The 57,671-nt window shown below is 63.3% G+C and carries 53 protein-coding genes and 1 pseudogene (1 of these 54 running past the window's edge); 34 read left to right on the top strand and 20 right to left on the bottom strand.

The features are described from left to right. The 14 genes from ABZ942_RS41695 to ABZ942_RS41630 form a co-directional block, all read left to right on the top strand. A protein-coding gene (locus ABZ942_RS41695) for a PatB family C-S lyase (RefSeq protein ID WP_357391798.1) crosses the window boundary here: on the top strand, positions 1–1,015 show its 3' portion. Its footprint begins 179 nt before the window's first position; the window shows 1,015 of its 1,194 coding nt (coding positions 180–1,194); its start codon lies beyond the left edge, outside the window; it ends in the stop codon at positions 1,013–1,015. Between the two features lie 79 nt (positions 1,016–1,094). Next, positions 1,095–1,766, top strand: coding sequence for a methyltransferase domain-containing protein (locus ABZ942_RS41690; RefSeq protein WP_357391797.1), 672 nt, complete (start codon positions 1,095–1,097; stop codon positions 1,764–1,766). A gap of 115 nt (positions 1,767–1,881) precedes the next feature. Further along, positions 1,882–2,694, top strand: a complete 813-nt coding sequence (locus ABZ942_RS41685; protein ID WP_357391796.1) for a metalloregulator ArsR/SmtB family transcription factor — start codon at positions 1,882–1,884, stop codon at positions 2,692–2,694. A 97-nt stretch (positions 2,695–2,791) separates the two neighbouring features. Next, positions 2,792–4,204 carry a DHA2 family efflux MFS transporter permease subunit gene (locus ABZ942_RS41680; protein ID WP_357391795.1) on the top strand — a complete coding sequence of 471 codons (1,413 nt, stop codon included), beginning with the start codon at positions 2,792–2,794 and terminating at the stop codon, positions 4,202–4,204. Between the two features lie 191 nt (positions 4,205–4,395). Further along, positions 4,396–5,214 (top strand): class I SAM-dependent methyltransferase, encoded by an 819-nt coding sequence (locus ABZ942_RS41675; RefSeq protein WP_357391794.1) that lies wholly within the window; start codon positions 4,396–4,398, stop codon positions 5,212–5,214. Positions 5,215–5,691: 477 nt separating this feature from the next. Then, entirely contained in the window at positions 5,692–6,045 is a 354-nt protein-coding gene (locus ABZ942_RS41670) for a DsrE family protein (RefSeq protein ID WP_357391793.1), read from the top strand. Between the two features lie 32 nt (positions 6,046–6,077). Beyond that, a complete protein-coding gene (locus ABZ942_RS41665) occupies positions 6,078–7,250 on the top strand; it encodes an FAD/NAD(P)-binding oxidoreductase (RefSeq protein ID WP_357391956.1) in 1,173 nt (390 codons plus the stop codon). A 107-nt stretch (positions 7,251–7,357) separates the two neighbouring features. Further along, positions 7,358–7,906 carry a peroxidase-related enzyme gene (locus tag ABZ942_RS41660; protein WP_357391792.1) on the top strand — a complete coding sequence of 183 codons (549 nt, stop codon included), beginning with the start codon at positions 7,358–7,360 and terminating at the stop codon, positions 7,904–7,906. A 61-nt stretch (positions 7,907–7,967) separates the two neighbouring features. Further along, positions 7,968–9,194 (top strand): acyl-CoA dehydrogenase family protein, encoded by a 1,227-nt coding sequence (locus ABZ942_RS41655; RefSeq protein WP_357391791.1) that lies wholly within the window; start codon positions 7,968–7,970, stop codon positions 9,192–9,194. A 52-nt stretch (positions 9,195–9,246) separates the two neighbouring features. Continuing rightward, entirely contained in the window at positions 9,247–10,266 is a 1,020-nt protein-coding gene (locus ABZ942_RS41650; RefSeq protein ID WP_357391790.1) for a DUF1702 family protein, read from the top strand. Continuing rightward, on the top strand, positions 10,263–12,245 hold the full coding sequence (locus ABZ942_RS41645) for a CRTAC1 family protein (protein ID WP_357391789.1): 1,983 nt from the start codon (positions 10,263–10,265) through the stop codon (positions 12,243–12,245). The genes ABZ942_RS41650 and ABZ942_RS41645 overlap by 4 nt, the downstream gene beginning before the upstream one ends. Beyond that, the gene (locus tag ABZ942_RS41640) at positions 12,242–13,303 is read left to right on the top strand and encodes an enediyne biosynthesis protein (RefSeq protein WP_357391788.1); all 1,062 of its coding nucleotides are present in this window, start codon (positions 12,242–12,244) and stop codon (positions 13,301–13,303) included. Before ABZ942_RS41645 ends, ABZ942_RS41640 begins: the two co-directional genes overlap by 4 nt. Positions 13,304–13,306: 3 nt before the next feature. Next, complete coding sequence (locus ABZ942_RS41635) at positions 13,307–19,186, top strand: SDR family NAD(P)-dependent oxidoreductase (RefSeq protein ID WP_357391787.1); 5,880 nt, start codon at positions 13,307–13,309, stop codon at positions 19,184–19,186. Positions 19,187–19,191: 5 nt separating this feature from the next. Continuing rightward, entirely contained in the window at positions 19,192–19,674 is a 483-nt protein-coding gene (locus tag ABZ942_RS41630; RefSeq protein WP_357391786.1) for an acyl-CoA thioesterase, read from the top strand. Between the two features lie 25 nt (positions 19,675–19,699). Here the strand turns inward: ABZ942_RS41630 and ABZ942_RS41625 are convergent, their stop codons facing one another. Beyond that, positions 19,700–20,332, bottom strand: coding sequence for a methyltransferase (locus ABZ942_RS41625; protein ID WP_357391785.1), 633 nt, complete (start codon positions 20,330–20,332; stop codon positions 19,700–19,702). Between the two features lie 91 nt (positions 20,333–20,423). Continuing rightward, positions 20,424–21,032, bottom strand: coding sequence for a flavin reductase family protein (locus ABZ942_RS41620; protein WP_357391784.1), 609 nt, complete (start codon positions 21,030–21,032; stop codon positions 20,424–20,426). A gap of 275 nt (positions 21,033–21,307) precedes the next feature. Here ABZ942_RS41620 and ABZ942_RS41615 point away from each other — a divergent pair, with 275 nt between their 5' ends. The 8 genes from ABZ942_RS41615 to ABZ942_RS41580 all read left to right on the top strand — a co-directional run bounded on the left by ABZ942_RS41615 (position 21,308) and on the right by ABZ942_RS41580 (position 30,262). Next, positions 21,308–21,751: a hypothetical protein gene (locus tag ABZ942_RS41615; RefSeq protein ID WP_357391783.1), complete on the top strand. Its 444-nt coding sequence runs from the start codon at positions 21,308–21,310 to the stop codon at positions 21,749–21,751. A 64-nt stretch (positions 21,752–21,815) separates the two neighbouring features. Further along, positions 21,816–22,559 carry a DUF6073 family protein gene (locus ABZ942_RS41610; RefSeq protein ID WP_357391782.1) on the top strand — a complete coding sequence of 248 codons (744 nt, stop codon included), beginning with the start codon at positions 21,816–21,818 and terminating at the stop codon, positions 22,557–22,559. 20 nt (positions 22,560–22,579) lie between these two features. Continuing rightward, a complete protein-coding gene (locus ABZ942_RS41605; protein WP_357391781.1) occupies positions 22,580–23,272 on the top strand; it encodes a hypothetical protein in 693 nt (230 codons plus the stop codon). Then, positions 23,269–24,534 (top strand): AarF/UbiB family protein, encoded by a 1,266-nt coding sequence (locus ABZ942_RS41600; RefSeq protein ID WP_357391780.1) that lies wholly within the window; start codon positions 23,269–23,271, stop codon positions 24,532–24,534. Before ABZ942_RS41605 ends, ABZ942_RS41600 begins: the two co-directional genes overlap by 4 nt. 15 nt (positions 24,535–24,549) lie before the next feature. Beyond that, positions 24,550–26,820: an ATP-dependent Clp protease ATP-binding subunit gene (locus ABZ942_RS41595; RefSeq protein ID WP_357391779.1), complete on the top strand. Its 2,271-nt coding sequence runs from the start codon at positions 24,550–24,552 to the stop codon at positions 26,818–26,820. A gap of 212 nt (positions 26,821–27,032) precedes the next feature. Further along, on the top strand, positions 27,033–28,178 hold the full coding sequence (locus ABZ942_RS41590) for an acyl-CoA dehydrogenase family protein (RefSeq protein ID WP_357391955.1): 1,146 nt from the start codon (positions 27,033–27,035) through the stop codon (positions 28,176–28,178). Positions 28,179–28,205: 27 nt separating this feature from the next. Then, on the top strand, positions 28,206–29,057 hold the full coding sequence (locus ABZ942_RS41585; RefSeq protein ID WP_357391778.1) for a phosphate/phosphite/phosphonate ABC transporter substrate-binding protein: 852 nt from the start codon (positions 28,206–28,208) through the stop codon (positions 29,055–29,057). Further along, the gene (locus ABZ942_RS41580; protein WP_357391777.1) at positions 29,054–30,262 is read left to right on the top strand and encodes a ferritin-like domain-containing protein; all 1,209 of its coding nucleotides are present in this window, start codon (positions 29,054–29,056) and stop codon (positions 30,260–30,262) included. Before ABZ942_RS41585 ends, ABZ942_RS41580 begins: the two co-directional genes overlap by 4 nt. Before the next feature lie 157 nt (positions 30,263–30,419). Here ABZ942_RS41580 and ABZ942_RS41575 read toward each other — a convergent pair whose 3' ends face one another. The 6 genes and pseudogenes from ABZ942_RS41575 to ABZ942_RS41550 form a co-directional block, all read right to left on the bottom strand. Further along, positions 30,420–30,875 (bottom strand): SRPBCC family protein, encoded by a 456-nt coding sequence (locus ABZ942_RS41575; protein WP_357391776.1) that lies wholly within the window; start codon positions 30,873–30,875, stop codon positions 30,420–30,422. Position 30,876: 1 nt separating this feature from the next. Then, a complete protein-coding gene (locus ABZ942_RS41570) occupies positions 30,877–31,344 on the bottom strand; it encodes an SRPBCC family protein (RefSeq protein WP_357391954.1) in 468 nt (155 codons plus the stop codon). Positions 31,345–31,401: 57 nt separating this feature from the next. After that, a pseudogene (locus ABZ942_RS41565) lies at positions 31,402–31,674 on the bottom strand (metalloregulator ArsR/SmtB family transcription factor); the annotation flags it as partial. A 238-nt stretch (positions 31,675–31,912) separates the two neighbouring features. Next, positions 31,913–32,977: a 5-methyltetrahydropteroyltriglutamate--homocysteine methyltransferase gene (locus ABZ942_RS41560; protein ID WP_357391775.1), complete on the bottom strand. Its 1,065-nt coding sequence runs from the start codon at positions 32,975–32,977 to the stop codon at positions 31,913–31,915. A gap of 833 nt (positions 32,978–33,810) precedes the next feature. Further along, the gene (locus ABZ942_RS41555; protein WP_357391774.1) at positions 33,811–34,578 is read right to left on the bottom strand and encodes a hypothetical protein; all 768 of its coding nucleotides are present in this window, start codon (positions 34,576–34,578) and stop codon (positions 33,811–33,813) included. 31 nt (positions 34,579–34,609) lie between these two features. Beyond that, positions 34,610–35,797 carry a lipase family protein gene (locus ABZ942_RS41550; RefSeq protein ID WP_357391773.1) on the bottom strand — a complete coding sequence of 396 codons (1,188 nt, stop codon included), beginning with the start codon at positions 35,795–35,797 and terminating at the stop codon, positions 34,610–34,612. Positions 35,798–35,974: 177 nt separating this feature from the next. Between ABZ942_RS41550 and ABZ942_RS41545 the strand changes: the two genes are divergently transcribed. Both ABZ942_RS41545 and ABZ942_RS41540 read left to right on the top strand, forming a co-directional pair. Next, entirely contained in the window at positions 35,975–36,160 is a 186-nt protein-coding gene (locus ABZ942_RS41545; protein ID WP_357391772.1) for a hypothetical protein, read from the top strand. Between the two features lie 94 nt (positions 36,161–36,254). Continuing rightward, complete coding sequence (locus ABZ942_RS41540) at positions 36,255–37,214, top strand: hypothetical protein (protein WP_357391771.1); 960 nt, start codon at positions 36,255–36,257, stop codon at positions 37,212–37,214. Positions 37,215–37,302: 88 nt separating this feature from the next. Here ABZ942_RS41540 and ABZ942_RS41535 read toward each other — a convergent pair whose 3' ends face one another. Then, positions 37,303–37,842: a hypothetical protein gene (locus ABZ942_RS41535; RefSeq protein WP_357391770.1), complete on the bottom strand. Its 540-nt coding sequence runs from the start codon at positions 37,840–37,842 to the stop codon at positions 37,303–37,305. Between the two features lie 241 nt (positions 37,843–38,083). On the opposite strand from ABZ942_RS41535, the gene mug reads away from it, so the two are divergent. Together mug and ABZ942_RS41525 are read left to right on the top strand one after the other, a co-directional pair. Continuing rightward, the gene (mug, locus tag ABZ942_RS41530; protein WP_357391769.1) at positions 38,084–38,695 is read left to right on the top strand and encodes a G/U mismatch-specific DNA glycosylase; all 612 of its coding nucleotides are present in this window, start codon (positions 38,084–38,086) and stop codon (positions 38,693–38,695) included. Between the two features lie 526 nt (positions 38,696–39,221). After that, complete coding sequence (locus tag ABZ942_RS41525; RefSeq protein WP_357391768.1) at positions 39,222–40,118, top strand: hypothetical protein; 897 nt, start codon at positions 39,222–39,224, stop codon at positions 40,116–40,118. Positions 40,119–40,197: 79 nt separating this feature from the next. On the opposite strand, the gene ABZ942_RS41520 is transcribed toward ABZ942_RS41525, so the two are convergent. After that, positions 40,198–41,238, bottom strand: coding sequence for an alpha/beta fold hydrolase (locus ABZ942_RS41520; RefSeq protein ID WP_357391767.1), 1,041 nt, complete (start codon positions 41,236–41,238; stop codon positions 40,198–40,200). A 403-nt stretch (positions 41,239–41,641) separates the two neighbouring features. Between ABZ942_RS41520 and ABZ942_RS41515 the strand changes: the two genes are divergently transcribed. After that, positions 41,642–42,550 (top strand): SAM-dependent methyltransferase, encoded by a 909-nt coding sequence (locus tag ABZ942_RS41515; RefSeq protein WP_357391766.1) that lies wholly within the window; start codon positions 41,642–41,644, stop codon positions 42,548–42,550. A 47-nt stretch (positions 42,551–42,597) separates the two neighbouring features. Here ABZ942_RS41515 and ABZ942_RS41510 read toward each other — a convergent pair whose 3' ends face one another. Further along, positions 42,598–45,528, bottom strand: a complete 2,931-nt coding sequence (locus ABZ942_RS41510; protein WP_357391765.1) for an AAA family ATPase — start codon at positions 45,526–45,528, stop codon at positions 42,598–42,600. A gap of 305 nt (positions 45,529–45,833) precedes the next feature. On the opposite strand from ABZ942_RS41510, the gene ABZ942_RS41505 reads away from it, so the two are divergent. After that, a complete protein-coding gene (locus ABZ942_RS41505) occupies positions 45,834–46,448 on the top strand; it encodes a TetR/AcrR family transcriptional regulator (RefSeq protein ID WP_357391764.1) in 615 nt (204 codons plus the stop codon). Between the two features lie 41 nt (positions 46,449–46,489). On the opposite strand, the gene ABZ942_RS41500 is transcribed toward ABZ942_RS41505, so the two are convergent. The 5 genes from ABZ942_RS41500 to ABZ942_RS41480 form a co-directional block, all read right to left on the bottom strand. Further along, complete coding sequence (locus ABZ942_RS41500; protein WP_357391763.1) at positions 46,490–46,936, bottom strand: hypothetical protein; 447 nt, start codon at positions 46,934–46,936, stop codon at positions 46,490–46,492. A 58-nt stretch (positions 46,937–46,994) separates the two neighbouring features. Continuing rightward, positions 46,995–47,921 (bottom strand): hypothetical protein, encoded by a 927-nt coding sequence (locus tag ABZ942_RS41495; protein WP_357391762.1) that lies wholly within the window; start codon positions 47,919–47,921, stop codon positions 46,995–46,997. Between the two features lie 21 nt (positions 47,922–47,942). After that, the gene (locus tag ABZ942_RS41490; protein WP_357391761.1) at positions 47,943–48,359 is read right to left on the bottom strand and encodes a hypothetical protein; all 417 of its coding nucleotides are present in this window, start codon (positions 48,357–48,359) and stop codon (positions 47,943–47,945) included. A 382-nt stretch (positions 48,360–48,741) separates the two neighbouring features. After that, positions 48,742–49,743 (bottom strand): SMP-30/gluconolactonase/LRE family protein, encoded by a 1,002-nt coding sequence (locus ABZ942_RS41485; RefSeq protein ID WP_357391760.1) that lies wholly within the window; start codon positions 49,741–49,743, stop codon positions 48,742–48,744. Positions 49,744–49,798: 55 nt separating this feature from the next. Next, on the bottom strand, positions 49,799–50,704 hold the full coding sequence (locus ABZ942_RS41480) for an FAD-binding protein (protein ID WP_357391759.1): 906 nt from the start codon (positions 50,702–50,704) through the stop codon (positions 49,799–49,801). Here ABZ942_RS41480 and ABZ942_RS41475 point away from each other — a divergent pair. From ABZ942_RS41475 to ABZ942_RS41455, 5 genes are all read left to right on the top strand, one after another. After that, positions 50,698–51,381 (top strand): TetR family transcriptional regulator, encoded by a 684-nt coding sequence (locus ABZ942_RS41475; RefSeq protein WP_357391758.1) that lies wholly within the window; start codon positions 50,698–50,700, stop codon positions 51,379–51,381. The genes ABZ942_RS41480 and ABZ942_RS41475 overlap by 7 nt on opposite strands. Positions 51,382–51,741: 360 nt before the next feature. Further along, a complete protein-coding gene (locus tag ABZ942_RS41470; RefSeq protein ID WP_357391757.1) occupies positions 51,742–52,095 on the top strand; it encodes a type VII secretion target in 354 nt (117 codons plus the stop codon). Then, positions 52,092–52,394, top strand: a complete 303-nt coding sequence (locus tag ABZ942_RS41465) for a WXG100 family type VII secretion target (RefSeq protein ID WP_357391756.1) — start codon at positions 52,092–52,094, stop codon at positions 52,392–52,394. Before ABZ942_RS41470 ends, ABZ942_RS41465 begins: the two co-directional genes overlap by 4 nt. Next, positions 52,395–53,783 carry a hypothetical protein gene (locus ABZ942_RS41460; RefSeq protein ID WP_357391755.1) on the top strand — a complete coding sequence of 463 codons (1,389 nt, stop codon included), beginning with the start codon at positions 52,395–52,397 and terminating at the stop codon, positions 53,781–53,783. 15 nt (positions 53,784–53,798) lie between these two features. Beyond that, the gene (locus ABZ942_RS41455; protein ID WP_357391754.1) at positions 53,799–54,095 is read left to right on the top strand and encodes a hypothetical protein; all 297 of its coding nucleotides are present in this window, start codon (positions 53,799–53,801) and stop codon (positions 54,093–54,095) included. Positions 54,096–54,157: 62 nt separating this feature from the next. Here ABZ942_RS41455 and ABZ942_RS41450 read toward each other — a convergent pair whose 3' ends face one another. From ABZ942_RS41450 to ABZ942_RS41435, 4 genes are all read right to left on the bottom strand, one after another. Further along, complete coding sequence (locus ABZ942_RS41450) at positions 54,158–54,502, bottom strand: hypothetical protein (RefSeq protein ID WP_357391753.1); 345 nt, start codon at positions 54,500–54,502, stop codon at positions 54,158–54,160. Positions 54,503–54,814: 312 nt separating this feature from the next. Further along, on the bottom strand, positions 54,815–55,138 hold the full coding sequence (locus ABZ942_RS41445; RefSeq protein ID WP_357391752.1) for a hemophore-related protein: 324 nt from the start codon (positions 55,136–55,138) through the stop codon (positions 54,815–54,817). A gap of 84 nt (positions 55,139–55,222) precedes the next feature. Next, positions 55,223–56,578 (bottom strand): HAMP domain-containing sensor histidine kinase, encoded by a 1,356-nt coding sequence (locus tag ABZ942_RS41440; RefSeq protein ID WP_357391751.1) that lies wholly within the window; start codon positions 56,576–56,578, stop codon positions 55,223–55,225. Then, positions 56,568–57,251: a response regulator transcription factor gene (locus tag ABZ942_RS41435; protein ID WP_357391750.1), complete on the bottom strand. Its 684-nt coding sequence runs from the start codon at positions 57,249–57,251 to the stop codon at positions 56,568–56,570. Before ABZ942_RS41435 ends, ABZ942_RS41440 begins: the two co-directional genes overlap by 11 nt. 116 nt (positions 57,252–57,367) lie before the next feature. On the opposite strand from ABZ942_RS41435, the gene ABZ942_RS41430 reads away from it, so the two are divergent. Beyond that, on the top strand, positions 57,368–57,514 hold the full coding sequence (locus tag ABZ942_RS41430) for a hypothetical protein (RefSeq protein WP_357391749.1): 147 nt from the start codon (positions 57,368–57,370) through the stop codon (positions 57,512–57,514). The last annotated feature ends 157 nt before the right edge of the window (positions 57,515–57,671 follow it).

The following is a 57,671-nucleotide window of genomic DNA, read 5'->3' as shown; positions in this document are numbered from 1 at the left end:
AGCGACTTTGAGCCGGGGTGATCTCGGGTATCCCGCCTGGTCGAACTGGGGCGGTCCGGATCCACTTGCGAACGACTTCACCAAGCGGATGGAGTTGTATCACTGGGCGCCCCAGCCTGATTGGGTGCGCAGCTTCAGCGACATCATCCAGGCAATCCAGATAGTCATCCAGACGATGACCGCACCGGGGGATGGCGTCGTCATTCAGACGCCGAGCTACCCGCCGTTCTTGAAGACGGTGACGATGATGGGCCGGCGTGCCATCACGGATCCGATCGAACGCACCGAAGGTGGGTGGTCGTTCGACCCGCAGCGGCTGCGCCGGACGATCGTCGAGGAACGCCCTCGTGTGCTGATCGTTGTCAATCCACATAACCCGACCGGACGGGTGTTCACCAGAGCTGAGCTCGAGGAGCTCGCCGAGATCGCGATCGCCAACGACATGGTGGTCGTGTCCGACGAGGTGCTCGCCGATCTCGCGTTCGCGCCACACCGGCACATCCCGATCGCATCGCTGAGCCCTGAGATCGCGGCGAGAACGATCACCATGACCTCCGCTACCAAAGCATTCAACTTCGCGGGTCTGCGATGCGCGGTGACCCACATCGGTCCAGCGGAGCTGCGCGAGGCGATCGACGCCGCTCCGCCGGATGTCTTCGGTGTAGTCAACGTACTCGGAATCGAAGCGACGAAGGCTGCCTGGTGCGACGGTGACGGTTGGCTTGCTGCGGTCCGGGATCGACTTCGACAGAACCGGGACATGGTGTGCGACAGCATCGTTCAACGGATGCCGATGATCACATGCGATCCGCCCGAGGCGAACTACCTGCTCTGGTTGGATTGCGGAAAACTTCACAAAGAAGACACCGCCGTGTTCTTTCGGGAAGCCGCCCGGGTGGAACTCAGCACGGGCAAGAGTTTCGGCCCGGGGTGCGAAGACTTCGTCCGTCTGAACTTCGCCACCTCGCCCAACATCCTTACCGAAATCTTGAGTCGTATGGCTGCCGCAGTATGAAAACCATACGTGCCACCCGGCATCGGAGAAGCTACGCCGGGGATGCACACCGACCGTCATCGGAGAATGGAAGACACAAATGGCTGTGGCGAACGACAAGGTGGCCCGTCGCTGGAGCTCGGGAAAGCCGAGTCAGCGCATCTACAACTACACCATTCGCCGACCCCGCCTGTTCCGCTTGCTCAGCAGGGTCGTCTGGGGTGCCGACGTGCGACCGTTCTATGCCGATATCGCGGGCCTCGCGGACCTCGCTGTCGGCTCGCGGGTGCTGGACGTGCCTTGCGGGTGCGGGGTGGCATTTCGGGGAATCGAGGGCATGAAGGTAACCGGCTACGTCGCTGCTGACATTTCGCCGTTCATGCTCGAACAGGCAGAAGTCGAGGCGGCACGCCGCGGCATCACCGGTATCGAGTACGTCCAGACGGACGTAGCACGTATGCCCTTCCCCGACAGCGCTTTCGATGTGTGTGTGAGCTATAACGGGCTGCACTGCTTTCCTGATCCAGCCGCTGCTGCAGCGGAGATGGCCAGGGTCCTGCGAGCCGGCGGCGAGCTGCGAGGCACTGTCGTCATCACCGGTGGAAGCGCGCTGTCGGCGGCGGCAATCGCGAAGTTTCAGCGCACCGATCAGTTCGCGACCGTCGGCTCCTTCGAGGACCTGCGCGAGTGCCTGAACGGCGCGGGATTCGGTGACCTCCGCCTGGATCGGCAGGGCGCCTATGTGGTCTTTCATGCTCGCAAAGCCAACTGATCGGTCCAGTATTCGCCGCCGGAGGGGCGACGAACAAAGGTTCGGCGCGGGCCCTTGCATCGCCCAGGTGTATAAGTCTAGTCTAACCGTCAGTGAACACTAACGGAGGTTCACGATGGACACTTACGGGGGTTCAGCTGCTCTCATGTTGCTCGGCGACCGTAGTAGACGCGCAATCTTCGAGCGCCTGGCTCGGGGCGCGTGTTCGGTCGGTGAGCTGGCGGAGACGCTACCCATCAGTAGGCCGGCGGTGTCCCAGCATCTTTCTGCGCTGAGAATTGGCGGACTTGTCATCTGCGAGGTACAGGGCACACGACACGTCTACCGGCTCAACGTCGAGGGTGTAGCAGGAATACGGGCGTATCTGGATCGGATCCAGGAAGATGCGCTCCGCTCTTTTCGAAGTGCTGCGGAAGCGGCGTTATCTACAGCAGAAAAGGAGTCATCTATGAGTACGCCAGCGTCGATCCCGGTGATCAGTGGAAGCGTCACGGTCGATGTACCTCGAGAGCATGCGTTCAAGTTCTTCACCGAATCATTCGGAAGCTGGTGGCCGACTGTATTCCACATCGGTCAAGCGGACATGGCTGACGGGGTCATCGAGCCTCGGGAGGGCGGCCGCTGGTTCGAGAAGGGCGTGGACGGTTCGGAATGCGACTGGGGTCGGGTGATCGCTTGGGATCCGCCGAACAAGATCGTCTTGACCTGGCAGATCAACGGGATGTTCGCGTTCGACGGAGATCCTGAGCACGCCAGTGAGATCGAGATCCGCTTCGCCTCCGCAGGCCCGGATCAGACCACAGTGGACGTCGAGCATCGAAACATCGAGCGGTTGATTCAGGGGCAGGGCGTCTACGACGGCATCAATCAGGGTGGTGGCTGGCAGGCCAACCTCGACGCCTACGCGGCGGCGCTCGCGAACAAGTAACACCATCTCAGACGTGTGATCGGTTGTCGGCCCGGCCTTTCGGGTCGGCAACCGCATCCACGACCGCCGGTTGAACGACTTCACGAGGGGAGCCGACATGGCGACAGCCGTTGATGAGCAGGACACCGCAGGAAGCCACGCCTGGAGCGTCGCGTTGGGCTCGGTCGCGTCATTCATGGTCGGCCTAGACGTCCTGATCATGATGACTGCCGTGTCGACTCTGCACCTCGAGTTCAACACGGACGCAGCAGGTATCGGATGGACCATCAACGCCTATGAGATCGGCTTCGCCGCGTTGATCCTGACCGGCTCGGTGATCGGCGACCGGTACGGACGCAAACGGATGTTCATCGTCGGAGTCGCTTGGTTCACTGTCGGATCAGTGTTGTGTGCGCTCAGCACCAGCATGGAGATGCTTGTTCTCGCTCGTGGCTTCCAGGGGCTCGGCGGCGGCATCGCGACAGCGTTGGCACTCGCAGTGATCACAGCGTCCACGCCGTCGGAGCGCCGCGGCACCGCATTCGGCATCTGGGGCGCGGTGATGGGCATGGCGGTCGCGGTCGGCCCGCTGGTCGGCGGAACGATTATTCATTTCTTGTCCTGGGAATGGTGTTTCTGGTTGAACGTGCCAATCGGCTTGGTCGTCATCGTTCTCACCTGGCGGAAGGTGCCGGAGAGCCGGGGCAGTGCGACCGGGATCGACTTCTTGGGCATGTTCTTGTCGACGGCCGGTGTGGTCTCTTTGGCGCAAGCACTCTTGCGTGGCGGTGAGGTCGGCTGGACCTCGCCCTCGATAGTCGGCGGCATCATTGCGGGGTTGTTGCTGTTGATCGCGTTCGTTGCCTGGCAGCGACGCGCATCTGCACCGATGATGCCGTTACGAATGTTCGAGAATTTGAGCTTCTCGGGCGGCTGTGGGGTCAGTTTCGTTCTCGGTGCCAGCCTTTACGGCAACGCATTCCTGTTCGCGCAGTACCTGCAGCTCGCGCTCGGCGACGACCCTCTGATGGTCGGGGTCAAAATGCTTCCGTGGGTGGCACTCGCACCGGTTGTCGCTCCGATAGCGGGCGTACTCGCGGATAGAATCGGCGAGCGGCCGATCGTGGTAGTCGCCCTTGTGCTGTTCGCGGGCGCGTTCTTCGCCATTGGGCCGCTGGTCAAAGCGGGAGTCGGCTACGGAACCCTCGTGTTGCCCTTGGTAGTGGCGGGTATTGGTGTAGCGGCACTGTTCCCGGCACTGGCTACCGCGGTCATGAGAGTCGTCGATCCGGATCGCCTCGGTGTCGCTTCCGGTGTCAGCAACACCATCAGGCAGGTAGGCGCCGTGTTCGGTGTGGCTATTGCCGTGGCTATTTTCACGTCCTTTGGCGGTTACCGGTCTCCGCAAGATTTTGTCGACGGCTTCACCCCTGCCGCTATTGTCCTGGCTGCGATCACACTGGCCGGTTTGATACCCGCAATGCTGATCCGTCCGCGTACCGTAAAGGTCGATGCAGTCTCTGTCAAGTGAGCAGAAGTGAGTCTTTTTTGATTTGCCTGAATAGCTTTTAGGGCAACTGATCGATTGCGGCCGCAGAGCAATTCTGCGGCCGTTTCAGTGCTTCTTGTTTGACCACTCGACTCCTCGGCGAGATTATTGTGCAGTAACCATCGTCGGATAGGAATCCGTGACAATCACGTATTTCGAGAAAAGGAGCCGGGATGACTATGGCGCCAGAGATCATGGATCGAATGCGGAGTATGTGGGGAGCAGTTGACTATCACCCGATCGCGGTGCGTGATGTATTCGTCGGCGAATTGTTGGCCCGCGCCGTGGATGTTCATCCAGGTCAGGATGTCCTGGACGTGGGTGCCGGATCCGGCAACGCCGCACTCGCCGCCGCCCGACGCGGCGCGCGCGTAGTGGCAACCGACTTGGTGGCGTCGTCGCTTGAAACTGCCACGCGGCGCGCCTCGAGCGAGGGGCTACACCTTCGCGTCGAAACGGCCGACGCCCAAGATCTGCCGTTCGATGCCGACACTTTCGACATAGTCATGTCGACCTTCGGGGCAATGTACGCGCCGAATCATGCGCGTACCGCCGCCGAACTGGTTCGTGTCTGTCGGCCGGGCGGTCGGATCGGACTTACGAACTGGACGCCGAGCGGTATTGTCGGCCGCCTGCAGGGGATGATGGCAAAGGCGATGGCACAGCCGCCGAGCGCTGGAAGCAAGCCGGGCGGGGGACCGCCCACACTGTGGGGAACTGAAGAACATTGTCGCGAGCTGTTCGGCGACCGGGTGACCCTGACGAGCACGGTCCGAGTGCACGAATGGTGCGCTCCAACCGCGGCGGCTCAGGTCCAGCTGCTGCTGAATCATCTGCCGCCCTGGCATACCGCGTTCAAAATGCTGCCACCTGACAAGCAGCAGGAGATTTCCGCCGCGGCTATAGCGGAGTTCGAGCGAGCAAACCGGGCCCAGGACGGCACTAACATCGCTGAGGCGGAATACCTCGAAGTCGTTGCGACTGTTGGGTAAGAGGATGGAGCCGGTGGCTTCCGGCTTTTGACCATCAGTTCTGGATCGTCGACCTGTTCTGCGGCCGGCGATCCAGCGGCTGGTGGTCTTTGTGATTCTGCGGACGGCCGATCGTCCCGACATGCGGACTGACGGTGCGACTGTACCCATTCGCGTTTACTGCAGATCGCCCGATCAGTGGGGATAGTAGCGGCGGGGGACGTGGAGCGCCCGGCAAGGGGGCCGTGGCGGGAGCCGGCGGTGGGACCGGTGATTGCCAGGTTTTCAAATGCGGATTTTCCGAAGTTGAGCACGTCTGAATGTGCTCAAATCCTGTGCCCCCGCAGGACAGTGGCGTTCGTCGATCATCACTTACGGATTGAGTTCATTGTCACGATGAACCACCTCTGATGATAATGAAGCAGTGAAGAATGCGGTCGATGAATACTTCTTGCCGTTATTCGGGATGTCGGTAATTTCGGGATTGGGGAACTGAAAATGAAGTTCTTGTTTGTGCTTCACGACCCTCCATACGGCACAGAGCGGACGTACAACGGACTCCGCTGGGCGCAGCGAATGCTGGTCGGCGAGTCGGAAAACGAAGTAAAGGTCTTCTTTATGGGCGATGCGGTGGGTGCTGTCCGGCCAGGACAGAAAACGCCGGACGGCTACTACAACATCGAGACAATGGTCCGCAGCATCGTGGAGCATGGCGGCGCCCTTGGCTCGTGCGGGACGTGCCTGGACGCTCGCGGCATTCCGGACACCGATCTCGTGAAAGGAACGCATCGCTCATCGATGCCTGAACTCGGCCGTTGGACGGAGTGGGCGGACACCGTCATCAACGTCTGATCCACCTTTCACCTTTTGGAGGACGCTTCCTCATGTCGCGAACCGTTGTAGTTCTCGGTGCCGGCACTGGTGGGTTGACCACCGCGGGCTTGTTGCGGGAGATGCTCGATCCGGATGATCGGATCGTCGTTGTCGATCGCTGTTTGAAGGCGGCGCAAGGTCTGTCGCTGCTGTGGATCATGCGTGGCTGGCGCAGTTCCGACCAGGTCATGCACACACCAGATCGGCTCAACAGTCTCGACGTCGAAGTGATCGAATCCGAAGTCGGGTGTATCGACCTCGCTGGCAGGAATGTGGTTACAGCGGCCGGCGAGGTCAGCTACGACGCGCTGGTGATCGCACTCGGTGCGGAGCTGAGACCACAGGGGCTCGTCGGATTCCCGGAAGCTGTCAGCGTCGGGCGTGCGGGGGAGTTCTACACGATGGACGGCGCGCTGGCGGTTCATGACCAGTTGAGCCAATTCAGTGGCGGCCGTTTGGCGTTCGTCGTTGCCGGAATGCCCTTCAAGTGTCCGGCTGCGCCCTACGAAGGCGCATTGCTAGCTGCTGACCTGCTAGCGGAGCGCGGCGTTCGATCGGACGTGCAGATCGACTTCTACACCCCTGAGCCGCTACCGATGCCGGTCGCAGGTCCGGTTGTCGGCAAACGCTTGGCCGCACTGCTCGCCGAGCGAAATATCGAGTACCACCCGTCGACGCCGATCGAGCGAGTGGATCCCGCGGGCGAGTTGCGATTCGTGGATGGATCACGGGCAGCGTTCGACTATCTGATTGCAATCCCGCCACACGGCGCACCACGCCCGGTCAGCGAAGCGGGCTTCAGCGAAGCGGGCTGGATCCCGGTCGACGCACGCACGCTGACGACGGCAGCGGAGGGCGTATGGGCACTTGGTGATGTAGCGCTCGTGACCTTGGCGAACGGGAAGCCGCTGCCGAAAGCCGCAGTGTTCGCCCGCGGTCAGGCAGCGGCTGTTGCGACCGGAGTCGCAGCGTATCTCGGGATCGATATCGAGCCAACAGAATTCAACGGCGATGGCTACTGCTATGTCGAGACAGGCGGTGGCCTGGCTGCCAAAGGCGCGGGAAATTTCTACACCGAGCCGGCGCCGACCGTGACGCTCACCGAGCCGTCCGCAGCGTCCCATTCCGAAAAGGAGGAGGAAGAAATCGGCTGGATCAGCCGATGGTCCGGAACCGACGTTTAACTCGACGTTCCGCTGAGTTATGCCCTGGCGGAACGACTCTCAGCACTAGGCCAGTGCCCGGGCGACGTATGCGCCTGGTTGGTCGAATACCACTCAAGGAGCTTCGAATGCCGCACGTCACTATCCCCGCAGATCTGCCACCGGGAACCCCCGGACTGATGCAGTACCGCCAGGAAACCGGCGGCCCGATCAGCCAACTCGCCGAGGTACTGCTCCGCAGTGAGCACAGCATGAGCAGGTCTGATCGCGAGTTGATCGCCGCCTACGTCTCGCAGTTGAACAACTGCGAGTTCTGCGTCAGGACCCACAGTGAGGTCAGCGCGCAGCAAAGCCCTGAAGGGCGCGCCGTCGTGGACAAGGTGCTCGCCGACGTCGACAGTGCCCCGCTCACACCGAAGATGCGGGCGCTGATCACCATCGCCGAGGCCGTCGCGGAGAACGGCAAGCTCGTCAACGACGAGATGGTCGAGGCGGCTCGTGCAGCGGGCGCGACAGACACCGAGATTCACGACTCGGTGCTGATATCGGCCGCATTCTGCATGTACAACCGCTACTGCGATGGCATGGCAGCGGTCGTGCCCGAGGATCCGGCCGCCTATGTGGGCATGGCCGCGCACATCATTCGCGAGGGGTACAGCCGCTGCGCAACCGGGTAGGGCAGTAAATCGCCGATCGGCCGGTGTCAGACCGTCGACTTCACCAGAACGGAACTTTGTCATGTCTTTTGCACCTGCACCCGTTGCTGACTGGACGGTCCGGCCGGCGATACCGAACGGATGGATTACCCGGGCCCGTGAGGTCGCGGCGATCCTCGCACTGGATGCTGCGGAGCGGGACCGAGTAGGCACCGCTCCGCACACCGAGGTCCAATTACTCAAGGACGCCGGCCTCGTGACGATCCTCGGTGACCGGTCGCGCGGCGGTGGCGGCCAAACGTGGTCGACAGCATTGCGGGTATGTCGCGAGGTGTCCAAGGCCGACGGGTCGATCGGCCAGCTGCTCGGCTATCACTACCTGTGGGCATGGGCGGTTCGTTTCTTCGGCACGCCGGAGCAGATCGATAGGTACGAGGAACTGTACGTCCGGTCGAATCTCTTCTTCGGCGGCGCGATCAATCCTCGGGACAAAGACGTCCGTGCGACAGAGAACGGTGATGTGCTTCATCTCAACGGTCGCAAGGCGTTCGCGTCAGGTAGCGCCGTATCCGATCTCACCTGCCTGCTCGCCACTTTCAGCGACGGGCGACCAGTATTTCTGATCGTCGACTCGAAGACTCCCGGCCTCGTCTACAACAACGACTGGGACAACATGGGGCAACGGCAAACCGAGTCGGGGAGCGTCACGATCACCGACCTCGTCGTCCCCCGGAGCACGGTGCTCGGGGCCGCCGACAACAGCCTGGCCGCCACGGTGTTCTACAGCAGCCTTTCGCTGGTCACCCTCCAATTGATCATGACCAACCTGTACCAGGGCATAGCTGAAGGCGCGATGAACGCGGCCGCGGACTACACCCGGACGATCACTCGCCCCTGGCCCTACGGCGGTGACGACAAAGAGTCCGCGACCGAAGAGTGGTACATCCTCGAGACCTACGGGGATTTCCGTTCGAAACTGTGGGCGACGGCAGCCCTGATCGACCAGGTCGACGACGAGCTGTCCGGATTGCTCCATGCGTCAAGAGAATCCGTCACGTTGCCGCAGCGTGGCGAAGTCGCAGTACGCATCTCGGCGGCCAAACAACGAATCATCAAGGACGGCCTCGAGATCACGACACGCATATTCGATGTGATGGGCGCCCGATCGACCGCTTCCCGCCACGGCTACGACCGATTCTGGCGAAACCTGCGCACGCACAGCCTGCACGACCCTGTCGCCTACAAGCAGCGCGAGGTCGGTCGATACGAGTTGCTCGGCGAATTCCCGCAGCCGAGCTTCTACACCTGACGCCCACGTCCCGCTGCGAATCCAGGCCGATGGATCTAGAGGAGAGGCTGAAATGATTCCCTGGTTGAGACGGTTGCGCCGCGTTGCGCTCACACCCGACACCCGCGACGTATTGCTGGAGGTCCGGGGATTTCCCATTGGTTCCCCGTACGCCCAGGCCTGCCTCGAGACCGCGGGACGGGCGTTCCTCGAGGGCTTCGGCGTCGCCGCCGAATGCTCGACTTCAGCAACCGCAGCGGTTGCGTTGTCCGATGTCGAAGGCAACCGACGCGGATTCGCGTTCGAGGGCGCGGCAATGGCGTTGGCGATTCGCGACGCACTGCCGATAGGCCACCGTCATCACGTCACCGACTTCATCGCTGTGGCGGACGAGCACATCTACATGCTCTACGTCGGTGTCGGCTGGGCGTTGGCGAGGCTGCCGCGGCGATGGCATCGAGCAGCAACAGTCGGTATCACTGATCCAGTTCTGGCCTGGCTTGCCCTGGATGGCTACGGATTCCACCAGGCGTACTTCAAGACCAGCAAGTACGTGGGCGACCATTACCTGGACGCCGACCCTCCCGCGCTGCCGTTCGCACACGGCGATTACGCCAGGAACGCGATAGACCAAGGCATCGGTCGAGCGCTGTGGTTCGTGTCAGGTGCGGACCCGGACTTGGCGTGCACCTTGATCGACGGGTTCGCCCCGGATCGGCGCGCGGACCTGTTCGCCGGCCTCGGTCTGGCCGCCACCTACGCAAGCGGCGCGACCGAATCCGAACTCACCGAGCTGGCCCGCCGCGCGGCAGACCACCGGCTGTGCCTGGCCCAGGGGGCGGTCTTCGCCGCCGAGGCGCGCCGACGGGCCGGCATCACGCAGCCTGCCACAACGAAGGCTGTGCGAATTCTCGTCGGCCACAGCGTGACCCAGGCCGCGGATATCGCCGTCGACACCCGCCCCGTCGAGCCGATTGTCGACGGCGAAGTCGCGTATGCGGTGTGGCGCGATCGGATCCGGCAGCGATGTGCGAGTGCGGATCTGGAAACCGAGTCCTCCTCCCCGACAGCGACTGCGCAGGCCGAATCATGAAATCCCGCATAAGAACCCTCGTCCCGGCGCTCGGCGCCGCGGTACTGCTCGTCTCGGTGTTCCTGATCGGCCGCGGCCAGGTCACCACCGAGGACGCGGCCATCGTCGCCGCCGACTACAACCTGGAGTCGATGCCGATCGCGATGCCACCCGGCTACGACCAGGCGCCGATGAAGACAGTGCGCCAAGTGAATCCGGCCTACGAGAACATCCGCTCCTGGATCTCGTCGGTCGGCGCTTCCATCGCGATCAACGACCTCGTCGGACACGGTCGCTCCGACGGGATGTGCATCGTCGACACCCGCACCGACTCGGTGATCGTGACCTACACGCCGACGGCGGCGTCGGCCGACCAGTTCACGCCGTTCGCATTGCGGCCGGATCCGCTGGTGGTGGATTCGACGATGGCCCCGATGGGTTGTGCGCCTGGCGATTTCACCGGCGACGGCCAGATGGACCTGCTGGTCTACTACTGGGGGAGAACGCCGATCATCTTCCACCACAACGGGAATCCGGGTCCGCTGTCGGCAGCGTCGTACACGCCCGTGGAGGTCGTGCCCTCGGCCAGCCCCGCGGGTCGTTACAACGGCGAGCTGTGGAATACCAACGCTGTTTCGATCGCGGACTTCGACGGTGACGGCCATCCCGACATCGTCTTCGGCAACTACTTCCCGAACTCGGCTGTGCTCGACCCTGACGGTCACCCCGATGTCGTCATGAACGACTCGATGTCGAACGCGAAGAACGCGGCCGGCGACCGGGTATTCCGTTGGAACGGCAACGATCCCGCCGGACTCCCGACCTACGTCGAAGAGAAACAAGCGATCCCGTACGCCGACGCCACCGGCTGGACGTTGGCGCTCGCTGCGGGCGACTTGACCGGCGACCTGATTCCCGAGCTCTATATCGGCAACGACTTCGGCCACGATCATCTGCTGTACAACCAGTCGACACCGGGCACTATCCGCTTCACGACCGCTACGGGCGATCGAACCTGGACCGATCCCAAATCCTTTGTGCTGGGTAACGATTCGTTCAAAGGAATGGGCGTCGATTTCGTCGACCTGTATAGCCGTGGGAAGTTCGACATGATCGTCAGCAACATCACTACCCCCTGGGGAATCCAGGAGAGCAACTTCGCATGGCGCAACGACACCGCCACGCCCGACGACATGCGTCGAGAACTCGCCGACGGGCACGCCCCGTTCTCGCAACAGGCACAACAACTCGGACTGGCCTGGTCTGGCTGGGGCTGGGATATCAAAGCCGCCGACCTGCGCAACTCGGGAACCCTCGACGTACTCCAGACAACCGGGTTCGTGAAAGGCGGCGGCGATAACCGGTGGCCGTGGCTGCAGGAGCTGGCGACCAGCAACGACGTCCTGGTCCATGATCCGAAGACGTGGCCGAGGGTAACTCCCGGCGACGACATCGCCGGCGGCCACACTATGGCGTTCTACGCCAAGGGCAACGATGGCAAGTACGTCAACATCACCGATCAGGTCGGCACCAACGAGCCGATACCAACGCGTGGCGTGGCCGTTGCCGATACCACCGGCGACGGAACCCTGGACTTCGCGGTAGCCCGTCAGTGGGGACCACCTGCGTTCTTCGCGAACCGGTCACCGAATATCGGTAACCCGCTGGAACTGAGTCTCTATCGACCGGCACAGCAATCTCACAATGGGCCTGCCGCGGCAATCGGACAGCCCGCGTACGACGCAACCGTCACCGTGCACACCGCCGATGGCCGAACCATGCACAGCCAACTCGACGGCGGCAGCGGGCATGGCGGCAAACGCAGTTTCGACGTCCACTTCGGACTCGGCACGGCCACCGGCCCGGTCACCGCCGAAGTTGCGTGGCTCGACAACGCCGGTGTCCCACGGCACCAGACACTCCAGCTGACGCCCGGAACACACGCGCTGATGTTGACCGACACCGCCACACAGATCGACGAGGGGACCCCGAGACCATGACTCTGCTCAACCGGAAACCGATCGTCGGTGACCAAGCACCCACGGCCGCAGTCGAACCCAGCACAACTAACGGCAAAGATCCGGGTGCCCGACCGCCCGATAGTCAACCGCCGGCCAAAGATGTCCGATATCTAGCGCTGCGGAACTTCGCGATCTCGCTCACGGTCCTCAACATCATCGGGTACGCCATCCTAGGCTTCGAACAACCGCCCCTGTGGCCGATTCTGGCGGTGTTGTCGGCTTATGCGACGGACTTCGTTTTCGAGATGCTCACCGCCTGGTCCCGTAGCATCCAGCCGCGGTTCCTGGGGCGCGGATTCCGTGGCGTCTACGAGTTCCTGCTACCGGCCCATATCACTGCTATCGCGGTAAATATGTTGCTGTACACCAACAATCAGTTCTGGCCGGTCCTGTTCGCGGTCGTCGCCGCGGTCACCAGCAAGCATGTGTTCCAGGCTCCGTTCGCCGGGCGGATGCGCCATTTCATGAATCCGTCCAATTTCGGGATCACGGCGACGTTGCTGTGCTTCAGCGCCTGGGTCAGCATCGCTCCTCCTTACGAATTCGGTGAGAACCTCAACACGATGTTCCGAGTAGCGGTCCCGTTCGTCCTTCTGACTGCAGGAACGGTAATCAACGCCACACTTGTGCGCCGGGTGCCGCTGGTCGTCGGCTGGGTCGGTGGGTTCGTGATCCAGGCCATCGTTCGTCACGAGCTGTTCGATGCCGCACTGGTTGCCGCGCTCGGCACGATGACAGGTACGGCATTCGTGTTGTTCACCAACTACATGATCACCGACCCGGGAACCACGCCGTTCCCAGCCCGGCGGCAGTTCATGTTCGGCGCCGCTGCTGCGACCGTGTACGGGATCCTGATGGCTCTCGATGTCGTGTACACGTTGTTCTTCGCGCTGACGATCGTGTGTGCGATCCGCGGCGGTTACGCCTGGATTGCCCACTGGGTGCGTGCCGCCCGAAGTCGCCGAGCCGCCGAACCCGAAGCGAACGAACCGATTCCGGCGCTGTCGGCCGCGGTCCCGAGTATTCAGCGAGGCTGAGCCATGGCCAGATTGGCGATTGTGGGCATGGCGTGCCGGTACCCGGACGCAACCTCTCCAGCACAACTCTGGGAGAACGTGCTCGCTGGGCGGCGGGCGTTTCGGCCGATTCCCGATACCCGGCTGAACCGGGCGGACTACTACTCGGCTGACCCCGCCGCACCGGATCGCCATTACGCCTCGCACGCGGCTGTGCTCGAAGGATGGGCATTCGATCGCCGCAAATATCGGATCTCCGGAACTGCTTTCAAGTCGACCGACATCGCGCATTGGCTTGCGCTCGACACCGCCGCCGCGGCGCTCGACGACGCGGGATTCCCGGCCGGTGAAGGTCTGGACCGAGCGCGTACCGGCGTGGTCGTCGGCAACACGCTGACCGGTGACATGTCCAGAGCCAACGCGACGCGGCTACGGTGGCCATACGTGCGGCGAACACTGGCCAACTCGTTGGAGCGCAAAGGCTGGACGCCTGAGGAGATCGCAGAATTCATCGCCACCTACGAGGTCGATTTCAAGGCCGGCTTCCCGCCGATTTCTGAAGACAGCCTCGCGGGTGGATTGGCAAACACCATCGCCGGGCGGATCTGCAACCACTTCGACCTCGGGGGTGGCGGCTATACCGTGGACGGCGCCTGCGCATCGTCATTGCTGTCGGTGACCACAGCAGGCAACGCGCTCGCCGCCGGACAGCTCGACGCGGTAGTCGTCGGTGGCGTCGATATCTCGATCGATCCCTTCGAACTGGTCGGATTCGCCAAGACCGGTGCTCTCGCGACATCGACAATGCGGGTGTACGACGAGGCTTCCAATGGCTTCTGGCCTGGTGAAGGCTGCGGCATGCTCGTGCTTGTCCGCGAGGACGATGCACTCGCACGCGGTTTGCGGAGCTACGCGACCATCGCCGGCTGGGGAGTTTCGTCGGACGGTCGCGGGAGCATCACTCGGCCGGACGCCGCCGGTCACCTGGTAGCCATCGAACGCGCCTATCGGATGGCCGGATTCGCTGCCAACACCGTCGATTACCTCGAGGGTCATGGGACCGGCACAGTGGTGGGCGATCGCGCTGAACTCGAGGTTTTCGGTCGCGCGGTCTCCGGGCGGGACAGCAGACGTAAGCGTGTCGGTGTCGGCGCGATCAAGGGAAACATCGGGCACACCAAGGCGGCTGCGGGCATTGCGGCCCTGATCAAAACCGTTCTTGCCGTGCATCATGCAACGATTCCGCCGATCACCGGAAACCACCGACCGCATCCGCTACTGGCCACAACACCTTTGCTGGAGCTGCCTCGAGCCGCCGTGCCTTGGCCGACCGGTGACTCTGGGTTCCCCGTCGACGAACCGTCCGGATCTTCAAGTGGCACAACAGCCGACACTGTCTCGGCGCGCCGGGCCGGTATGTCTGCGCTTGGTTTCGGCGGCATCAATGCGCACATTGTCGTCGAAAGCCGCCAGCCGCCCGTGCCGATCGGTCGCGAGCTCGGTCGACGACTTGCACACAGTAGGCAGGACTGCGAGCTCTTCGTACTTTCGGAATCCACACCGCAGCGTCTCGAAGCACGGCTACGCGAAACGAGTGCGTTGGCGGCGCAATGTTCGTTTGCCGAACTTGGGGACCTCTCGACCGCGCTCGCTCGTGGTGACTCGCAAAGACGATACAAAGCTGCTGTGGTTGCATTCGACCAGGCGCAAGCGGCAGGCCGCCTCACTGACATGGCGAACACCCTCGCTGCAGGGCAGACAACGGTTTTTATGCCAGAGCAGGGCCAATTCCTCGGCGGCCCACCTAGAACCGCGGTTCGGATAGGCCTGTTGTTCCCCGGGCAAGGAGTCTCCAGCTTGGGTGACGGCGGCGCTGCCGCACAGCGGTTCGAGGTGGTCGCCGATCTGTACCAGGCAACTGGGCGCCACCGGGCAGGGACAACGACCAAAGACGCCCAGCCGCGTATCGTCACCGCGTCGTTGGCCGGGCTGCGGCTACTACGTCAGGCGGGGGTCGAAGCGGTCGGCTGTGTCGGGCACAGCCTCGGCGAACTGACGGCCTTGCACTGGGCCGGAGTATTCAACGAAACACAAGTCGTCGCTGCGGCGGCGGTTCGGGGCGAGGCGATGCAGTCTGCCGCGGCGACGAGCCAAGGCACCATGGCATCGATCACGGCGGCATCGAGCACCGTGGCCGCTCTGCTGAACGGTGGATCCGTTGTGATCGCTGGATACAACGGTCCGCGCCAGACTGTCGTCTCCGGCTTGGCCTCCGACATCGACGCAGTCGTCGACCGAGCGCGTGCCGCTGGATTGCACTGCCAGGAGATCGCGGTCTCACACGCGTTCCATTCGCCTCTGGTCGGTGCGGCATCAGCGACGTTCCGGACATATCTCGACAAGACGGAAATTCGACCTGTCGAGCGCCCCGGCGTCTACTCGACCGTCACCGGGGCAGCCCTCACCGCGAGTTCGAACGTCATCGAGTTGCTGGAGCGCCAGATTCTGGCACCGGTCCAATTTGCACCGGCGCTGACCCGACTCGCTGCGAGCTGTGATCTGCTGATCGAGGTGGGACCAGGTCGCCTGTTGTCCGGGCTGGCGACACAGGTCGTGCCCGCTGTGCCGGTTGTGGCGATGGACACGGACTCCGACTCTCTGGTCGGTACTCTGCAGACGCTGGCCGCGTGCTACGCAATCGGCGCAAACCCCGACCTAGCCGAACTCACCGCAGAGCGCTTTTGCCGGGCGATGCCCTCGGACAAGCAGTTCACCTTTATCGAAAGCCCCTGCGAGAGAGCCCCGGACGCGTCACACCTCATCGATCTGGCGCCTGCCGAAACCGAACCAACCCCGGTCGCCAATGATCAGGAACCCCGCACCCAGTCGGCGTTGTACACACTTCGAACGCTGCTCGCCGAACGCACGGAACTTCCCCTCACAGACATCACGCCTAGCACGCACCCGTTAGACGACCTGCATTTGAGCAGCATCACGATCACGCAGGTGGTCGGCGATGCAGTCCGAATGCTCGGGCTTCGAACGCCAGAGCCCACCACGAATGTCGCGACCGCGACCGTCGGACATCTCGCCGAGTCGATCGAGGAAGCCGCTCGTATCGGTGACGTCCGTCCGCGCGACGAACTCACCGGTATCGACGCCTGGACTCGAAGCTTCGTGGTCGAGCACGTTGCCCGTCCGCGGCGGCGGACACTGCCGAACGGCGACCAGCCCGGCACGTGGGAAGTGTTTGCGGCGCAGGACGATCCACTTGTGGCGGTACTTCTCCGGCAGCTGGAGACCGCACCCCTCGGCGACGGGGTGCTCCTTCTCTGCGGTGACGGCAACGTGCAGGTTGAATCGAAACGGATGCTGGCCGCCGGTCAAGCAGCGATCCAGCAGGGGAACAGGTTGGTGGTTGTCGGCACGGGCCGAAACGCTGCGGCTCTTGCCAAAACAGTTCATTTGGAGAAGCCCGCGGTCAGGACGACGGTTGTTCATCTGTCGACTTCGCTGACGCCGGACACAGCTGCGGAACTAGTGCTTGCCGAGGTGCTGGCGACCACAGCGTTCGTCGAGGTCGACTACGACTCCCACGGCATCCGGGCCGAGCCGGTACTACGCGAACTCGAGACCGGCGAGCAGCCGCTTCCGGTCGGCAGCGGCGACGTCGTCGTCGTTACGGGCGGCGCCCACGGGATCACCGTTGAATGCGCACTGGCCATGGCCAGCCAAAGTGGTTGTGCGCTAGCGCTCATCGGCCGACGCGATGCCGCAGACGCCGAGGTCGCCGACAATCTGGCGCGGGTTCGCGGCGCAGGCATCACCGCGAACTACTACCGTGCCGACGTGACCGACCGAACCTCGGTCGCGGGTGCGATTGCTGACATTGCACGTGATCTCGGCCCGGTCACCGGAATCCTGCACGGCGCTGCAGTCAACGCACCAGCGCTGATCTCCGCACTCACGCCCGAGGAGTTCGCCGCCACCGTAGCCGCGAAAGTTGATGGCCTTGCCCATATCGTCGAGGCAGTCGCCGCCTCGGAGCTACGCCTGATCATAGGTTTCGGAAGCATCATCGGACGAGCCGGACTTCGCGGCGAAGCCCACTACGCAGTCGCGAACGATTGGCTACGCAACTCCATCGATGTGCTCGATCAACGGCTGCCGAACTGCCGTTGCTTGACGATCGAATGGTCGATCTGGGCCGGAGCCGGTATGGGCGAACGGCTGGGTGTGCTCAACGCGCTCACCCGGGAAGGCATCGACCCGATCCCGACGGATACCGGTGTCGAGATCATGCTCGACCTGCTTCGAACTCCATCCTGCCCATCGGCTGTCGTGGTGCTGGGCAGAACCGGAGAGCTACCAACGATTACCTTCGACGACGTGGAGTTGCCGCTGCTGCGCTTCCTCGAGCGTCCCAGGCTGCATTTCCCGGGGATCGAGCTCATCGCAGAAGCCGACCTCTCGATCAGCAGCGACCCCTATCTGGCCGACCACCAGGTGTCCGGCGACATCCTGTTCCCGGCTGTGATGGGTATGGAAGCGATGGCGCAAGCCGCGGTGGCGCTGCTCGGCGACGTGGATTCGATCGAGCTCCGCTCAGTCGAATTCCTCCGCCCGATCGTGGTTCCCGGCGACGGTGTCACAACCGTCCGGACCGTCGCACTGCGGCAGGGCAGCGAGGTACGGATCGCGATTCGCTCGGCCACCACGGCTTTCCAAACCGATCACTTCCGCGCGGTCTGTCTGGCGTCCGAGATCACCGGATCGGATGCGGATCGAGTAATACCTGCCGATTTGGGCGACCTCGTAGACGACGAGTGTCCACCGATGAACATGGACGTCGAGAACGACTTCTATCACCGAATCATGTTCCACGGTCGGCGATTTCGCAGTGTTCGTGACTACAGGCATATCTCGGCCCAACAATGTATCGCTGAAATACAGGCCGGCGCCGAGCCGTGGTTCGCGGCTACCCAACCGGGTCAGCTGGTGCTGGGCGATCCCGCCGCCCGAGATGCGTTCATGCATGCGATCCAGGTGTGTGTACCCGACGCCACACTGCTTCCGACCCGAATCGGGCTGGTGCGGGAGATCGCCGGGAGTGCTGACTTCGAGAAGGTCGAGCTCACGGCCGTCGAGCGGTCGAGCGGTTCTGGCAAGTACGTCTACGACGTCGTCGTACGCGACCAGGGACAGAATCTGGTGGCGATATGGGAACAGTTGGAGCTGACCGCGGTCACCGCGATCGAACCCGCCGGCGGCTGGCCGCCAGAACTCGTGGCGCCGGTGCTGACGCGCCGATTGAATACGCTGCTCCCAGAACCGTTGCAGATGGCGTTCGTTCGCGACGCAGACCACGATCCGGCGTCTGTCGAGACGCGGGCGGGTGCCGTCTCCCGGCGGATGCCCAGTCGCCGAGTCGCGAGCGAGCGCGCGTTGGCCGCGGCATTGGGGCACCGCGTATCACTCCACCATCGTGCCGACGGACGCCCCGAATTACCCGGTAAAAACATCACTGTCTCGCACGGGACCGGCCTCACACTCGGCGTGGTTGCCGAGCGGCCGATCGGATGCGACCTGGAGCCGGTGCAGGAACGGACCGAGGATCAGTGGCGCGATCTGCTCGGGATGTCGGGCGTTGCCCTCGCCCAGATGTGCAGCAGTGCGGGCGACGAATCATTCACTACTGCAGCGACTCGGGTGTGGAGCGCCCGCGAAGCGGTGACAAAGCTGGGCGTGACGGTGAGTCGGCCACGGTTGACGTTCGAAAGCCGAGACACCGCACCCGGCTGGCTTGCGATGCGGCATGGCCGGGATCTTGTCTGGTCTGTCGTCGTCACGCTGGCATTGCCGTCGCCGGTGACGGTCGTGGTCGCCGTCGCGCAGAAGGGGTGATCAGGATGCTCGGATACGAGATCTCACACGTCGTCGGTTTCGAGGAAACCAACCTTGTCGGCAACGTGTACTTCGTGAATTACTTTCGCTGGCAAGGCCGGTGTCGCGAAATGTTTCTGAAGGAGAAAGCCCCGGACATCGTGCAGGAGATCGCTCGTGATCTGAAGCTGTTCACGATCAAGTGTGACTGCGAATACTTTGCCGAACTCACGGCATTCGACCGCCTGACGGTGCGGATGACCTTGACAGACTTGACACAGACCCAGATCGAGTTCGAGTTCACCTATGTGAAAGTCGAAGACGATGGCGCCGAGCGACTCGTCGCGCGTGGTCGACAGCGAGTGGCGTGTATGCGCAGCGTCGGCGAGAACAAGGTCGAACCGACTCGTGTTCCTGAATCACTGCGACTCGCTCTCGCACCGTACCGGTCACCGGAATCCGTGTCGAGACTGAGCACCGGGGCAGCGCTGAACGGGTTTCGCGACTGACCGACGTCCGGCCGTGTCGCGCTGATCAGAGCACTGGATCAGTGCGGTCTGCCCGATCGTCCGGCGGGGTGTCTCGGTGTGATCGACTGTCTGCTCTGTGACACACGAGGATGTGGACAGAACTGCGTGTGTCGATGATGGAGTCCAATCGAAGGCCCGCTTGGTCCAGTACAGCGCGAATCATCTGTTCAGAGTGCTCGACTCCGCCGAGTTCGATGAGCGCCGATCTGTCATGATTCCGAAGTGAGCGGGGGTGTTCGGCGCTCCGTCGGGCCCGGTAGGTGACCATCAGGAGGGTGCTGTCCTCACCCATCGCAATGCGGCAGGCGCTGAGCAATCGGTCGATACAGCCTGTATCGCAGTCGCGCAGAACTGAGTTCAAGATGTAGTGATCAGCACCCTGCGGTACAGCCGCAAAGATGTCGCCGACGATCGCGCGGCACCGCTCACTCAATCCATTGGCGGCAAACTGATTCCGTGCTTCTCGGGTGACTTCTGGCTGGTCGAACAAGATGCCTTCGACGAGCGGATAGCTCTGGACAAGCGCGGTCAGGAGACGTCCATCTCTACCGCCCACGTCAACGATGGTCGTCGCACGCGTGAAGTCGTATCTATCGGCAACTAGTCGCGCTTCGGTGCCGGTGAGAAACCTGTTCATCGTAGGTCGGCCTTCTCTGGTCGAGCTATCCAAAAGCTCACGGAGGCTGCGTCTCCGGCGCAAAATCGGTCCGCGTCGAGGAGTGAATACGTCATGTGTAACGACCTTGAAAATAGGTCAGCGGGGTAGCCGTGTGTGCGCTCGCTGCCACGACCTGGCCGATGTGGATCCGGTGGTCACCGGCGGGATGTGATGCGTGCACAATGCATTCGAGGTGCCCGATCGCCCCGGTGAGTAGTGGGCAGCCGGTCGCTGGTCCTGGCACCCAATCGACGCTGGTGAACCTGTCACTGCGAGAAGTCGACGAGCCGAACCGTTCCGCCACAGCTTGCTGGTGCTTGCCGAGCATGCTGACCGAGAAGAATCCTGTCTGGGCGATGGTGCGGGCTGTCTCCGATTGTGTTCGAGCACAAAACAGTACTAGCGGTGGTGAAAGCGAGACTGCGGTGAAAGCCTGACATGTCATCCCGATGGGGCCGGAGCGATCATGCGTTGCCACGATGGTCAGGCCGGTGAGGAACTGGCCGAGTACGAACTTGAACTCGTCGGCGGTGGGACCTGCGGGGATCTGATCCAGTAGTACGCCGTCGGCACCCGAGAAGACTCTGTGGTTATTGGCCTGTGGCGCGTCATTCAAATTTGGTCCGGGTGCCGCTGATACGCAGAAGTCATCGGGCTGGCTGCCTCGCTGGCGCGACAATGCGATTCACCCTCCCTGAGTACTGAAATAGTTGCCGCTAACGACCCCGCGGTCGATGGCTGGATCGTCTCGCGCTGGTTTCCGCGCGTTAGCGATCAAGCTCGAATAGTACCGTGCCCGTGCGGAATTGAGGCTACCGTGGCCTAAGCGTGCTCAAGTTTAGGATAACGGGCGCGAACGATTGACTGTAGAAAACGATAATGGTGTAGTAGGGGAGTCAGCAATCAGCTACCGGGTCACCCCGAACTCGACTAAACCTGATGAACGGGATTGCTATGACCGATGTAATCGCCATTCCGAGCTTGGATACAACAGCCCTGCTTGCCGACTATCGGAGCACCGTCGTGCCTGCCGCGGCCGACTTCGTCCGCGGTCACATCTCGGCGCGAGCGCTCCGCGAGAAATGGTTGCCCTATTTCCGCGGGCCGTTTCTGCAGTACGAGATAGCAGTGCAAGATGCATGGCGAGAGGCATACGGGCCGGATCAGGGTATAGAGCCGGGACCGCCGACCGCCGACCCGGCTTATGCGGAACAGCTTCGCTATTTCCCGGTCACGATCACGCACAACAACCTCGAGCGTCTGGTCGATGTTCTCTCGGTAGAGCTGGGAGAAAACACCGCGGGCAGCACCCGTCTGCCCGAACGGATCATCGATTTCGCATACGTCATCGACGCGCTCGACAGTTTGTTGGAATCGCTGGCGGCGCAACAGGATTGACGCTGCCTCCCAGGACACAACAGAACAGTTCACATCCAATCGCGAAACCAAACGGAGTATTTCCATGTCGCGAAGCATCATGAACGAACTACGAGAGGCCGCAGTTGTGACCGGCGCCGATGGTTCGGCGCTGCACAACGCAGAGGTCGTGAAGGGCCACAATCTCGCCTGGGGCGGGCAGGGCAACCTGTACACGATCCGGCCGTACACACTCGGACCCGCCGCGCTCGAGGCATTCACTGTGCGTGAGCGCATCCACGTCACCATCGACGGCCTCGGCGAGGACCTGGTCGACCTGCACGGTATCGGCGTTTACCGCAGGCATGAACCGCGCAACGGCGTCGAGGGCTCGACCGAATTGACCTGGCGCACCGCAACCATCGGCGCTCAGTTCTTGTCACTGCAGGTCATCGGGCACAGCGATGTGTTCGGGCAGGTTCGGGTCACGAACACGCCGTCGAAGAGCGAAGGCGCGACTGTGTCGCCGAACCTGGTACCAGGGCCGGTCGATCCAGAGGTCACCCCGATGAAGAACTGCGTCACCGCGCTGTACCCGCAGTTCGAGCTCGAGGCGCTCGGCGCCACCATCAACACCGGAGATATCCGGGTCGATGTGGAGTCGCGCGTCAACATGGTCCCGCCGATCGGCGACGTGTCCCGGACCTCGAAGTCCTACACCCTGTTCGACGGTGACCGCAAGGTCGGCACGCTTCTCGCCGCTGACCTGGAGATCGGTGCGCTGCTGCACCACTACCCGATCGCGAACGCGGTTAGCCCCGTGGAGTTCGCGACAATCGTGTCCGCCTGAGCGAATAGAGGAGTTCACCGATGAATAGTCGTGAGCGGGTCGGTGCCAATCTCGACGCCGGCCCGCTCGCGGCCTACGCCTTCGCAGTAGCAGCGACCGTCGGGCATCGGGACATGCGATACAGCTTCGCTCGGGCGCGGAAACCGGAAAGCTCGCTCACCGTCGTCTATATCGATGTGCCGTCAACACTCTGCGGAACCGAGATTGCGATTTGGGAGCACTTCGGTGGTGTTTACCGGATCAGAACGTACATCCCTACGATGCGAACTCCCCGCGATATCGGCGCCCCGCAAGTGTTCGACACTTTGCCGCTGACAGATATCAGTTACCTCGATCTGATGCGCGGCCTCAGTCCGAGCGTGCTCCCGGAGCCCACGATGACAGCGGCTAGGTCGTCTTACGTCGACGCCACCGCCGTGTACCGAATGGACGGACTGACTGTCACCGAGCAATACGCTGACGTATCCACGACGCCGATCTCCCGGATTGTCGAACGATCCGGCATGTTCGAACGTGCCTGGCACGTCGTCGATATCGGCACCGCTGGCGATCACCGCGTCCCGCTACGTGTGCAGGTCACCCGCGCGGACACTCCGAAGGCGACTGTTTTCGAGCGGGTCACTCCGGTACTTGCCCTCGATACCAATCCCGGCGTCGCTTCGTCCGAGCGGCTCATGCAATGCGCCGTCGACCAGCTCGCGAGGACACGATGACGAAGACCGGAATTCGACGCCGAGTGCTGCTGGCCCGTATTGCTGTAGTCGCAACGGTGCTGTTGCGCCTGCTTTCGATCGCTGTGTGGGCGCGTGTCACCCGGCGAGCCGACCCTCGAGGCATTGTTACCGCCGCGCTGGTCGACGGCATCGAGCGGCTCGGTGGCGCATACATCAAGTTCGGCCAGCTGCTGGCTACGCGCCCCGATATCGTCGGGATGCGCATATCCGATGGGCTTGCACGGCTGCAGGACAGTGTTGCCCCGATGCCGGTCGAAGAAGCGCTGGCGGTGTTGGAACACGCACCGGTTCAACTGCCGGCAGACTCCCGCGTCGCGGTCGAGGCGGGACCGGTGGCCAGCGGTTCGATCGCGTGCGTGTACCGATGGCAGCCAGTTGGCGGCACCCCGATCGCGCTGAAGATCCGTCGCCCCAGCGCGGTTCGCACGGTCCTTGCCGACACAGACATAATGCGCCGGTTCGCGCGAGGCCTCAGTTGGTTTCCGCCGTTTCGGTCAGGTCCGATCGTGACGATTGTCGACCAGTTGTGCGGCGCGATCGAGGCACAGCTCGATTTGGCCCAGGAGCGAGTGATGCTGCAGATGCTGGCCGACTGTCTCGTCGATGAGCCGGACATCGTCGTTCCGCGGCCGATCGAACACTATTGCAGTGGGGACCTGCTCGCTATGGATTTCATCGAGGATCTGGACCGCGACTGCTTCGCGCAGGCAACACCGCGACAGCGGCAACATGGCATCACCACGTTGGTCCGCGGGCTGTATCGCCTGATCTTCGAGTACGGCTTCATTCATGTCGACCTCCATCAAGGCAACGCCTATCTGTTGGGAAACGGGAACGTCGCACTCCTGGACGTCGGGTTTGCCCACCTGCTAAGCGAATTCGCGCGCAATCGATTCACGCAGTTCTTCGGTGGCATGGTCAACGGGCACGGTCATCGTTGCGCTGACATCGTGCTATCGACAACAAGTTCCACTGGCCGCGGGCGGAACCCGGAACGCTTCCGCACCGAGATCGTCAAACTAGTAGAAGACTCCGCAGAGCAAAATGTTGCGCAGTTCTCGGTGCCCAAGTTCGCGGTTCAGCTGTTCCGAATCCAACAACGCAACGGCTATTATGCAGACCCCGAGATGACATTTCCTCTGCTGTGTCTCATCGCTTTGGAGGGGACTGTCAACAAGTTCGCTCCCGAGATGGACTTCCAAATCGAAGCGGCACCATACATAATGGCGAATTTGCTCTGAGGTCGGGAGAATCGAGTGCACAACGCCTTCAGTCCTGCCAGCGTCGAAGTGGTGGTGCTCGCCGAACGCCAGGCGCGGCGCTTCAACCACCCCCACGTCGGCACCGAACATCTGCTCCTGGGGGTGGTGGACCATCGCGTCAATCCGGCGGCGGAGGTGCTGGCCAACCACGGCGTGTCCCTGACGACGCTGCACAACCAGCTCCACTTCATCCTTGGTGAAGGGCCACCCCAGCGACTGGACCGAATTCCCCTGACCGCCACCGCCGCACACGTTCTCGAGTCTTCTGAAGCACACGCCCGTGAGCGTGGCGACACGATGACAGAGCCGACGCACATCGTGCTTGCGCTCGTCGCCGAGGACGACTCCAATCTTGGCGCCGATATTTTATTGAGTCTCGGCGTACCGCTCGGTGAACTCGTCAAGGACATGATCACAGCGCTGTCCACGCCGACCGCAGTGGTCCGGCAGCCTGCACCGTTTCGACCCGCAGGCTCACAACTGCTGGATCAATTCGGCCGGAACTTGACCCGAGATGCCGCGCTCGATGCGCTGGATCCGTTGATCGGCCGCGACCGCGAAATTCATCACCTCACACGCATCCTCTCGCGACGGAACAAGAACAATCCCGTGCTCATCGGCGATGCGGGTGTGGGGAAGACCGCGATCGTCGAAGGCCTGGCACGCAAGATCGCCTTCCAGCAGGTGCCAATATCATTGCGGGACAAGCAGGTCTACGCCATCGACATCGCCTCGATGGTTGCCGGATCGCGGTATCGGGGCGACTTCGAAGAACGGTTCAAGAAGGTCCTGACCGAGGTGCGCGAGCGAGGAGACATCATTCTCTTCGTCGATGAGGTGCATACGATCGTGGGTGCCGGCGCCGCGGAGGGCTCGATCGATGCCGCGAACATCATGAAGCCGATCCTCAGCCGCGGCGAGATCAAGCTTATCGGTGCTACTACTCCGTCGGAATACCGTCGGACGATCGAGAAGGACTCGGCGCTGAGCCGGCGGTTCCAGCGGATCGATGTCGATGAAGCGACCCCGGTGCACACCCGAATGATCTTGCTCGGGCTGCGGCCGCTACTCGAACAGCACCACCAGGTCAGCATCACGGAGTCGGCCGTCGACGCGGCAATAGAGCTCTCCCGCCGGTACCTGCCCGCAAAGTTCCTCCCCGACAAGGCAATCGACCTCGTCGACGAAGCTGCTGCGGAGGTTGCCCTGTGCCTCGATGCGCCTGAATCAGGGGTGCAGGCCGACGACATCGCGGCTGTTCTAGCGGAACAGACAGGTATCCCGGTTGCGATCATCGGCGCCGATGAAGCCCACCGCCTGACGGAAATGCCTGCTTACCTGCACGAACGCCTGGTCGGAGTCGACCACGCCATCGAGGCGGTGACAAAGTCGATCAAGCGGGGCCGCACGGGAATTCGTGATCCGAGTCGACCGGCCGGATCGTTCGTTTTCGCGGGACCTACCGGCGTCGGGAAGACCGAACTCGGGAAAGCGCTGGCCGAGTTCCTGTTCGGAGACGACAGTCATCTCATCCGCTTCGACATGTCCGAGTTCACCGAAAGCCATTCCATATCAAGGCTTATCGGATCTCCGCCCGGGTACGTCGGCTATGACGACGGCGGTCAGCTTACCGAAAAGGTTCTGCGGAAGCCGTTTTCGGTCGTTCTGTTCGACGAGGTCGAGAAGGCGCATATCGACATTTTCAACACACTGTTGCAAGTTCTGGACGATGGACACCTGAACGACTCGTCAGGGCGGCGGGTCGACTTCACGAACACCGTGATCATCCTGACAACCAACCTCGGGACACGTGCCGCCGCAAAGGGGCCGATCGGCTTCGCTGGTGATGGCGATGGATACCGGCACCTGACCGCCATGGTCACCTCGGCGATCAAGCAGCACTTCTCACCGGAGTTCCTCAACCGACTCGACGACGTCATCGTCTTTCCGCAGCTCAGTCGCCAGAACCTTTGTGCCATCGTCGATCTGCAGCTCGCCCGCCTCGCCGAACGCTTGGCGAGAATGAACATCACGCTGACCGTCACCGACTCGGCTCAACAGGTTCTCGCTGACTTCGGTGGTGACCAGGCCGAAGGTGCACGCCCGGTGCGCCGCGCTATCCGCACCTACATCGAAGACCCGCTCAGCGACATGGTGCTCAGCGAGACGGTCAAGCCAGGGCAGGCCGTCCGGCTCGAGGTCGACGAGGACGGCGTCGTGCTGCGGACTGTGGCGAATCCCGACGGTTCCCTCGAGGCGGGTTGAGTTGGCCACCACGACCTTTCGGGCCTCGGGCGTTGTGCCGGATCTGTGGCGTTGTGCGATCTTGCGAATTTGCTTGAAACCTGGACGGGCTGCAAGCGGAGTGGTTAGTCTGTTTATTATCCAGTAACGCTTGGATCTAAATACTAACCCCGGCACCAGTTTCCGTCTGTCAGCAAAGCTCGACGGTGGGAAAAGGTGCCCGTGGCTTGCGAATGATGAGGGGGTACTTTGTCGTGGAATCCAATCTTTCGGACGCACTCGATTCGGTGATAGATCAAGTAATTCGACCGCAGGCAGGGCAGGTCGACTCGACCGGAAGTTTCCCGCGAGACGGGATACGGGCTCTGGGAGACGCCGGACTGCTCGGCCTACTGAGCTCGACCGACGTCGGCGGTAAGGGTGCCTCCCTCGGGGACGCGGCCGATGTGATCGAACGGCTCGCCGGCGCCTGCGGATCGACAGCGATGGTCCTGTTGATGCACTACGCGGCAACAGCCATTCTAGAAGCGCACGGCCCCAAGGACATTCGTGAGGCGATAGGCGCCGGAGCACATCTGACCACGCTCGCCTTCTCCGAGGCAGGCTCACGTAGTCACTTCTGGGCCCCCACCAGCTCGGCGACCGGTACCGACAACGGAACGGTCGAACTGGATGCCAGCAAGAGCTGGATCACTTCGGCTGGAGAAGCCGATAGCTACGTTTGGTCGAGCCGTCCACTCGCTGCCGAGGGGCCGATGACCCTGTGGTTCGTGCCGAGCAAATCTGTTGGTTTGGCCGTGCAAAAGAGGTTCGACGGTTTCGGTCTGCGCGGAAATTCGTCGAGTCCGGTCTCCGGCGAGGGCGTCGAGGTTCCCGAGGATGCGATTCTCGGTGCCGACGGTGCGGGGCTCGACATTGCCTTGCAGACTGCGCTGCCGCAGTTCCTCGTACTCAATGCGGCGTTTTGCGTGGGCCTTATGCAGTCGTTGGTCACGGAAGCGGGAGAGCATCTCAAGCGCACTACGCTCGCCCATCTCGGCCAGACGCTGGCCGAACAGCCGAGCCAACGGGGGCAGTACGCACACCTGCTCACCCGGACAGACGAGGTCCGCGCGTTCTTGCAGGACACTCTGTCGGCGTTGGGCTCAGGTCGAGCGGACGCCACTCTGCGAGTGCTGCAGGTGAAGGCGGTGGCCGCCGAGGCGGCCGCGGAGGTTTCCGACGGAGTCATGCGGCTGTGCGGTGGCTCGGCATTCCGCAAGGAACTGGGTGTGGAGCGACGATTCCGAGATTCGCTTGCGGCCAGGGTCATGGCGCCCACCACCGAAGCGCTGCACGATTTCGTCGGCCGCGCCAGTCTCGGTCTGCCACTGTTCTGAGGGCCCAACGATTTTGAGGACACTACGATGACTTTCCTCATGGGTGCGGTAGCGTACGACCCCAAAGTCGTGACGATTTGGGCCGGTATGCGAGCGTGGCTGAGAGCTCACGGAGTTCCATTCGATTACGTGCTCTATTCCCACTATGAACGTCAGGCTGAAGACCTCGCGGCGGGACGTATCGACGCCGCGTGGAATTCACCCCTGGCCTGGATACGAACGGTACGTCTCGCACGTTCACTCGGGCATGAAGCCGAGCCATTGTTCATGCGAGACACCGATCGAGATCTCACGTCGGTCTTCTTGGTGCGCAACGATTCCCCGTACGAAAAGATCTCCGACTTGGAGAATCGGGTCGTCGCGATGGGGGCCGTCGACTCTCCGCAAGCGCGGCTCATTCCGAGCGCATTTCTCCGCGAAGCGGGGCTCGCTCCGGGGCAGAATGTCCAGATCCGCCGCTTCGATGTCGGGGTCGGGCTCCACGGGGATCATATCGGCGGCGAACGCGACGCGATACGCGCGCTGTTGTCCGGTGAAGTCGAAGCTGCGGCGGTGATTGATTCGAATCATCTGCTGTTCAGCCGTGAGGGCACTATCCCGAGCGGACGCGTACGTGTACTGGCGCAGACGCCGGCCTTCGATCATTGCAACATGACCGTACTCGACACCGCCCCAAGGGATCTCGTCGAGGAATTCAAGAAGTCGATGCTCTCGATGTCCTACGCCGATCCGGAAGTACGCCCCTTACTCGACCTCGAAGGATTGACCAGGTGGCAGGAGGGGCGAACGACCGGGTACTCATTGCTCGAAGCCGCGGTGGATCAAGAATCCTTCTACGACGAGCAAGGGCAGATCAAAGGTGAGGACTACAGTCCGTGACCAGTCGCGAGGCCAGCATTCTCGACCTGGAGGATCTCGGTTTCGAGCGAGGTGCCCATCTGCTGGTCGAACGCAGACTGAAGGAGCTGGTACCAGGGCAGGAACTGGGAGTCACAGGCGCTGACCCAGCCCTCAGGGTCCACTTGGAAGCCTGGTGCCGGCAACACGGACACCGAGTCCGGCCCGCGCTGGACACCGACTTCGGTGTCCGCGTGTGGATCGGTCGCGGTCGAGCCGATTTGGACCGCTGGGCTGACGCACGCCGAGCAGGAGGACCGCGTAGCGACCAGATCGTCGCCTCACCGCCGAGTGACTGGGGCTTGGCGGCGCGCGGAGCCCTCATCGAAACCGGCGGTCCCCAAACGCCGTTCGATATCACAGACCGGGACCTGGTCTGGGCCGAAATCGCACCCTCCCTTTACGCGAATGCTGCTGCATCCCAATGGGATCCGAACACGGCAGTGCAGTGGGACGCTGAGTTCACCAATCTGCCCGAGGTCGAGCAAGCGGTCAACCAGGTGATGACGTATCTCGTCGAGAACGAACTCGCGGCATTGGTTGTGCCGTCAAAACTGCTTGCCCGCATCCATCCGCATTTCCGGGAAGTGATGCAACTGCTTGCGGTGCAGGCCGCGGACGAGGCCCGTCACATCGAAGTATTCACTCGTCGAGCACTGCTGCGGGGCGGGGAGATGGGCACCTCGTCCGTGAGTGGCCGGCAGTCGCTCGCCACGCTGCTGGACGAACCCGACTTCTCGATGGCGTCCTTCTTGCTGTCGGTACTGGGCGAGGGCAGCTTCCTCAACCTGCTCGAGTTCCTGGACAACAACGCCCCCGACCCCGTCACCCGACAGGTGACCAGACTCGCCCGCCGGGACGAAGCTAGACACGTCGCGTTCGGCGTCGCTCATCTGCAGTACCAAGCCGAGCTCGATCCTGCGGTGCGAATACGGTTGCGCGGAGCAGTCGAGCGCCGATACGAGGCTCTGGTCGACACGTCCGGACTTAACCAGGATGTGTTCGACTCGCTGGTCGTCCTGGCTGCAGGGGACTGGACACCGCATGCCATTGCCAAGGGGTACGCCGCGGTGATGAAGTTGCAGTCCGAGATGAACGACGGCCGACAGCGTCGGCTTATCCACCTCGGATTTCCTGCTGACGAAGCAGCCGACCTCTCGGCACTTCACACGCGGAACTTCATGTAGCAGTAGATCTTTGGCAGGATCTCGACCTGCCGCGGCCGAATGGCCGCCGTTCTGCGGTGTGCCGGAGTGGATTTCGAGCTTTGGGCACACCGCAGAACGGGGGTGAAGGCATCAGCCCATGCCGCATCAAGGGTTGTGATGCAGAGGCATGATCGGTTCAGGCTCCGGTGGTGCCGTTTTCGAGGTTCTGCTTGAGCGTTTGCAGATTCGCCGGCATCTCGTTGCGGGCTTGCCGGCGGACGGCGAGCGGAACGATCAGCTTGCCGATGCCGTGCCCTTCGAAATCGACGTCAATCGTCAGCCGGGCGCGGTTGCGGTCAGCGAGGGGCTCGACGGTTACATCGACGGTGGCTCGAATGGGGCCGTCGACTCCACGTACACCCCAGGTGCGCGGTGCCTCGAAGTGCGTGACCTCCGAGGTGATGGGGCGTTCGGCGAAACCGATCTTCCTTGTGGTCAAGCATTTCTGGCCGACCACGATCGGACCCGTGCCGTCCATATGCCCGCCGACGACACCGCTTTGCCATTCGCTGAAGCGGGTCGGATCGGTGGCGTAGGCGAACACGACCTCCGGTGTCCGATCGATCTCGACCGTTGTGCTGATCGGTGCCATCTCAGTTCTCCTTGCTGAACAGATCGATGTACCCCTGCAGGTACAGCGGCCATCCCTCGGCGGAACCATCGACAACGGCCTGCCAGCCCTCGCCGTGCCGATCGATGTTGCGATGTTCGAGTTCGACGCGGGTGCGCTGATCGGTCTCGGCGATGAAACGGACCTCGACCTCGCTGGTCTTGTCGTGGTCCGGCTCGATCTGCCACTGCGGGCTGAGGTCCCAGCTGAACAGAACCCGATTCGGTGGCTCGTACTCCAGCACTCGCGCCCACCGGCACTCGCTGCCGTCGACCGCCCGATCGTAGATGTTGCCGCCAACGCGTCGTTCGAACACCGTCTCGGCGATGTCGGCTCCGAGAATGTTGTGCTCTTTCAGCTTGAAATCGCCGAACCGTGTAGTGAAGACATCGAACGCGTGCTCAATCGGGGCGTCGATGACGACCTGCGCGCGTACCGTCGTGTCTTCTATCGGTGTGCTCACCGTGGCACCTTCCTCGTGGTTTTCCGCGGACACTTTGAATGCCGCCAAGGTTTTGGTCCAGAAGTTGTCGAGTTCTGCTCGTAGCGCGGCAGCGCCCTCAGGGTCGACGTGATAGATCCGCCGGTTGCCGTCGGGTTCATCAGTAACAAGTTTCGCGTCCTTGAGTACCTTCAGGTGCTGCGATACCGCCGACCTGCTCACGGGCAGGACCGCAGCAAGCTCACCGACCGTCTGTGCACGGTCGGCAAGGAGCTCGAAGATCGTCCGCCGCGTCCGATCGCCGAGCACACCCCAGCCGTCAGGTACGTAAGCTCTCACTGTCGGTCAGTTTGCACTTACCGGACGTGCCTGTCAACACATGTCCGCGGTGTCCAAGGCCCGCCGGGGTGGCCGTAGATTCTACGGATAGACATGTAGCCAGCCGATTTGCAGAAGCCACATCGCGATGCCCCACAGAGCGCCGTAAGCGATCAGCCAGGGAAGCCACGAGAGACACTTTTTCATTCGGTCTCCCGCCGCGACATTGAGCTCGTTCGGGTTCGACGGGGCTGTTAACTCACACACCGAGCACCGCGGACGCCGCCGCGGTGCCTTCGAGGCGGGCACGAATCTTCGCGAACGCTGTCTCTCGAGATGTCGAGACATCGTCGCCGAACGGGGAGAATCCGCAGTCGTCGCACGTGCCGAGCCGTTCGACCGGCAAATGCCGAGCGGCGTTGAGCACCCGTTCCCGGACCTGCGCGGTCGTCTCTACCGCCGGATCGATCGGATCGATCACGCCGACAAAGATCCTGGCTTCGGCCGGCAGGTTGTCAGCGATGACTTGCAGCACCCGGTCCGGGTCGGGCTCGCTGGCAAGCTGTACGTAGAACTGTCCGGCATGTATGCCGAACAGCTTCGGCAACAGTTGCGCGTAGTCGACGTCGAGGCTGTGGGTCGAATCTTGGTCCCCGCCCGGGCAGGTGTGCACGCCGATCCGTTGCCGCTGGGTTGGTGTAAAGCGGTCGAGCACACGGTTGTTCAACGCGACGAACGAGTCGAGCAGTGCACCGGAGGGGTCGAGCTTGAGTGATAGCCGACCCTCGGTGAAGTCGAGCTGTACCGAATCGGCGCCACCATCGAGCGCGCCGCGGATGTCGGCTTCGGCGTTGTCGACGAGATCGTCGAGGAACTGTTCTCGCGGGTACTCGCTGATGCCTTCTGCGGGATACACCAGGCTCACTGCGGAGGCCGCGATAACGGCTTGTTTGACCGGCGCTGTTGCGTATTTCCGGGCAGTCTGGAGATAGGACGCACTGAAGGTGGCGTAGCGAAACGGGCGGGCATTCAATAGTGGCAACTGCCTCGTATGGCCGTCCGCGAAGGGGATCACGGCACCCTCGGGGCTCAGGTTCGGCAATCCGGCCAGAGGATAGGTGGCAAAACTGGGTTTGCTCTGTTCACCGTCTGTAACGACCGGCGACCCAAGTGATTCCAGCTGCGCGATAGTGTCCCGCACCGCCGCATCATAGAGACCGCCGAGCGCCTCGTCGGTAATTCGCCCGGCGGCATGCTCTTGGAGACCGTTCAATAGTGACGCCGGCCGCGGGATACTTCCAATCGGTTCGGTCGGTAAAGGCATAAGCAGTCTCCCCTTCCCAACTCTGTCGGCCATAGTCGTTGTGGGACCGACGGATTGGACTTCTGCTGACTGCAGAACGTCGCGATGCCGATCATGCTAACAAGGGGGAGACTGAGCTCACTACTGATCAACTTGTCCACGTCCAAGTAGCCGAACTGCTGGACCACAGTAGACACCGGCCCTGTAGTCCTTCGTTGCAGCGCTTCACCTGTTGCACCTTGATCGAAGAGAGCTGACGAGCCGAAGAAGTCGAGCCGCTGGCGGAACCAATCTTCTTGTGTTTTGCTAGTCCGGCTGTCGACGTCTCAGCAGGTACTACGGCATCCTTTCCCTGCCTGCCGAACTCGGTGCGGACGGAGAGGCCTTCCTGTACAGCGTGCCCGGCCGGTCGGTGTTGATCGCTGACTACGCCGCCCGGACGATGGGCGGCTTCCTCTTCCGCTCTCCGGAAATCGCATACGACTACCACGACGTCGAGCAACAACGGCAGCTGGTGTTCGACGAGTACTCCGCCGCGCCGGGCTGGAAGGTCGCCGAGATGCTGGACGCACTCAAAAAGTCCGAGGACTTCTATTTCGACTCGGCCAGCCAGGTGCATATGGACCGGTGGTCGAGCGGACGGGTGGTGCTGCTCGGTGACTCGGCGTTCGCACCGTCGTTCTTCTCCGGCCAGGGAACATCGCTGGCTATGATCGGCGCCGACGTCCTGGCCACTGAATGGGCCGCCTGCGATGGAAACCTCGACCGGGCGTTCAGCCGCTATGAACAGGCAATGCGACCTCATGTCGACCGCGCCCAGGGAGGCGTTCCGCAGGCACGAGACCGGGTCGTGCCTACCGGTCGGGGTAGAAGAACGCGGTGTCCGGCGCCATCGGCAGACCCGCGATATGGCCGAACGGGCGATGGATCCCGACGACCGGTGTGCCGCCCGCCGGATCACGCCAAACGTGAACATCCCAGAAGCGGCCATGTGTGGGGCCAGGGGCTGCCAGCGGCAGCGGAAAGATTTCGCCGGGAACCTCGCCGCGAAAACGTTCGAGCGGCGGTTGGGCGGCGAAACCCCATGTGGGCAAAGTGTGCACGCCTTGCTCGTGGACGAACCAGTCCGCCGGGTGCACACAGAGATCACGAGAAGTAGGAAACACGCCGGGGGTGTACCTGACCCCGTGGCCCCAGCCGACCAATTCGTAAGGAAAGGCGGGCTGGTACGGGTCGGTCACGTCGACGGCGGCTGGATTCGGCCGGTAGATGACGACCCCCGGATGGCCCGATCGGACTTCCTTTTCGAGGATCGCCTCCGGCCGTGCGAATGACACTCCCATATTGTGGAAACTGACAAACATATGCACCGGCAGCGCATAACCGAGGGCAGCGAGTGACGCCAAATCCTCTGGTCCGCGCAGTGTGTCGAGCCGTCCGAGTCGAGCAAGCAGACTCGCCTCGTCGGCCCGCAGCGAGGCGTCCCGCTCCATGCTTCCGCAGAGACCCGGTGTCATGAATTCTGGATGGTCCCCACTGTCTGCCGCGGCGGACAGTGGGGACCCGACCCATAATGTCGCGCTGAGGAACACGGCCGCGCAAGTTCGCTTCGTGATCCGCATAACCGGAACAATAGCTGAAACGAATAACTTCTCAGGCGCATGTCGAGGGTGCGGGAACACCGTTGAAACGGTCGTTGAGCCAACGCTGCCCCTCAGTGAGCCCGACGATCGGCGAGTTGACAGTGTGTCCGATGATCGAGCCGGGCAATACCATTGGGAGCTGCAGATCAACCAGGTCAACCGTGGCACCTATGCTGCACCAGGTGTGTGCGAGTCGCCGGGGATCGGCAGGGGGTACCAGGTCGTCATTGCTTCCGGTCACCAGCATTACCGGCGCAGTGGGTCCGGCGCGGCCGAGCATCATCTCCTCGAGCACTTGAGCTGTCCGCGGGTCGGCTTCGAGGACCTGCGCCATCGAGCGGCCGTCCTTTGTCAGCGAATTGGACGGCTGGAGGGCGTAGCTCAGCATCGCCCCGCCGACGCATTGGGCGGCGGTAGTGTCGAGGAACTGCCGCCCTTTGTCGCTGAGCATCTCGTCAACTGCGATTTTCGCCTCGGGGTAGGAGCTGATCAGCGACTTCAGGAAGAATCCGCCGGCGCCCAGTGACATTCCGCCCTCGGCGTACCGGAACAGATTCAGATGCGAAACCGGTGGTGCACCGACATAAGAGCCCTTGAGATCGAGTTCAGGTGCATAAGATCCGACCTGCTCAGCGGCGGCAGCCGCCGCGTGCCCGCCCTGTGAGTAACCCCAGAACGCGATAGGCCCGCGTGCTGGAATACCGGCGTCGGGCAGCCGCTGCGCGGCGCGCGCCGCGTCGATCACGGCATTTCCTTCGGCCGCAGTGATGAGATATGTGCTGGGAATGTAATCGGTGACTACTACCGCGATTCCCTGCGCTAGCATCGCACCGATGAACATGGCCTCGTACTCGGTGGAGATGTCGAACGGGGGGCGGTAGGTCAGCAAGGTTTGAATCAACTCCGAAGTGCGGCAATGCGGCGCGATCCCATGGGTGCCGACGGCGAAGCTCACCAGTGGCCGCTCGCCGGAGCCGCGCCACGGCGGAATCGGGCTGAGCACCGTTGCGGTCGCGGTTGTCGGCCCGCCCTTGGTGTCGGTCGTGCGATAGACGATTCGCTGAGCGTTGGCTGGAAATGGTCCAGTATCAAGTGGCACCGACAGCGCGACCCGTAGCGATTCACTGTTGATGATGTCGCCTGGCGACATTGCGGTCGGCAGGCTGGGGAAATCGTCGGCGACGGCAGCTGTCGGCATTTCAATTGAGATGCCCACCGATACCAAGGCCGTCAACCCGGCCGACACCGCGATAATTCGTCGAATCCTGCCGGCCATGGGCAACTCGTTTCACTCCGAAGGGAAACGCCTGATCGGACGGAGGATAGCCCGCAGCTGTCGGCAGAGAAGCGCAACCGCGCCGACATCTGGGACAAAATGAACGACACGTTGGCGCAGGCCGTCGAAGGCGCGAACGTTCCGGCGAACAGACGTGCAGCCACGGCGCGCGGCTCGATTACCGCCAGCCGGGAGGTCGAAGGCGACCGCCCCTCCCGAATACCCGTCCGGGGCGCCGATCTCAGGCAGCTCGAGGAGGGTGATGTCTCGGTGACGGTGGAATGAACAGGGGATTGTCATTCGAGACGAGGGCTGGGGCGGTGGTGTTCGAGCGGGCAGACTGCGGGTGGCGGGTGATCGGTTGCCGAGTGGAGGTTTGATGACTTCGCGTGTGCTGGTATCGCGGCGGCGCTTCTTCGGGCTGGGGGCTGGTGTCGTGGCCGCGTGGGCTGTCGGCGGTCGTGCGGTCGCCGAGGAAGTAGGGGAGTCGCGGTTCGAGTTGAGTGCGGCGTCGAGTGAGTTGCTGTGGCGTAAGGCGTTGTATGACGAAACCGTGCTGCAATCCTTCGCTTTCGACAATGTGAACGGTCACATCTACGCGGTCCAGGTGCGGAACGGGGCAGGTTCGGGGGCTGCGGGCGATTTGTGTCTGACGAAGTTGTCGACGGCGGGTGTGGTGCTGGGGCACATGTATTTGCTGGGTTTCGGGCACGGCGTGCAGATCGGCGTCGAGCCGGTAGGGGCCTCGGCGTATCTATGGACCGAGACCGATGCGGTGAGCTCGGAGGGAAGTGCGCGAGGCAGCAGGATCGCTCGATTCGAGTTCACCGACGGGCGGACGGTGACGGCCTCGTCCGGGGAGTTGCAGAAATACTCCCTTGTGCCCGGGGCGATCAATACCACCTGTGCGATCGACCCGTCGACCAATCGGTTGGTTATGCGCTACGCGCAGGGCAGCGAGTTCCGTTATGCCGTCTTCGATCTGAAGGACGTCGAGGCGGGCGGTACGACGCCGCTGTTCGACATCGCCTCGCCGGACGGACTGGGCACCTTCCAGGGGTACACCGCCTTCGGCGATTACTTGTATCTGCTGACCGGAAACGCCTATGGCGACAGCAATCCCGCACCCGGCAACACCTACCTCACCTGCGTGGATCTGCGGACCGGCGCGCAGACGCAGCGGGAGCTGACCCAGGCGGGAAAGTCGCTGGACTATCGCGAACCGGAGGGAATGGCCATCCAGATCGTGGCAGGCCGGCCGCGGCTGTGCTTCGGCTTCGCCTCGGGCGCCGAAAAGGCGCGCGTGGCAAGCATTTTCTACAAATCCGAACTGGTGTGACAGATGATGCTGTTCCGCAGGACCGGCGGTGATTTTTCAGGACGCCATCTCGGCTGCGCGGCCCGGACGGCGCGCGGGGTGGCCCGGATCAGTTGAACACCACCTGCGCCCGCACAGACAAGGTCGACAAACCCTCGGTGTCGCAACCGGGGTTGGAGGTGCCACCGGGCCCGGACAGCGTGACCGCATCACCGTTCAGCTCGCCGCCGGTGACGTTGGCGCTGAACTCGATTCCGCCGGTGTGCGGGTCGTGAGTGATCTTCCAGTCGACGGTGCTCGTGCCGCCGGGCGCCCAGCCGATGGTGCCGCCTCCCTGCAAGCTGATCAGCAACCGGCACGGGTTGAAGCCGCCTGCCGTCGCGGTCGCCGAACCCGTGCCCTGCAACCTGCCCGAGTCGAGGCCGGCGTGCTTGCCGTTGCGTGCGGAACAAGCCGTGAGGTCGCCGCTGATCGTGACCTTCGAAGAGCCGTTCGCCCGCAACGCCGGATCGAAGGTGAACTCGAGCGTCGTCGAGCAGCTCAGATCGCCCTCGGCGGCCTGCGCGGGGGCCGCGGGAAGGAAGATCAGGGCTGTGGCGAGCGGTGCCACCGCCGCCAGAATGGTCGCGGTTCTGCTGAGTCGTGCCATCGACGTACCTCCTACTACTGTGCTGTTCGCACACGGCTTCAGCGGCAAGCCGACCCGGTGAGAGGTTTGTCCGCCGAGCGGCATGATCACGATACGACCCGCCCACCCCGGACACCCAAACCCACTGCCCCCCAATGCATGACGTGCGGCAATAGCCAACTGGGGATCGCCGGAGACCTCAATGCCGCGTGCACCGAGCCCTGCGGCAGCCGGTCGGTCGGGCACCCGGCAGACTGTGGGAATGGGTTCTGGTTCGTCGGCTCGGCCGTCGCCCGCTGATCTGGCCGCGGCGCAGGACAAGACTATTCCCGATGTGATCGGGCCCGGTTTGCATGTGCTGTTTTGCGGAATCAATCCGGGCCTGTGGTCCGGGGCAACCGGATATCACTTTGCTCGTCCGGGAAATCGGTTCTGGCCGGCCTTGCATCGATCCGGCTTCACGCCGCGCCTACTGCGGCCCAACGAACAGCGAGACCTGCTCGCGCTGGGCTTGGGGATCACGAATGTGGCCGCACGCACGACCGCCAAAGCCGAGCAGCTGACCACCGACGAACTGCGCGCCGGTGGACGCGCCCTGGTGGATCGGGTCGAGCAGTATCAACCCCGAGTGCTGGCAGTACTCGGTATCGGTGCCTACCGCACGGCTTTCGGTCGTCCACGCACCACCGTCGGCCCCCAACCCGAGCGGATCGGTGACACCGCGGTGTGGGTGCTGCCAAACCCTAGCGGGCTCAACGCCCACTACACACTCGACGCCCTTGCCTCCGAATTCCGCGCGCTGCGTGAAGCGGTCGAAACCAGTATTCGGAGCGCTTCTTCGAGCGCGGCCACCTTTTCGCGCGAACTGCGCTGAGTCAGCCGACGGCGCTGAACTCGGTGGTTGGTGGAACGAATGTGAATATTCTTGGACAAATTATGGAGATCGAATTTCTCATGCGGACTGGACGGTCCCTAGTGGAACACCCATGCCCAGTCGATTGTCATTGGTTTGCTAATGCCGGCGGGCATAACTCGCGAGCGGCTGCTGGAAATCGGCGACACCACCAGCTTTGCCTCGACGGGCCACCTCCCAGCAATGTCGCAGGGCAAGACCGAGGTGCTAAAATATCGCGATGGCATCTGTGCGGGCAGGGACCAAAACTTCACTCCCCGTGGCAGTTCTCCATGAGGGTGAAATCGATTTGCCACCGGCCCTCACGTCGAGGTCGAAGACCCTTGCGGTACAGGCGATGGCGGCGCTGGCCGAGGTTACGGCTTACACGAGCCCCGCAGCGCGAGAGGTGAGCTTGTGTCGAGCCGGGGAGTTCTTGACTGCTTTCGCAGTAGCTTTGTCCGAGCATGCGCCTCCCGTTTGTGGAGAGGACCTGCCGGTCCGGTCGGTGAGCGAGAATTTCTTCCGGATCCGTGAAGCCGACTTGTCGCCGCACCAGGCAGCACTGCACGCGGCATTGATCTTCGCCCCGGGCGGATTGGGCGATCTTGCCATTGCTCCCATGGCTGGTGCCGACCTGGCGTCGGAGACGGCCGCCATGAGACAGGTGCTATCCGATCTGACGGGAATCTCTGGCACCGATATGGCAGCGGCCTCGTCAGCTGTCCACCGCAGTGCCAGCAGCCCACCGACGCGGACCGCGACTTGTGCGTCGGCAGAGGATATCTGGAGCACCCGGTGGATCCTCGGGCATCAGATTCACGCGCAATTCACCCGATGCGCAGCAGCCGCGGTGGGGGACGCAATCCGCCGCCTCCCTGATGAGCCCGGATCCGTTGCGGCGCAGCGACTTCGGTCAGCAGTGGTGCTGGTGCGGGGGCTGCCCGCCGCCATGGCTCACGCCGCTGCGATGCCGGTCGAGTACTACCATGAGGTCGTTCGGCCGGCCATGATGGCTCCGGCGCAAACCACGCCGCTCAGCGGGCGGATGCAGTATTCCTACAAGATCTACCGGAAGACAGTGCGGTCCTTACTCGCGGCGCTTCCGCAGACTTACGCTGAGCTGGCCACGCACTCCGCCGAGCTGGCCGATGCTTGCAACGACCTCCTGGAGGCCGACCTCATCGACGCCGAACGTCATGTCACGTTGGCCTACAACATGGTGGACCTGCGTCGATCGATTGCCCAATCGAACGAAACCTCGCGCAACGCAGTCGGGGAACTGCGGCTGATGCGCCATCGGCTGGCCGCCCGATACGCACCTCACTTGCGAGTCGGCGACCAGTACATCGCCGCAACGATGAAGGCGATGCGGCCCCCGCCGACCCGAAGCAAAGACTCCTAGATTCACATTGACTGCGTAGTCACCGACCGTAGGGGAGTCCGACATCGGGGACCGCACCGACGTCGCGCGGTCGCTGGCGTCAGTGGGCGACGTGATCGGTGGTCCACTTTATGGCGGCGTCGAACCAGTCGCGCGCGTTGGGGTGCAGGTTGATGGAGTGCCCAGCCTCGGGCAGGACGAAAGCGGCCAGTTCCGGGGCTGCGGTGTAGTAGCCGCGTTCGTGGGTCAGGACTGCCTCGGCATCGGCGCACGACCGATGCTGCGCACAATAGATGTGGTCATTCCGGCCGACCACGAGCAGGACCGGCACCGAAATACCCTGCGACACCGTAGGCGATCCGGACGCATCGTTGCCGGTGGCCAGTTCACTGATCGTGCCGGTGCTCTTGCGCTTGTCGTCCTCGGCGATGACCTTCGGGTCGGCGTAGTCGGTGTCGTAGAACAGCGGCCCGCGTACGCCCTTCCTGGTGGTGACATAACCGGCGGGATAACCAGCGAACTCGGGTTCTTCGGCCGCTGGATGGTTGGGGTCGTCGGCACCGAGTGAAGGCGTCGAGTGCAGGTCACTGGTGAGGATGACCCCGTCGACGTCGCCGGGGAACTTGGCCGCAACAACCGCCGACACGGTGGCGCCCAAACTGTGACCCACCAACATAGTCCGGGCGAATCGATTGCCGCCTGCTATCGCTGGCAAGGCCCTCAGTACTTGGTGGAGCGCGTCGGCTTCGCTGTCCACCGTGAGCGCTGCCGCGGGCGGAAGCTGAGACGGCGGCAGGGCGGACGAGCCGGCGCCGGGCCGGTCGATGTTCAATGTCGCGAAGCCCGACGTGTTTGCCACCCGGACATAGCTGTACCGATCCGGCTCGTAGGGAAAATCCCAGTAGTCGCTGCTGTAGGTGAAACCCGGAACCAACACCTGCAAGACCGTGGCCCCCGCGGGAACGCACAAACGCCCGCCCATCAGGTAGAGCGGCTGGCTCGCCCCCAGCGTGACCGGGATGGAAAGATCCCGGCACGAAACAGCCGGATGCGGAGTGGGCGGGACTCCCATGGCAGGGGTCGCGCCCAGGAGTCCGACCACCATGATCGTCACTGCCGTTGCCAGTCGTGCCGAGCGCATCCTGATCTTCTCCTACTGTCCGTTGCGGTGTCGGGGGCAGCGACCAGGTACGTGAATCCCCGGTCCTGCAAGCAGATCTGACTGTCAATGCATGTTCGATGCCGGCGGCAGCGGGGCGGATCGAAATGCCGGCGGTCCGCTCGGCACACAACCACCGACACCGACCTGACGCCACACAGTAAGGGGGCGACAACGTCTCGGCACACCCGGCCCACCCTGATGCGCAGCGTGTACCGAATAGGGATCCGGCAGACAGTGCCGGCACGCAAGTCCACCGCCGCCTTCGGTGCTGAGATTTGTTCTGTCGCAGGAACAAGTGATTACACAGGTTTGAGAAAATGGCCAGCAACATCCCGAGCCGGTTGGCGTGCCGGCTACGAGCCGACGACTACAGTGCCCGATCATGCGTACCGAGGGAGATACCTGGGACATAAGCACAGGGGTCGGGGCCACGGCATTGTTCGTCGCCGCGGCGCGCGCCCTCGCCGGTCGCGGACCCGAACCGCTGGCCGTCGACCCATATGCAGAGTTCTTTGTCCGCGCGGCAGGACCGGAGTGGGCGGATCTGCTCGACGGCAAGATGGCCGAACATTCGCTGCTGGACCCGAAATTCGGCGTCTACTTCCAGCTCTACCAGGCGGCACGAACCAAATACTTCGACGACTACTTCGACACGGCCATGCGTGCCGGAGTACGTCAGGTCGTCATTTTGGGCGCCGGTCTGGACGCCCGCGCCTACCGTCTGCCCTGGCCCGACGGCACGACCATTTACGAACTCGACCGCAGCACGGTGCTGGAATTCAAGCGGCGGGTGCTGTCCTCCTGCGGTGATGAGCCGCGCGCCGACCGCCGAGAGGTCCCGGTGGACCTGCGTGCGGATTGGTCAAAGATATTGCGCGAGCACGGTTTTGATCCGAGCGAAGCAACCGCATGGCTGGCCGAGGGGTTGTTGTTCTATCTGTCGGCGGCCGCAGGGGATCGGCTGTTCGACGATATCGAGCTGGCCAGCGCCCCCGGGAGCCGCGTCGCTATCGAGGAGCCGCCCACGTTGCCCGACCAGGCTCCTGCTGAACCGGCCGGCCGCATGAGCAGCCAACCCGATTGGGCGGATCTGGTCTACAACGAGCAGGGCAGCGATGCGGTGGAATGGTTCACTGCGCGGGGCTGGAACGCCACGGGCGTCACCTTTCCGGATTACTTGGATTCGCTGGACCGGACGGCGGAGGCGATTTTCAACGACCGGGGATGGAGCCCCTCGCTGATGCGGCTGATGACCGCAGTCCGTCCGCCGCGGCCGATATCGTCTAGTTGAGAGTGGTCGAGTTGTTCGCCCTGCCCACCGGGTGGCCGAATCGAAGCTCAGCCCGTGGTCGTGAATGCGCCTTGTTGAGCCAGGGCCACGACTACCTGAATCCGTGATTGCAGACGCAGTTTCGTCAGAATCTTCGACAGGTGTGACTGCACAGTGCGGGGCGACAGGAACATTCTGGCGGCAATTTCGGGGTTCGATAGTCCCTGCGCTACCAGAGCGGCAACCTTCTGCTCAGTGGGTGTCAGCGCCTGCCAGCCGGTCTTGGGCCGGTTGCGGCGGCCGCGGCGGCCACGGCGAATCCCGAATTCTCGCAGGCGCGCGTCGGCCCGTGCGATATCCCACTCGGCGCCGAACCCGGCGTACAGATCGATCGCGTTCGCCAATGCGGATCGAGCTTGCGCGGCCTGACCGTCGCCCGCGAGCAGGGTGGCGAGCATTTCGTTCGCCTGTGCCTGATACCAGGGGCGACCCGCCTGCCGGAACGATTCGACGGCCTGGGCGACAAGCGCGGAATCACCCTCGGCCACTCCGCGGCACAGCGCCGCCGTAGCGCGTCGGCTGTGCGTGGCATGACGCGCCTGCAACGCGTCGGCGGCGATGGCGACCTTGGCGGCGACATCCGCCCGCCCGGCCGCGACCGCCACGCGCACCAGATCCGGATACATCTGACTCACCGTGGCCGGCGCCCGTCCGTCGGTGTACTCCTGGCAAAGATCGACCAGGGCTGCCATGGCCCGGCTCGAATCACCTTGTGTCTCATAAACCAGTGCCTGCACCCACGGGCGCAGATACGGGTAGACCAGGCCCTCCGATCGATTGTCGGGAGCGGGTAGCGACTCCGGGGTACCGGCGAACGTGCCGCGATGCACCGCAACGAGAGCCGTCAGGCACTCAGCCGCCGCGGCGTATCCGAAGACGTCCGGTGCCTCCCGGCAGGCGCGCAGTTCTATCAGGGTTTCGTCCCAGCGTCCCCGCAGGAAGTGTGATCGTGCCAGTTCCAGCCGGTTCGAGCCGAGATATACACCGGACGTGTCCTCGCTGTACCGAATTGCCAGCGTCAGTGTCTTTTCCGCGGCCGCGTGCTCGTCGAGCTCGGTCAGGCAACGACCGCTCAGCGAGTACGGCTCGATGGTGGACAGCCGCCGACGACCATTGGATTCGAAATTCCGCGCCAGCCGATCGCCGTGTTGCCGCGCCTCGCCGAGAAATCCCTGGTGGAACCGTAACAAGCCGAGCGTGAGCGAGCCCAGATGCGTCGCAACCGGATCCGCATTCGCGTGGCCGGTCGAAATCGCCTGTGCTGACGCCTCTTCGGCAGTATCGAAACGCTCGAGCAGCATATTGGACAAGGCGCGAAATCCGTGAAACCGCCCCTGCTGCAGTGAGCTGAGACCGGGCCGGGCGAGTACCGACTCGGCGACGTGGACGGCGTCGGACAGCTTTCCCTGGGCGAAGCACGCATGGGCCAGCAGCCAGTGCAGCATGCTGGCGGCCTCTTGCCGCCGGCCGACCATGGTCGCGCCCTGCGACAACGCGTGCCGCGCCACCGCCTCGGCCTCGGTCGGATTCCCACTCCACAACAGTGCCCTGACCTGCCAGAGCCGCAACTCGTCGTAGCGCTCCGGGGCGAGTCTTGTGGTCTCGATGGCCCGGGCGAGCAGTCCGGCAGCCAGTTTCGGAGCACGGATCACCAGCCTCTCCACGACGTTCATCAGCCACTCCAGGCCGGTCGCGTCCAATGGCCCATCATCGGTCAGCAGGTACATCGCGATGCGCTCCACGGGTGCTTTCATCGACATCAATACCCGTGCCGCTCGCAACTGCAGCGTCACCCGCGAAGCGGGCGGAAGCTGGTCGGCAAGCACCTGACGGATCAGGTCGTGCCGGAAGGTCAGCTCGGCGCCGGAACGAACCAGGATTCCCGATGCGACCGCCACACTGATCACGTTCCACACGTCGATGAGTGGGGCCGCGAGCACCTCGGACAGCTCGATCGCTTCGACGCCCTGGCCCAATGCCGCCGCCATCGACAGGATCTGCTGTGATCGAGCCGGAAGATGGTCCAGCCTCCGCAGGATCGCCTCGGTCAGCGATTCCGGCAGGCGGATACTCCTCGATCCGTGCCCTTCGAATGTCCATGCGGCCGAACTGATTTCCCCGGACTCGAGTAACCCGGCCTGCAGCATTCCGGTAACCAGTTCGGTGACGTACAGCGGATTGCCGCCTGCGCTGGCGACGGCCGCCGACAGCAGCGGCCCGGCAGCCGCGCCGAGCAAGAGTTCCACCAGCACAGCAGTTTCCGAATCGCTCATCGGCCCGAGTCGCACCAGTTCGGCACCTCGCGACTCGAATTCAGCGAGCAGGCCCGACAGCCCACGTTCGCGGGGCAGCGGCTGGACGGCGAGCATGAGGAGCAGCGGGAGCTCGCGGAGGAGTTCTCCCAGCCGATGCAGGGCCCGCAGGCTCGACGGATCTGCCCAGTGTGCGTCGTCCAGTATCACCACGAACGGACCTGTCGCGCACAAGGTCTCGGTCGCGGCAAGGAGGGTTGCGATGGCCGCTGTCTCGTACCCGATTGTCATTGTGCCGGTGCTGACCCCTTGGCTCCGGAGCGGCTTCGCCGTGGTCGGCGCCACCGCCTCGACCGCGGCGAGCAGTGGTCCGATCGCCGCGAACGGCACATGCTGTTCGAGCTCCTTGGCTTCGCTCCACAGCACGCGAAGCCCGCGCGCGGCCGCCAACTGTGTTGCCGCCCTGAGCACCGCGGTTTTGCCGATGCCGGGTTCACCCTCGAGGAGAACCACCCCGCCCGCTCCCGCGACCAGCTTGTCGATCCGGTCCGTCATTCGATCGAGCTCGTCCTGTCGGCCGATCAACCGGTCGGCTGGACCGTCGAGCGGCGGACACCTGAGCGACTCACCCGCTCCGGACGTCCCCACCGGCGCGGCCGTTGAGTCGATTGCGCTGAGTCCTTGCATATTCTTGCCGCCTGGGAATCCGAGATTGTCGGCGATGTCCTACGGGCACAGGCGGACTCGGCCGCCGCAGCCAATCCGTCACCCCATGACGTTGGCCGGGCTCGCCCTCCTCCATGGACGAGTTCCCGGCTCGGCGAAGCCCGTACGGCACCCGGACCGCGATGCTCGACGCTCGACCGAAATTGGCGATGCCGCAACAACTTCGCAGAACGGACGCTGTTGGATCAGGCCGCCCGACGTACACTGATTTACTAGTAGGTCAAATTCTCACCAGGACCCGCCCGATAGTCAAGAGGCAGGAGACCATGACGCCACGCACTCCGAGCGGCGACCGCAGCACCAGGTCACACATCCTCGACGCCGCCGAGCGAATGGTGCAGAGTCGGGGATTCAACGGATTCAGCTACGCCGACATCGCCGCGGTCTTGGCGATCTCCAAACCGGCTCTGCACTACCACTTTCCGAGCAAGGCAGAGCTGGGGCTCGCGCTCGTGCAGCGATACGAGCAACGGTTCTTCGAAGCGCTGGCGACGGTCAGCGACGAGGACGCCCCCGCCCGGCTCGAGTACTATGCGAGCCTATACGCGGGCGTGCTGCGCGAGCAGCGAATGTGCTTGTGCGGCATGCTCGCCGCCGAGTACCGGACCCTGTCGGAACCGATGCAGCAATCGGTGGTCCACTTCTTCGAACGAAATGAGGCATGGCTGTCCGAAGTGCTGACACAGGGACAGCGGGAACACACCCTCGCCTTCACCGGGTCGGCGCGCGAGAAGGCGCACATGATCATCAGCTGCCTGGAAGGCGCGCTGCTCGTTGCCCGGCTCTACGGCGATCTCGATATGTTCCAGACCACGGCGGCGGGCCTGCTGGCGGGACTCACGTCCGCCGGTGTCGGCGAAATCGCCGACACCGCAAGGTGATCCCCTGCGGATGCGGTTCGGGGGTCCGTGCCGAACCGGGGTCAGTCGTAGTATCGCTTCTTGAGCTCCCCGACCTCGGCCAGGTAGTGCTGGATCAAGTTCCCGGCCGCTTCGGAGACGCTCGTACAGAACTCACTTTGGGATAGGTCCCGGACGGTGTCGGGTTCGATGTGAACCGAGAAACTCTTCATGCCTACCGTGGCGACCGTGATCCGCTTGTTGCTCGATTCGCCGGCCGCCTCGACGGCGTCCCGCTCGGCGAAGAAAGCGAAATCCGTCGCATTCTCGGCATCGATGCTCAGATTTGTATACTCGATCGCCCGTCTGTACTCCCGCTGCCACCCGACCCACAGCAGCCTGGCGATACTCGTCAACGCCCGCTCCATTATCGGTTCATTGACGAACGCGTAATCACTGTCCTTGAAGAACAACGCGATATCGGTACGCCTGGACAACTCCGCTTCGATGTCCGTCCCCGGTGCGGTCACCCGGACGCAGATATTGTCCAATCGCATCGCCAAATCCATCACGGTACCGCCCCCCATCCTAGTTGCGGCCGCCCATGCCATGGTCGCCGTAGAGGTCGGGCAGGCTCATTCCGGCCAGGGTCGGCCGTGCGGCGACGAGTTTGTCCTTGTTATCGGTGAACGCGCCGATCAGCGGTGGGATGTAATTTGCGATATGGTTCTGCTCGACGTCTTGAATATGCTGGCGCAGGGTATCGATGCCGTGCATCATCGAGCTGATGACGGATTCAGCGGAGCTTCCGGATTGCGAGAGATTCGCACCGCCCAGGGTCACATTGCCGAGGGCGACGCCCGCTGCGACCGGCACGATCGGCGCCGTAGCGCCGCCGGTTCCGACGGTGATAATCCCCGAAGCGATCGTGGCGACCGCGGAGAGCACCGTGAACAGGTAACTCCACTGCGTCTTGTTGCAGCCACCGACGTTGTCCAACGCATGCAATGTGGTTTCCGCGATATTGTCGATATCCTTGCGCGCCGCGGCCCACATCGCCTGATGCGCCTCGAGGACACCTCGCATGGTCGACAGCGCCGTGAACTGATTCCCGGCAACCATTCCGAAGGGATCGACGAAGTTCTTCTTGAACGCCATCGCGGCCTCGCCGGTCCAGCCCGCCAGATAGTCACCGTCGGTCTTCATGTGGGCCAGGTCGACGTTCGACAACATCACATCGCCGGTGAGTTGCGTCTGGGGCGCGGAGCCGGTGTTCACCTGCCCCATCGCCCGCTTCAAATCATTGATCAGCGGGTCGTAGTGCGCCGGATCGGGCATCTTGGTGAACGGCTCGAACGCAGGCTCGATCGAGGCGAATTCCTGCCTGATCTGGTCCATCGGCGGGGCGCCGACGCCGGATCTGCCGGTGGTAGCGGGGGTCCGCTCCCGACGCGCGATTTCGGCGGCTTTCGCGGCAATGTCATGTGCGTGTTGCATGAGCTGATCGAAACTCATTTCCCACCACCTCCCAATCTACTAGAAGTCGTACCTGAGGTGGCCCGGCCGATTCTGCGTCGGCGGGTTCTGCGTGGCGCCCAGTGTCGGATCGTCGCGCATGAGTCGGTTCATCTCGTCGCCGGCCTCGCGATCGGAACCGGCGAAATACTGTGCCGCTTTGTCCAAGGCCGTCGCGGTGTCTTCCAGATTCTTCTGGGTATCGGTCAGGAAACCGAGCACCGTCGCATGCAGAGCGTGATAGGCGTCGTATACCGGACCTTGCGTGGAACCACCGAAGTATGCTGGGCGCTCCAAGGCCTGCGCCAGCCGATCTGAGACGCTGTTGCAGCTGCCGATCGCAATACTGTAGTCCAACGCGATCTGCGGAAAATCCGCCTTCGCAGCTTGCTCCAGCTCGTATAGGTCGACACCGAACCGTTTCCCCGAATCCCCCATTGATGCACCCTCATTCCTATCCGAGCCCATACCGGCACCGCGTTGCCGGTCCTTCAGCGACCACAGTCCAGACTGTCTCGACGTCTGCGGGCGGCTAACTCGGCTCCCTTACATCGCAAACGGTACATCGACTCGGACGCATTGCCCAGAGGTCCCCGGAAACACGAAAAATCCCCGCCTGGAGCCGTTATCGGATTCATAAATATCCGCCTACTCGCGGATGTTTCTGCCCTCGGCTCTGCCATATCATTGCGCAGAACTCTGGCGACGGGGGGAAATGTCCGTTTCCATCCGCAGCGAATTCCATGGAACCTGCCAGGTGGCCTCGGGCCTGGCGGCGAGGAGGGGCGGATCGAGACATCGCTGGTCGAGCAGGCGGGGGCTATCGTCGCGGAGTGTCTTGGTAGGCGGGGGTGAGGTCGATGCCGGGTGGTGGGCGGAGGCGGCGCAGGGCGCCGTCGAAGCCGGTGACGTAGAGCGCCCATCCCTTGCCGTCGGGCGCGATGCGGACCGAGGTCGGTCCGTTGGGCGGGATGCCTCCTGAGCCGGTGTAGCTGGCACAGGAGGCTCCGGTGTCCGGGTCCACCTGGTGGATGGCGGCGGATACGTTGCCGGCGACGAAAAGCGTTCCCGCTGCGGTGGATTCCATGTCATCGGTCCCGGCGACCAGGCCGGGGATCCGCGCGACCACGGTCGGCGCGTCGGGGGCGTCGAGGGGGATCCGGACGATCTGCGAAGCGAAGGTGTTCTCGGTGTAGACGGCCGAGCGGTCCGGCGTGAGCGCGAGACCGTTGGGCTGGGCGACGGCGGACCACACCGGCGTGAATTGGCCTGTGGCGGGGCGGAAGCGCGAGATACCACCGGGTGGGCTGAAGTACGGGAGGTCGGAGATGAGCAGGTCGCCATCGGGGAGTAGCAGCAGCCCATTCGGTGCGTTGAGGCCGGTGAGCAGGGTGGTCGTCGCGCCGGTCGCGGTGTCGAGTCGTTGTAATGTGCCGGTCGGCGGGCCCGGCCGCACCGCGTTGTTGGTGAGGAAGTACAGGAAGTGGCCTACGAGCCGGACTCCCGCCGGATGATCGAGATTCGTCAGCACCGTCTCGACGTGTCCCGCCGCATCGACGTGGTACAGGACGCCGTTCTGGATTCCGGTGACGTAGAAGCCGTCCTCGCCGTCGGGTTCGAGGTTCTCGAGGACGCCGAGTCCGGTTGCAAGTGTGGTGGATTCCCAACCGGCAGAGCATGTTTCCGGAGTGGCCCCGGCGTCGACCGGCGATACGGCGGCCATGATGCCCGCGGTGATCGTGACGGTGACAACGGCCGCCCGAAGTCGACGGCCGATCGAACTCTGCCTCGACAATCGGTGCGGGCGGTAGGGCTGTGGCATTCTCTACTCCCTTCCGGGGCTGCGATTCACCGAATCGGGCCGTTGCCGCTCTTGCTTACCAAACGGACTCGCGCAGGCCGGTTTCCATGACGACCGGTCTGAATATGTCGATGAAATCGCCGGGTGGAAAGGGTAAGACGCCGTCGCCCCGGAGTGTGGTGTTCGCGTCGAGTGTGATCGCGGTGATGATGCCGGGGCCGCCGTTGCGCAACGCGCGGAACAGATCCGGGTCGGTGTGCCGGTCGATCACGCACAGAGTGCCGTCGGCGGTAAGGACTTCGCACTGTAGAACCTGGCCGCTGAGGAGGCCGCGACCGCGGGATTCGCCCTCTGGGGCCGAGGTCGCGACCTGGTTCGGGGGATGGTCTCGCATCGGCACCGCGAATTCGCCGCGGTTCCATGCTGTCCGGTACAGGTCGTTGAGCAGGGCGCCACCCTGCAGGATGATCGCGTGGTTTGCCAGGTCGGTCTCTACTCTGCGGAAGTTCACCAGGTCGAGTACGAGCGCCGTGTCGCCGTCACCGCTCAGGTTCAGGCCCTGGAATGTGTGGCCGCCGGAGCGGGTGATCAGGTGGGCGACCTCGCTGTGGCGCAGGCACGCGAGGATGGTGATGATCTCGTCCTTGTCTCGCGGCTCGACGAGGCCGACCGGACGGTACCGGCCGCGGACATGCCAGGCAGCTTCAAAGACGTCGTAGCGCATCTCGCCCGGGAACGTCATCGGTGTCGACGGCAATCGGTGCCGAAGCAGGGCCCGGATGCCGGACGTCGTTCGAATATCAGACATTTCGCTTTCCTTTTCGTGCCGGACACCTCCCGCACGCCGGGGGTGTCGGTACTGCAGGCGGCTCTGGGCCGATTCGGTGGCGATGTCAAAATTGACGAACAGCTGTCTCTCCGAGACACTTGCTAGAGTGTAGCCAGAAAATGTCTCTCTGAGAATAAAGACTCTCTGTGACACAGGTAACCGAGACGGGAGTGCCGATTGTGACAGCGGGGGCCGAGGTGGGCGGGCTGCGCGCCCGCAAGAAGGCACGCCTGCGGGAGGAGCTGATCACCATCGCGCTGCGGTTATTCGAGCAGCAGGGTTTCGAGGAGACCTCGGTGCAGCAGATCGCCGATACCGCGCAGGTCACCCGGCGCACCTTCCACCGCTACTTCCCGTCCAAGAAATATGTCGTGTTCGGCCATGAGGAAGGGGTGATGGCGGAGGTGTTCGCGGCGCTGGAACGGCGGCCGGTGGGCGAGTCCGCGCTCACCGCGCTACGCGGGGCGTTGCGCGACTACCTGCTCGATCCCGATGCTGCGTCCGAGCGGCAGCATCAGGCCGACACCGCACGCCGAGCGCGGCAGCTGCTGCACGCAAACCCGACCCTGCGTGGCGAGAACTTCGCTCTTGCGATGACCCGCGAACAGGCTCTCGCACAACGCTTCGCCGCGCGCGCCGGTCTTCCGGCCGACGATCTAGGCCCTCAGCTCCTGGCCGCCTGCTGCTTCGCCGGCCTTGGTGTCGCCCAAGACCACTGGATGCGGGGCACCGACCACAGTCTTGCTGCCCTGCACCAGGCCCTCGACCACACCCTGGCCATCATGCAAGACGGCATCGACATCCCCGCAGAGCCCAACAGCGACCGGTAAGGTTCGTTGCTCGGCCGCGAACAGCAACGTCTGAGCAACGCCATCGAGCGCGACGTCGGAGAAGGGCCGAGGCTCGGCCACGCGGCTTGCCGACGGCGCCCCAATGTCCGGCTCAAGGCGAAATCCTTTGCGATGCAATGGATTGCGGCGTTTCTGGTATCGATAGGCAATTGAACCTCCACACGACAGGCCGTCATCGCCAAGTGATGTCGCCCGAGGACTCGACGGTGGTGGTGTCGGTGGCTGGGATCGGCCGGTGCGGGCGTTTGTGTGTCGACGCCCGGCTCGATGCACTGGAAACCGGTTGCCTTCTCGTTGCGGATAGACATGCCCACTCACCCGGCGCTAAAGTCACTGGCTATGGCTACGGGGGCGGATACTGGTTCGGGGCAGTCGCTTTCCGTCGTGCCCGACCAGGTTCGGGCTTTCGGAAACTACGTGTACGGGCTGGCGGACACGCTGCGTACCGCATTGAACTCGGCGGAAAGCAATGTTGCTGGGCTGACTTCCGACGACGGCAAGACCGGCACGTGGACGGGTGATTATGCGGCCGAGTTCGGTCGCGGATGGAGTGAGGTGCGCGAAGGCGGCGGTCAGATCGTCTCGGCGTTGGCTACCTTGGCGGAGAAGCTCGGCGTGACCGCTGATTCATATCAAACAGTGGACAAGAGTCGTGCCGCCGCGTTGGGCATGTCGAGTCTGGATCTGCCGTGACCGACGAGTTCACGTTCGATCTGGATCATCTCGACGAGATCGTGGCGCAGTTGTCGGCGCTGGCCGGCTTCGTCGGCGATCACCTCGACGAGATCGACCGCAAGGCGAAGACCCTCACCGGCAGTGATTGGGACAGTGCGGCCGCGACCGCATATCTGCAAGCTCACAGTGACTGGATCGCCGGAGCCCGTGAATTCGTCGACGGCGTAAGGGATATGAGCGACGCCGCCGCGGCGGCCCACGGCCGCTACACGCGGGCGATCAGTTTCAATCTGAAAATGCTGACCAGCGGGCAATAGGTGAGCACGATTGATGTGGCGGTGTATTTCGACGCCGCCAAGCGATGCCGCGATCTGGCAGACGAACTCCGCACGGCCGACAAGCCGGTGCACGACGCGGTCAAGGGCGACTGCGCGGGGATGGCCGGTGACGCGCCCGGCAGCATGCAGTGGGGCCAAGCCTACGATCAGGCCGCCCAGCAGACCATGCAGGCATGCTCCAGCTTGGCCAACGCCTTGACCAATTACGCCGGAATTCTCAGCGCCACGGCGTACAACTACGCGGTCGCCAACAAGAACAACCCCCTGCCGTCGCGCCCTGATATCAGCGGCGTCGGTCAGTATCAGGTCAGCATCCCGACCTCGGTGCGCGACAACGGGATCGGCTTCGACCACGGTGGCGGTGTCGGCGGGGCGGTCAAGGCGTTCTTCGACAAGATCGTCGCCAAGGTGCTTTCCATGTTCGGCAAGCTGCCGAACGGCGACAAAGACAAACTCGACAAGGCCCACACTACCTGGTCTGCCTTCGCCAAAAACAGCACCATCACCGGTGCCGCCGCCCGGATCGACACGATCTCGGGGCTTTTCCACGACCAGGACACCGAGGCCAACCGGGCAGCTATCCAAGCAACTTTCACCACCCTGAAAACCAGCGCGGACGCCGTAACCACCGCCGCGCAGAAGATGGCCCCGACGGTCGGCGAATATCATGCCGCTTCGGTCGACCTGAGCCACACGACCACCAATTCGATCAACAGTCTGGAATGGGCTCTCGGCATCACGGCCGTGCTCGGCATCGGGTTGTTCGTGTTCAGCTTCGGGGGCTCCGGTGAAGCCGCAGCGGTCGCTGGCGAAGTCGAGGTCGGCGAGGCTGTTGCGGCCATCCAATCCGGGTACCGGGCGAGTCAGATGCCCAAAATCCTGGGGATGGCCGAGCTCGCCGCCGGTACTGTCGGCGTTGTCGCCGCCTTCGCCTGGGCACACGAGGGTGGCCTCGACGGGATCATCACCAAGCTGGCCGCGATCATCGCGATGACGGCGTCGATCGACGAAGCGGACGAGTTCAAGAACCTGCCGCTGGCACCGGGCAACCCGGCTCCCGGCCTGACCGATGAAGCCGAAAAGTATATACGCGGAAAACATATCAAAGGCGGCTCCGAATATAATCCGTCCAAGGGCACCTGGCCCGACACGATTACCAGCGAAAAGCTCGACGAGCTGGTCGAGGCGGCCGAGAACTCGCCTGCCAGAGGACCGAACAAGGATGGCAACTTCGAACGTGAAGTGGATGCAGGTCCAGATAATATCGTCGGTAGCGTGTCCGAGAAGTTGGGCGGTTACGCAACTACTCGATACAAGATAGTTACCGATAGGTTCGGCGGAGTTATCACCATGTACCCGATACCATAGACGTCAGGAATTGAATTGGGCATCGACATCATCATTCAAAATCAAATCCACGAAAAAATCGAGCTGGCATACGGTGATGCGGAGGACACGCTCGTCAAGTATCGCGCGAATGCCCCGGCAGGCTCACTGCTCAGCGGCCTGCATGCGCATGCGGACACGATGTTCAACACCTCCCAGCTGAACATGCTCCTGGATGAGCTCGCGACGATGTCGGCGGCCGACGACAAAGAGGCGGAACTGCTCACCGCATTGCGCAAGGCCGCAGAAACGGCTATCCGCAGGAATGGATACCTCTGGTTCAGTGGAGACTGAACAGGCGTTCTCCATGAACACATTCGATGGAAGAACTCGACGATCAATCACTGTCCAAGTGCCTAGTTCAGAAGCTTTGGCGGTGGCAGGTGGTCGGTTGGTGCGAGGGTGTCCAGGCGTACGTCGAAGACGAATGGCACATCGTCGGGGCCGCCGGATAACCACCAGGTGCTGACCGTAGCTATGCCGTCGTCGATGTCCTCGATGGTGCACTGGATTGTGGTGGGGCATGGATAGGCGGATGTGGGAAGCAGGTCCCCGCCGAACATGGCGGACTTGTCGACCAGTTGGTGAGGTCGGCCGTGTGCATCTACCAATTCGACCAGGACGATGCCCGGTTGTGGATCGTCGCTGAGCCAGTAGACAGCGGTGGCAGGCAGTTCACAGCCATCGCCCTTCTCCAACATCTCTTTCACGGCAACAGCCTATCGATCCGACGGTCCGCCAGTTGGGGAAGTCTGCACCGCGCAGGTCGATTCGTGTGTTTAGCGCGCGTGTCCCACCGGGGACTGTGAGAGTCGACATCCCTTGCGGTGCAAGGGATGTCGGCTCTTGTGCCTTGACCCCACGAGACCGGGTATCCACCGGCGCGCAGCGCCTACGGTCATCGCCGGGCTGCTACGCCTGACATAGACCGCGCCCCGGTCGATGCGGAACCTGCGATGGCGCTATCGCTGGGCGAGATGGCGCTCAACAGACTCGAGCTCGGTGGTCGACGGCTATTTGTGGCAAGCGTGACGGTAGTCGCGGATGGCGGCACGGGCGTTCTTGAAGTCTTGTGCTTCCTGCGGGTGCGCCTGCCGGTAGGCCGTGCGCTCCGCTTTGCGCTGGTCCTTGGGCAGGGCATGCACTTTCGCGATTTCGGCGGCGAAGTCCGGGTGACTGGCCAGGAATGCCGCGACCTTCGGCGCGCTGTCCGCCCGGGCCTGGGCTGCCGCCGCGGGGTTGCATTGTGGTCCGGGATCGGCGGAGGCGGCTGCGGGCATGGCGATGGCGAGACCGGCGAGACCGGTGAGGGTGGCGGCGATGAGGGTGCGTTTCATGTGTTCACTCCAGTGTTCGGCGGAAGCTGTCCTCATCGAATCTGCCAACCCAGCCCCGGCAGCGCCCGGTTCAGAGCGCTATCTTCAGGCGATCTTCAGCCCTAGCACGAACACCGCACCCTGCGCTCCGGTCGGCGGATCGACGCAAATCAGTCCGCCGCCATGGGCTTCGGCGATGCCACGCGCGACGGCTAGCCCGAGGCCCGAGCCGTCCGCGCGGTGTTCGCGCGCCTGGTCCAGGCGCACCAGCCGGTCGAAGATCCGTTCGCGTTCGCCGGGCGGCACTCCCGGGCCGGTGTCACGGACGATCAACTCGACGAGCGCATCCGTACTGCGGATCAGCACCGTCACCGCACCGTTGCCCCGAATTGCCTGGCACGCGTTCTCGAGCAGGTTCAGCAGCACTTGATTGATGCGATCCGAGTCGACGGCCGCTATCACGTGATCGCCCGCGAGCTCGAATTCGATATCGGGACGCAGCAGCCGCATCCGATCCAGTTGCGCGCAGGTGAGATCGTAGAGATCGGTGGGTGTCGGCCGTAGCTGCAGTCCGGCGTCGATCCGGGCCAACTCGACCAGATCGTCGACCAGGCGCCCGGCGCGCTGAGCCTCACGGACCAGCAGCAGTTGCAGCTGTTGCCGGGTCTCGGGGTCGGCGTCGAGCGGTTGCTGCACGACCGCCTGCGCGATGGCGCGAATTCCGCTGATCGGAGTGCGCAACTCGTGTGCGGCGTCGGCGACAAACGCGCGGATCTGTTCTTCCGACGCATTGGCCCGCGCTTCGGCGCCCTCGAGTGCGTCGAGCATTTCATCGAAAGCTGTTGCGGTGCGGCCGAGTTCGGTATCGGTCTGATCGGGTGACAACCTTTGTCCGCGTCGTCCGCGCGCGATCTGCCGAGCCAGCAGCGTCATCGTATCCAAGGGGGCGAGGGCGCGCCGGATACCGAACGGCAGCCCGACGACGATCACGAGCAACGCCGCCGCGGTCGTGCCGGCGAGCACCTCCACCAGCTTCGACTGGGCCCCCGCCAACAGTTTTGTATCGAGCTGCAAAGTCAGTCTCGCGTGATCCAGCTCGCCCTGACCAGTCAGCACCACGTGTCTGGTCTTCACCGAGGACTGGTCCTCGCGTTGGGTGCTCGAGCTGCCGAAGGTGCGGCCGTCGGCGAGAACCAGCCGCGCCCGCACCGATCGCGCATCGATGCGGGCGAGTAGCTCCGTGGGTGATGTGTCCTGTTTCGAGAGTTGCTGCGCCAGCTGGACGCGGTCGGCGAGCACCGCGTTCTGGCTGCGATTCACCGCCACCGCGAACAAGCTGTGTACCACCAGCGAAACGAGGATCAGCACCACCGCGAGCACCGCCGCAGTGGTGAGCGTGACCCGCCTGCGCAGCGACACGGTCCTCATCGCGCACCCGCCCGGCCGCAGATCACTGGTCACCGACCCGCAGGGTGTAGCCGAGGCCACGGACGGTGTGCAGCAAGCGCGGCCCATGCGCCTCCAGCTTGCGCCGGACCGCACTGACATACACCTCGACCAAGTTCGGGTCGTAATCCTCGTATCCCCATACAGCGGTGAGTATTTGAGCTTTGGTGACCACACGGTCGCGGTGCGCGGCGAGGTAGGCGAGGACCTTCAGCTCGGTGACAGTCAACGGAATGGTTACGTCGGCGCGGCGCACCGCACCGGACTCCACGTCGATGACCAGGTCCCCGATCGTGGTCGAGGTGCGCAGCCGTCCCATCCGCCGCAGCAGCGCATCGACGCGGGCCACCAGCTCGGCGAGGTCGAACGGTTTGACCACGTAGTCGTCCGAGCCTGCTCGTAGCCCGCGCAACCGGTCCTCGATGCCGTCGCGGGCGGTCAGCATGACCACACCCGCGCCCGACCGCGCGCGGGTGGTCTCGAGCAGAGTGAATCCGTCGCGTCCCGGCAGCATGATGTCGAGCACGACCACATCGGGGCGGAACTGCGCCAGATCGCGTTCGAGCAGCTGACCGTGCGCGCGACTGAGCACCTGATGTCCGGCCGTGGTCAGGCCCGATTCCACCGCGACTCGGATGGCCTCGGCGTCCTCGATGACAAGTATTCGACCCGGTTGCACACCCGTCATTGTCAGCCCGCAGGCTGAAGATTACCTGAAGGGGCTCGACCGAGCACACAGTCTTTCAGCTGTTCGGTCCAGAGCGTTTGGGAGACACCTGGATTCAACCTGGTGCGCAAGTTTGGATGCTTGTCTTGATCATCGGCTGGGTGGTGGTGGGCTCGCTGATGGTGCGCGTCACGCCTGTTCTACGCCCGGTGGTGCTGCGCAGTTCGGCCCTGCTTCGCGTGTGGCTGCGCAGACTGCTGCGACGGCGGGCCGCAGGATCTTGATGAGGCCGTCGCAGGACTTCACCAGGACGCGAATCTCGCTGCAGCTCAATGGGTGACGTGCGCGAGCCGGTCGAACGCCCAGCCGAGCTCGCCGCGCAGTCGCAGGCGGGACTGGCATCGGGTGGGTGCCGGTGTCAGGACAGTTTCGCCGTGGGGG

This window comes from Nocardia sp. NPDC046473, assembly GCF_040645995.1.
Lineage (GTDB): Bacteria > Actinomycetota > Actinomycetes > Mycobacteriales > Mycobacteriaceae > Nocardia.
Note: the sequence above shows the minus strand (reverse complement) of the source record. Positions and strands in the feature narration are given on the sequence as shown.

Bases quoted from the DNA above. Each gene is read 5' to 3' on its own strand.
- ABZ942_RS41515 (WP_357391766.1), top strand. From the start codon at position 41,642: ATGCGTACCGAGGGAGATACCTGGGACATAAGCACAGGGGTCGGGGCC.
- ABZ942_RS41660 (WP_357391792.1), top strand. From the start codon at position 7,358: ATGCCGCACGTCACTATCCCCGCAGATCTGCCACCGGGAACCCCCGGA.
- ABZ942_RS41585 (WP_357391778.1), top strand. From the start codon at position 28,206: ATGACTTTCCTCATGGGTGCGGTAGCGTACGACCCCAAAGTCGTGACG.
- ABZ942_RS41560 (WP_357391775.1), bottom strand. From the start codon at position 32,977: ATGCCTTTACCGACCGAACCGATTGGAAGTATCCCGCGGCCGGCGTCA.
- ABZ942_RS41610 (WP_357391782.1), top strand. From the start codon at position 21,816: ATGTCGCGAAGCATCATGAACGAACTACGAGAGGCCGCAGTTGTGACC.
- ABZ942_RS41665 (WP_357391956.1), top strand. From the start codon at position 6,078: ATGTCGCGAACCGTTGTAGTTCTCGGTGCCGGCACTGGTGGGTTGACC.
- ABZ942_RS41630 (WP_357391786.1), top strand. From the start codon at position 19,192: ATGCTCGGATACGAGATCTCACACGTCGTCGGTTTCGAGGAAACCAAC.
- ABZ942_RS41680 (WP_357391795.1), top strand. From the start codon at position 2,792: ATGGCGACAGCCGTTGATGAGCAGGACACCGCAGGAAGCCACGCCTGG.
- ABZ942_RS41625 (WP_357391785.1), bottom strand. From the start codon at position 20,332: ATGAACAGGTTTCTCACCGGCACCGAAGCGCGACTAGTTGCCGATAGA.
- ABZ942_RS41520 (WP_357391767.1), bottom strand. From the start codon at position 41,238: ATGCGCTCGGCACGACTGGCAACGGCAGTGACGATCATGGTGGTCGGA.
- ABZ942_RS41605 (WP_357391781.1), top strand. From the start codon at position 22,580: ATGAATAGTCGTGAGCGGGTCGGTGCCAATCTCGACGCCGGCCCGCTC.
- ABZ942_RS41470 (WP_357391757.1), top strand. From the start codon at position 51,742: ATGGCTACGGGGGCGGATACTGGTTCGGGGCAGTCGCTTTCCGTCGTG.
- ABZ942_RS41510 (WP_357391765.1), bottom strand. From the start codon at position 45,528: ATGCAAGGACTCAGCGCAATCGACTCAACGGCCGCGCCGGTGGGGACG.
- ABZ942_RS41635 (WP_357391787.1), top strand. From the start codon at position 13,307: ATGGCCAGATTGGCGATTGTGGGCATGGCGTGCCGGTACCCGGACGCA.
- ABZ942_RS41685 (WP_357391796.1), top strand. From the start codon at position 1,882: ATGGACACTTACGGGGGTTCAGCTGCTCTCATGTTGCTCGGCGACCGT.
- ABZ942_RS41540 (WP_357391771.1), top strand. From the start codon at position 36,255: ATGACTTCGCGTGTGCTGGTATCGCGGCGGCGCTTCTTCGGGCTGGGG.
- ABZ942_RS41490 (WP_357391761.1), bottom strand. From the start codon at position 48,359: ATGGGGGATTCGGGGAAACGGTTCGGTGTCGACCTATACGAGCTGGAG.
- ABZ942_RS41615 (WP_357391783.1), top strand. From the start codon at position 21,308: ATGACCGATGTAATCGCCATTCCGAGCTTGGATACAACAGCCCTGCTT.
- ABZ942_RS41655 (WP_357391791.1), top strand. From the start codon at position 7,968: ATGTCTTTTGCACCTGCACCCGTTGCTGACTGGACGGTCCGGCCGGCG.
- ABZ942_RS41445 (WP_357391752.1), bottom strand. From the start codon at position 55,138: ATGAAACGCACCCTCATCGCCGCCACCCTCACCGGTCTCGCCGGTCTC.
- ABZ942_RS41555 (WP_357391774.1), bottom strand. From the start codon at position 34,578: ATGCGGATCACGAAGCGAACTTGCGCGGCCGTGTTCCTCAGCGCGACA.
- ABZ942_RS41575 (WP_357391776.1), bottom strand. From the start codon at position 30,875: ATGGCACCGATCAGCACAACGGTCGAGATCGATCGGACACCGGAGGTC.
- ABZ942_RS41485 (WP_357391760.1), bottom strand. From the start codon at position 49,743: ATGCCACAGCCCTACCGCCCGCACCGATTGTCGAGGCAGAGTTCGATC.
- mug (WP_357391769.1), top strand. From the start codon at position 38,084: ATGGGTTCTGGTTCGTCGGCTCGGCCGTCGCCCGCTGATCTGGCCGCG.
- ABZ942_RS41650 (WP_357391790.1), top strand. From the start codon at position 9,247: ATGATTCCCTGGTTGAGACGGTTGCGCCGCGTTGCGCTCACACCCGAC.
- ABZ942_RS41640 (WP_357391788.1), top strand. From the start codon at position 12,242: ATGACTCTGCTCAACCGGAAACCGATCGTCGGTGACCAAGCACCCACG.
- ABZ942_RS41645 (WP_357391789.1), top strand. From the start codon at position 10,263: ATGAAATCCCGCATAAGAACCCTCGTCCCGGCGCTCGGCGCCGCGGTA.
- ABZ942_RS41600 (WP_357391780.1), top strand. From the start codon at position 23,269: ATGACGAAGACCGGAATTCGACGCCGAGTGCTGCTGGCCCGTATTGCT.
- ABZ942_RS41505 (WP_357391764.1), top strand. From the start codon at position 45,834: ATGACGCCACGCACTCCGAGCGGCGACCGCAGCACCAGGTCACACATC.
- ABZ942_RS41450 (WP_357391753.1), bottom strand. From the start codon at position 54,502: ATGTTGGAGAAGGGCGATGGCTGTGAACTGCCTGCCACCGCTGTCTAC.
- ABZ942_RS41675 (WP_357391794.1), top strand. From the start codon at position 4,396: ATGACTATGGCGCCAGAGATCATGGATCGAATGCGGAGTATGTGGGGA.
- ABZ942_RS41535 (WP_357391770.1), bottom strand. From the start codon at position 37,842: ATGGCACGACTCAGCAGAACCGCGACCATTCTGGCGGCGGTGGCACCG.
- ABZ942_RS41495 (WP_357391762.1), bottom strand. From the start codon at position 47,921: ATGAGTTTCGATCAGCTCATGCAACACGCACATGACATTGCCGCGAAA.
- ABZ942_RS41690 (WP_357391797.1), top strand. From the start codon at position 1,095: ATGGCTGTGGCGAACGACAAGGTGGCCCGTCGCTGGAGCTCGGGAAAG.
- ABZ942_RS41545 (WP_357391772.1), top strand. From the start codon at position 35,975: ATGAACGACACGTTGGCGCAGGCCGTCGAAGGCGCGAACGTTCCGGCG.
- ABZ942_RS41430 (WP_357391749.1), top strand. From the start codon at position 57,368: ATGCTTGTCTTGATCATCGGCTGGGTGGTGGTGGGCTCGCTGATGGTG.
- ABZ942_RS41550 (WP_357391773.1), bottom strand. From the start codon at position 35,797: ATGCCGACAGCTGCCGTCGCCGACGATTTCCCCAGCCTGCCGACCGCA.
- ABZ942_RS41435 (WP_357391750.1), bottom strand. From the start codon at position 57,251: ATGACGGGTGTGCAACCGGGTCGAATACTTGTCATCGAGGACGCCGAG.
- ABZ942_RS41670 (WP_357391793.1), top strand. From the start codon at position 5,692: ATGAAGTTCTTGTTTGTGCTTCACGACCCTCCATACGGCACAGAGCGG.
- ABZ942_RS41590 (WP_357391955.1), top strand. From the start codon at position 27,033: ATGATGAGGGGGTACTTTGTCGTGGAATCCAATCTTTCGGACGCACTC.